This window comes from Halostagnicola sp. A56 (assembly GCF_000691505.1).
In the GTDB taxonomy this organism is placed as follows: Archaea; Halobacteriota; Halobacteria; order Halobacteriales; family Natrialbaceae; genus Halostagnicola.
The window spans coordinates 113320-170990 of record NZ_JMIP02000017.1 but is presented as its reverse complement, the minus strand read 5'-3'; the positions used below and the strand labels follow the sequence as shown (position 1 = coordinate 170990).

The window sequence follows — 57671 nt, the reverse complement described above, 5'->3', positions numbered from 1 at the left end:
GCTGCCAGTACATATGCCTCGCGGACTGCGAAACGATCAATTTCGGTGAATAAGTGGCTCGCTGACGCTCCTGAGCCGACAACAAAGAACGTATTACCGCCGCGGACGAGACGAACGTGAGAACGATGCGACAGGAGATACACCGACCGTTCGAAGGATCGCCGTCGGCCGACGATTCTCGAGTGGCCGATACCGCGTCGCCGAGCCAAAACCCGCCCACGATCGATACCGCGTCGCCGACCGAAAACTCGCGAGTGGCCGACCGCATCCCAACCGCCCCGCGCGACCCTCGAGCGCGATGTCGATGAGGGGGTTGTCTCGAGCGAAGCGACTCTGGAACCGCTACGTGGCGAACGATCCCGAGCAGTATCAGGCGTACGTCTCGTTCCCAGCGAGACCGGGCCGGGAGTCGGTCGGCGACGTTCACGAGCAGATCGCCGCCCTCGAGCGCATCTTCGAGGGTCGCCTCGACGTGTACGCGCGATCCAGCGGCGTCGCCGTCGCCACGGATCGGGTTTCGGCCGAGCGCTTCGACGCCGACGCGTTCGAGTCGATCCTCGAGCGGATCGAGCGCGTCTACGCCGGGACGCACCGACTCGCCCGCGTCACGAAGCGGCGACGGATCGACGGCAAACTCGTCAGATCCGACGTCGTCGTCCCGGTCAAGCCGCTCTTTCCCCCCGAGGGAGACGACGAGCGAGCCGAAAAAATAGCGCCGCCGGCCGAGTGACGCCGACTTGTCCGCGACGCGTCTTTGCGGACGTCGGCCGCCGCCCGTGTGGGTCGTCTAGTCGTCCTCTGCGCCCGGTCCGGCGCTCGGTTCGGAGCCAGCGTCGCGGTCGCTGCCGCGGGGACTCTCGCTTTGGGTTTCCTCGGACGGCGTGACCGTACTCGTCCGTCCCATCCAGCCGTCGATGTTCTCGGAGACGTAGTCCTTGCCGCCCCAGCCGAAGGCGACGCCGGCACCGATGGCCACCGCGGCCGCCAGTCCCCACGCGAGCGCTCTGGCGAAGACGTAGAGGATGCCGACGTCGATCCCCATCGTGTCGAGGCCGATGACGATCGCCGTGAAGTAGAGGAACATCCGTGCGCCGTTCGCGAACCAGCCCGCGTAGGCCGTCTGCGTCGCGGCTCGAGTCCGTTCGATCACGTCCCCGATGAAGTCCGCCACGACGAATCCGAGGACGATGACGAGCAGCCCGGCGATGAACGCCGGCAGGTACGACACCGCCGTCGAGATCCACTCCGAGAGCGTCGGGATCGCCAGCGCGTTCGCCGCCGCGAGGATCGCGAGCGCGTAGACGAACCACTTCGCCAACGAACCGAACGCGCTCGAGACGGCCTGTTCAGTGCCGCCGAGGATTCGTCCGAGCGGCGTCTCGAGGACCATCCGATCGAGTTCGATGCCGTCGGCGATGCGCCCGACGACGCGCGCGGCGAAGCGGCCGACGACCCAGCCGATGAGGAGGATGATCGCCGCTCCGATCAGCCGGGGAACGAACGTTATCAGTTCTGCGACCGGGTCCTGAAGCCAGTTCGGGAGCTGTACCGCCTGTGCGGGTAGAGAGTATACCATGCCAGTCGACGTTGGCTTGATCCGGCCTTTGTAATTGTGTAGATATTTTTGAGTCTGCAAAAAAGCCTGTTACTGACGGTGCCGACACGACTGGTGAACTATTTGCTACGGAGAGTACCACGGACGTCGAGCCGTCACGGATCGAGAGCGGACCGAACCGTCGTCCAAGCCGCTCTCCAGATGACCGGCGACCGAAACCGAGAGACTGAGACCGATAAAAGACGATTGACTCGCCCCCGATACGCGGGCTCGTCGACCGGCACCGCGGCCGGACGATCACAGTTATCGACCGGCGCGTCGATCTCTCAGTTTCCGTTCATTGCTCGGTTCGAGACACGAAGCGAAATCCGGGCCGACAGCGACGGAATTGTCGTCGAGTTCGAGGCCATGGAGCCGTCGAACTCGACTCGAGCGCCTCCTCGAGTCGCCCAGCGTTCGGCGACGGAAATAGAATCCCAGTTCGTTCGAACCGACGATAGCGGATCGACTTTCCACGCCCAATTCGCTTCGGAGACGCGCTCTCTCGCCTCGAACAGATGGATGGGCGATTCGATCCCATACTGCGAGAACGATCGATCGTCCGCACTCTGTCAGTCGCGTTGATGAATTTGGTAATTCGGTATTACCCGCCCTTGATCAATCGAAGCACGGTGACGTGGTCGGCGTCGACCGGCTGGTCCTCCGGAACGGGGCGGCCGTCGACGAGGACTGACACCTCGTGGGGGCTGAGATCGACTTCGGAAAGGAGGTTGGCGTACGTCGGCGTGCCGTTCGACTCCGCGGCTGGATCGGTGGGAACGTCCTCGAGGGCGAACTCGTGGGTGTCTTCGCCTTTGACGTCCACGGTGACGCGCATACGATCCGTTGTCGCCGTTCGAACTTGAGGGCGTCGTTGGACGCCCGTCGATTGCTCGAGTCCAATTCCTCTCGATTGCTCGAGGCCGCAATCGAACGCTCGGAACCGCGACCGGCCGAACGCTCGAGACCGATCAGTCGGCGGTCGATTCGCCGGTTCCCGTTCGCGCCCGGGACTCGCGGGTTCGCCGCCGTCCTCCGTAGAGGGTCATCGCGAGCGCGCCGAGACCGAGCAGGAAGATCAGGAAGTTCACGATGCCGCCGACGATCGGAACCCGCCCGAGCAACGCGCCGCCGACCAGCCCTACGACGAGCGCGAGCCACCGGTTGTCGAGTCCCACGAGCGACAGGAGCCAGGCGGCCACGGCGAAGCGCCCGTAGACGATTCCGATCCAGACGAACAGCGCGAAGACGAACCCGCCGATTATCGAGAGCGGGATTCCGACCACCGTGATCGCGAGGGCGATCAGTGCGATGGGGACGACGATGAGAACCGCCAGCCCGACCAGCCCCGCCCGCACCGGCGCGTTCGCGACCCGGTCGGCGACGCCGCTCGAAAACCGCGGGAAGAGCAGGAGCAACGCCGCGCCCAGGAGCAGGTTCAGCGCGAGCGTGTACAGCGCGAACACCCACGTCACGATCGGCTCGAGCCCCGTATCGGGCCCGGTGCCGATCGACGAGTCTTCGGTGACCTCGCCCTCGACGACTCCCGTCTCGCCCTGCAAGTCGCCGCTGTACTCGAGGTCGCCCGAGATGGACGCCGTCTCGCCGAGTTCGATCGTGTCCGCGCCGATCATCGCGTCGCCGTCGATCGTCCCGTTGACGAGGACGGTCCCCCCGCCCGCTTGGAAGTTGCCGCCGACCGATCCGTTCTCGGCGAGGCGGACGTTGCCCGCGGCCGCGCTCACGTCGCCGCCAACGGTTCCGTTGATCTCGAGGTTGCCCGAGGCGACCGAGACGTCCCCCTCGACCTCGCCGTTGACGTAGACGTTTCCGGCGAGCGCGCTCACGTCGCCGGTGACGGTGCCGTCGACGATGACGTTGCCCGCGAACGCCTCGACGCTGTCGACGGATTCTCCCTCCTCGACGGTGACCGTGCCGTCGAACCCGTCGGGGCCGTCGACCGACTGGGCGGCGACCAGCCCCGGTCCGCTCCCGACGACGAGCACGAGGACCGCTACGAGCACGGCGATTCGAGCGAGCAGCCCGGCCGACGAGCGGTTCGACGCGTTGGGTTTCGACGCTCCTGTGGTATCGGTTGGCATATCGACGGTACGCCGCGCTGGCGGATAAAATAGTGTCTATGATGACACCTTTAGTGAGCGTCAGAACGACCGACTCGAGACCGTCGACGAACTGGCCGCTCGAGCGCTCCAGTCTGCTCGCGGTTCGGTCGTTTTATCTTCGGCCCGCCCCTCTCGACACGTATGAGCGAGGCCGACGCCGAGACCGCGGAGTCGACGCCGGGACGGACCGAAGTCTGGATCGAGAAGTACCGTCCCGAAACCCTCGACGACATCAAGGGCCACGAAGACATCATCCCGCGGCTCTCTCAGTACGTCGAGCAGGACGACCTGCCGCACCTCATGCTTGGGGGTCCGGCCGGAACCGGAAAGTGCGTCACCGGTGAGACACCAGTACTGACAAATGAGGGTATTGCTCCCATTTCGACGGTGGTTGGGGACGTTGACGGGTTTGGTACACCTGATAATGATCTCGAGATACTCACCTACAGTAATGACGGCACGTTTGAATACGTCTCTCCGTCGCACGTTTTTTCAAAAGATGCAACCGATCTCGTCTCGATAGAGACTCGAGATGGAAACGAATTCACGGTCACGCCAGAACACAAACTCCTCGTCGTAGACGAAACGGGACTCTCGTGGTGCCAGGCCGAGTCGCTTTCCGGTGACGAACGGATCGTTCGACCACTGGAAACACCCGTTGCTGCTAGGGACTCGTCTACGTCGCTGGATTGGCTCTCGTCGATGGACGGCGATCGAACGTTCGTTACTGTCTCGGAATCGTTCGCCGAACGATACGAGATTCCAGCCGAAGAGAACTACATAAAACAGAAGAAGGCGGTAATTGGTTGTCTTCGTCGTGGATATTCCCGAGACGGGAATCGAGATTGAATCGCTTACTTCGTTCGCGAACGCTCGAGTCGAGTCAGACTAGCTCCCTTTTGACGGGCTCGAGCGATTCGATTTCGCTCGAACCGACTCGTCGGATTGGCGGTCGAGAACCTCGAGAATCGCCGCTGGATCGCAAGCTCGTGGAAGCCACAGAGTGCGGTCGGTAGCAGGATGTTCGACGATGACGGTTGCGGTCTCGAGTCGGCCGTCGATCCAGTCGCGTTCGAGGCGGGCGGTGTGCTGGCCCGATGTCTCGATGTGCCACACCGGCTGTCGAAACAGCCGGTCGTAGCCGACGATCGCGTCGTCGTCGATCCGGTATTCGACGAAAGCGTAGCGGAGCCAGTAGTCTAGGTGGATCGAGAGGGTGGTCACGGCGACGGCGACGACCCCGAACCCGGCCACGATCGACCAGGCACCGTCGAACGCGAACAAAAGCCCGCCAGCGGCGATAAACACGCCAACGAACCAGAGATTCGGATACCGTTTGAGGTGAGCCCAAGGTACGAGTAGGCGACCGCCGACGGGCGGACGGACTCGTTTTTCTGCGTCCGGCACGGAATCGTCGATCGGCTCCGGCGTCGCCGGAGTGTGCGCGTGCGCCGTTGGAGTGTTCCCCGGCGTCGCTGGAGTCTCCCCGCTGTCGAAGTGTTCGCCTATCGATTTCCCGAGCGCAGCCAGTCGGTCGCGGTAGACGTCCGCGAGGTCGAATCCCGATTTGACGAGGACGATACCGATCAGTAGCGGGAGGCCGACGATCGTCGGGTCCACCGCGGCGATCGACTCGTCACTGGCCACGGCAGGATCTGCCCCCACGGCAAGCACTGCGATACAGAGCCCGACGATGAATAGCACTCCGATGCGCCAGATCACGCCGCGTACCGCCGTTTGGGCGCTGTGCTCGCGGTACCCCTGTCGGTAGAAGTACTCGAGTCCCGTCCGGCTCCCCTCGGTGAGAAAGAGGACGCCGACAGCGAGGACTCCCGTCTCGATTGCGCTCGACTCGAGCGCGTGGCCACCGACGAGTCCGACGGTCACGGCCCCCGTGGCGAACCAGATGAGCGAGAGTATCGGAACCGCCATGGCGAAGATGGGGAGCGTCGAGAGCCGTATCTCGAGGCCGGTGCGCGGGATCGGAACCGAAACGGGCCTGTCCACGAGCGCCCCGAGGAGATACATCTCCGGGTCGAATTCGGACGGCCGGCCGGCAAAGAGCGCCCGAACCAGCGCCCAGAAACACAAGACGCCGAGTTCGAACCAGTAGACGGTGACGAGCGTCGCGGCGTTCCACTCGAGCAGGAGGACCCCGACGAGCGGCAGAAGATTCGAGACGATGACGGCGACCAGTTCGGGCGTCGCGCCGGTCGTACGCAGCCGCTCGAGCGCAACCATTTGCCTCGTGTTCGACCGATCACACGTAAGTCGTTACGTTTGCTGCTACCGATCCGGTCCAATACCGTGGTCCAGTTTCACGCTACGCTTGAGACGCCTTTCTACAGATCGGCGACGTCCTCGATCGCGTCGGTTAGCTCCTTGATGCTCTCGAGATCGTGTTCGCCCATGTGGCCGATGCGGAACGTCTTCTCGCCGAGCGCGGAGCCGTAGCCGTTCGAGAAGACCATGTCGTACTCCTCGCTAACGGCGTCGATGGTCGCGGCGACGTCGATTTCCTGCGTGTTCTCGATACAGCTCACGGTCTGGGATTCGTAGCCCTCCTCGGGGAACATCGCGAAGTGCTCGCGGGCCCACTCGCGGGTGTACTCGGCCATCTCCCGGTGGCGCTGGTCGCGCGCGTCGTGGCCCTCGGAGAGCATGTGTTTCATCTGTTTTCGGTAGGCGAGCATGATCGGAATCGCGGGCGTGGAGTGGGTCTGGCCCTTCCGGTCGTAGTAGTCGAGGGTGCGCTGGAAGCCGCCGTACCAGGAGGCCGACTCCTTCTCGAGTTCGCGCTCGTAGGCGTCGTCGCTGACGACGCAGACGCCCAGCCCCGGCGGCATGGCGAAGGCCTTTTGGACGGAGGTGAAGATCACGTCGATCCCGTGTTCGTCGATGTCGATGTAGTCCCCGCCGAGCGACGAGACCGCGTCGACGACGAAGTAGGTGTCCGGATACTCGGCGACGACGTCACCGATCTCCTCGACCGGGTTGCGGACGCCGGTCGAACTCTCGTTTTTCACGCAGGTGACCACGTCGTAGTCGGTGTCCGATTCCTCGAGATAGTTGCGGACGTCCTCGGGTTTGACCGCCTGGCCCCACTCGTACTCGAGGGTGTCGACGGTTTTGCCGAGGCGTTCGGCGACGTTGGCCTGGCGCTCGCTGAAGCTGCCACAGGTCGTGACGAGGACGTTCTCGTCGACGAGGTTCAGGATCGAACTCTCCATGAACTCGGTTCCCGACCCGGTGAGGACGATGACGTCGTTGTCGGTGCCGAGGAACTCCTTCGTGTCCTCGACGATGGTCGTGTAGAGGTCGGTCATGCGGTCCATGCGGTGGCCGAACATCGGCTCGCACATCGCCTCGATGACGTCCTCGCGCACTTCGGTCGGGCCCGGAATATACAGCGTCTTGTCGGGGTAATCGTCTCGATATTCGCTTTTTTCGGTCACGGAAACCACTCGATATCAGCTACTGAGTCGTGCGACGGTATGGTACTTTTGATGGCGCACCGACCGCGACTGCCGGAAATCTGTTCACTCGACCCCGAGTAAACAAACGCGTCCGCGTCGATCGATCAGTCGGCACACGACTGCCGTGACGAGGGCGTCGATCGGGTCTCGCTCTCGGAGCTCGCGGAGCGAACGTAGGGATTTCGCCTGACGACGAATCCGTTCGCGGGTCTCGAGGAGTCCCCGCTTTCGTCGTCGACGATCGGTCGAACGAGCTTCCAGAGGCTGTCGATCTTACAGAGGGTAAAGCCGAGGACGATCAGCGCGAACCCGGCGACCGTCGCGGCCGTGATGGACTCGCCCAGCAGGAGCCAGCCGAACGCGGCGGCGATCACGGGCGAGGTGTAGTTGACGAGGCTGAGTTCCGTCGCGCCGACGCGCTCGAGCAGGACGAAGTACGCCAGGAAGCCACCGGCCGTCGAGACGACGCCGAGGTACGCGAGCGCGGCAACGACATCGCCGGTGAACGTCGCCACGAGGACGCTTTCCCCGGGGTGGAGGACGCTGACGGCGTGCAACGCGAGTCCGCCGACGCCCATCGCCCACGTTTGTAGCGGGATGATAGACAGCGTCGCGCTCGTTCGCTCGAGGACGACCGAGCCAATGGCGATCGAGAGGGCCGAACCGAACAGGAGGCCGACGCCGAGGGCCTGCCCGCCCAGCGAACCGCCGGAGACGGCGATGACCACGACACCTACCAGTCCGAGCACCAGCCCGACGGCTGCGGGCGGTCGGATTCGCTCTCGCGGGAGCAACGCGAGCGCGATCGGCGGCGTGACTATGGGCGTCAGGCTCAATACGATCGCAGCGACGGCGCTCGAGACGTACAATTGGCCGACGAACAAGAGGCCGTAGTGAGCGCCCACGAGGAGCACGCCGCCGGTGACGATCGATATTGCGTCCGCTCGTGTTCGCGGCCGCCACTCGAGACCGAGCGCGGCGACGAGACCGACGAACAGGACGGTTGCGAAGTCGAGTCGGAAGGCGGCAAAGAGGAGCGGCGGCAGCGATCCGAGTCCGATCTCGATCGCGCTGAAGGCGGTTCCCCAGGCGAGTGCGAGCGCGGCAAAGAGGAGAATATCTCTCTGTGAATTCATTTTATCATGGGAGGTGACTCGAGCACTTGTATGTTGTTATTGTTGTGTCTGAAGGGTTCTACCTGCCGATATCCACATCATTTGGTGGCATTGAACATGGGTGCAATTTGGTATGCTATTCGTTCGTATGATATGTTCCTACACTTCGAAACTCATCGTTCTCGTGGCGGAAAATTCGAGATCCAATGCGAGATAAACCAGACGTCCGGAACGCTTCGAGCACGACTCCGCATCGTCGGGAATGTGGAACACCGAAAAATGTCACGCGGTTGCTTGCCGCCCTGAATTGGTCCCCGCTGACGCTTCGGCCCTCCAAGCGAAGCGTCAACTGAAAAAATTGCCCGGGAGAACTTAAAGGTACCGACAACGGATCGAATCTCAATATGTCAATCGCAATTGCCGGTGGTCTCAGATGTGTTCTTCTTCGAGGACCCACCCGAGCGCGCGCTTGTAGTACGTAAACATCCGCTCGACGCCGTCGTGGTTCATCTCGTCGCTCTCGAGTTGCTCCTCGAGGAACTCGTACTGCTCGCGGATCTCTTGTTCGTCTCGCATACGGGGTCGTTCCCGGCGAAGACGCAAAAAGACCGGTACCAGAAGTGCCAGTTACGCGTTCGACCGAAGCGAAATCGGCCGACCCCGCTGCCGATTGGGTCCGTGCGTCCGAGTTCGGTACCGGTCGACTCGACGAGTCGGTGAACCTTTTGACGTCCCGACCGAAGGTGGGTTCATGAAGATTCGGGGCGAGCGCGAATGCACCGAGTGTGGGACCCGCTGGTCGTACTACGAAACGGGGAACGTGAGCTGTCCACACTGTGGGACGCTCCGGAGCGTCGGCCTCGACGACCGAACCGAACACACGGACCTGCAGATCGAGTTCGATCTGACGCCGGTTCGAAACACCGTCGACGACAGCACGACAGGCGACCTCGCAAAACGGTGTCGTGAGCGCTCCCGGGAGTACGTCCGCCAGCGCGGGTTCATCAGAGGCGGCGACCTGCGCGAACTCGACGATACGTACCTCGCGGCCGCCGAACTAGTGCACGTCGCCGACATCGTCGCGCGCGAACGGCAGCTCGCAGAGCGCGACGAACTCTACTTTCTCACGCTACTCGAAGTCACAGATCAGGGGCGACGCCCGCCTGCATCGGAGGTTCCGGACTCGCTTCGATCGGCTCGCGGGATCGCCGTCGCCAACGCCGTTCGAGACTACCGACGCGATATTCGCACCTGGAGCGAGGAGCGGACGCTCACGACCGACCAACAGCGCGTCCTCGAGACCTTGGGGGACCACGTCACGCGAATCCGCATGCTCGAGGGTGATATTCGACCGGAAACCGCCGAAACCCTCGTTCGTGCGACTCGCGAACTCACGGCGGCCCTGCAGGGCGAACCGGAAGCGGTCGAGCGCGCGACCCAACAGCTCGAGACCCTCGAGTTCGAGTAAAACGACTGTCGAATTCTGCGCGCTATCAGTGCGAAAGCGACGTTAGGGAAGTTCGACGTCGATTCCCTGCTGTTCACGTACGTCTGACTCGCAGGATCGTCGCCCATCAGGACGGTCGCGAGCCCCGGCCGCGTCCCGGCGTCGGCGAGCGTTTCGATCGCGTCGGTCAGTCCATCGCGGATCTCGCTCGCAACGGCGTTTCCATCGATGATCTCGGTCATCACTCGAGATGCCGTGAGCGAGCGTAATCAACGCTCGGGTTTGTGCCTATTTTCCCGTCCCAGTGAGTCTGTATATGCACGTTCGTGGCCATCATCGACGGACTGGCGCTGCTTCTTGGTCGAACCGTCCCCAGTAATCCCACTCTGGTGACCTGAACAACAAATAGGGTGAGTCGGCTGAAACGTCGGTGCCAGCGGGCGACAGGCATACAGTGCACCAAAAACCATAACACGAATATAGTCAAATTAATAACATACTCTACAAATGGATGGGATCAAATTGACGCGACGGGAAGAAGTCGTTTCTGGGTGTTTATTGGTCGGTCTCGGCGGCTGTAACTCCCTGCCAACGTCTCTCGGAAACTCCCCTCCACCCGGCGCTGACGAGCTCACCGCGGGAACAGTCCCCGCTGAAACCGACCCGCTCTTGTTGGTCTTTCCCGACGAACTGGAACCCGACTCCGCCGCGACGACCATCGCTGCGGGACTCCTCGAGTCATCGCCGTTTACGGAACTGTCCGCCGGGCTCGCCGATCTCGTTACCGGGTCGTCGTCGGAAACCGCTTCCGCGGTCGGAAAAGTAGCCGTGCTGGGATCGAACGCGGGTTCCGGGAGCGCTGGCGTCGTCTGGGCCGAGTGGTCAGACGACGAGCTCGTGGCGCTCCTCGAACAATCCGGCCAAGACGCGACCGAAGCCGAGACGGCCGACGGACGGACCATTCACGAGGCCGGTGGCCAGAGCGCGGTAGTCCTCGGCGAGCACGTCTTCGCAATCGGGACGGATGATCTCGTTCGCTCTGTCGTCGACGTTTGGCACGGCGATGGCGACCCCGTTTCGGACGCCGTCTTGGGGCCGTTCGAACGCACCGATCGAGAGTCGCCGGTCCGCTTTGCAACGACCGGGCGCGCGTTCCACGATGACCCAACACCACCGCGGAGGGCGGCGTACGACCCAGTTACGAACACGTCGATTTCAATCACCAGCGGAGATGGCGACGCGACTGTCGATATCGCCTATCAGGTCGACTCGACCGACGCCGCCGAGTCGCTCGCCGATGCCCTACGTACAGACCTCGGTCTCGAGACTACAGCGGACGCGATCGACCCCGTTCTTCCGCGGGGGATCCGCAACGACCTGACAGTCGATCGAACGTCGACGGTCGTATCGGTTCGATACCAGCATTCAGCCGAGGCAGTGGCTGAGTACGGTAACGATATCCTCACGACCCTAGAAGCGATAACCGGGAAACAGTAGGCGACTACGAGCGACCGAACGAGCCGGTGTAGACTGGGATCTCTTACTCGTCTTCGTACAGCGGGTTCTCCGCACACAGCGTCTCGACTTCCTCGCGGACCTCCTCGAGGACGCTCTGGTCGTCCGGATTGTCGACGACGCGCGCGATTAGATCGCCGACGGTTCGGCAGTCGTCCTCGTCGAAGCCGCGGGTGGTCAGCGCGGGCGTGCCGGCGCGGATGCCCGAGGGGTCGAAGGCCGAGCGCGTCTCGCCGGGCACCGTGTTCCCGTTGAGGACGATACCCGCGGCCTCGAGGGCCTCTTCGGCGGTGCCTCCGGAGGTGTCGGGGTGGCTCTCCCGGAGGTCGACGAGCACGAGGTGGTTGTCGGTGCCGCCGGAGACGAGCGAGAAGCCGTTGTCGGCGAGGGACTCGCCCAGCGCCTTCGCGTTGGCGACCGTCTGCTCGGCGTACTCTTCGAACTCGGGTTCGAGGGCTTCCTTGAAGCCGACGGCCTTGCCCGCGATGTTGTGCATGAGGGGGCCGCCCTGTCCGCCGGGGAACACCGCCGAGTCGATGCCGTCCGCGTACTCCTCGCGCGTCATGACGATGCCGCCGCGACCGGAGCGGATCGTCTTGTGGGTCGACCCAGTGACGAAGTCGGCGATGCCGACCGGCGAGTCGTGGACGCCGGCGGCGACGAGACCCGTGATGTGGGCGATGTCCGCGAGGTGGTAGGCGTCGACCGCGTCGGCGGCCTCCTGGATGCGCTCCCACTCGATCTCGCGGGGGTACGCGGAGTATCCCGAGACGATGATATCGGGCTGGAATTCCTCGGCCTGCTCGGACAGTCCCTCGTAGTCGAGATAGCCGGTGTCGGGGTCGACCTCGTACTGCTCGACGTCGTAGAGCTGACCCACAAAGTTTGCCGGGTGGCCGTGACTGAGGTGGCCGCCGTGGGTCAGATCGAGCGAGAGGATCTTGTCACCGGGCTCGAGCATTGCGAAGTAGACGGCCTGGTTGGCCTGCGTGCCCGAGTGGGGCTGGACGTTGACGTGTTCGGCACCGAAGAGCTCTGTGGCGCGGTCGATGGCGTGCTGTTCGACCTCGTCGGCGTACTCGCAGCCGCCGTAGTACCGCGAGCCGGGATACCCCTCGGCGTACTTGTTCGTCAGGGCGCTGCCCTGCGCGTCGAGGACCGCCTTGCTGACGTGGTTCTCGCTCGCGATCATTTGAAGCGACGACCGCTGCCGATCGACCTCGTTCTCGAGGGCGTCGGCCACGGCGGGATCGACTGCCCGGACGTGGTCGTGTTCCATAGTAAATTCCGTGATTGGGCGCTCCATAAGTGTACCTTTCCTCGGCAAGTGAGGTCGCTTCCGGCTTCCCGGTACCACGGTAGGCGCTGACAAATGAACGTATTCTGTTAACTCGATACAACTAAATTAACCGCTTACTATTCAACGAATTGATGCTGCGGTGGGATTTCGTTGACGATAGGCTTCGAGTCACAGACGCCGACAACGCGACGATCGTCGTCGAAGGAGAGGGCCTCGAGGTCGCGGACTCGAGTCCCGGAATCAACAGGCCCGTCGACGAAACGGTGGTCGTCACGGCCGAACAGCTCCGACTACCACACGCCGTCGTCTACGCCTCGAATCTCGGTTCCGGAACACAGCACGAACTCGATCCGCACGGCGAACCGCTCTCGCTCGCCCCGGGCGAATACATCGTCGATATCGACACGCGAATCAAGACGTACCTTCGGTTCTCGGGGGCGGCCACGATTGACCGGACCGACGACATCGAAACGGTCGTCGTTTCGTTCCCGGAGCGATCGAGACTCGTGCTCGGATTTCGGAGCCGACACGAAATCCCGGCCGACACGATCACGGTTCCGGACTCACCGCGGGGCCTCGCGAGTGCGATAAGCCACCTCCACGTCTCCCAGAAGACGACCAGCCCCGATCGATCCTATCCCTCCCTTCGCGGTCACCCACCTCGGATCGAGACGGGCCAGACGCTCGAGATCCCGTCGACGGTCACGAGCGGAGCGAGTGAATCCGGGATCACCATCACCGTCCCGCCGCGGTACGAGGACCTGTTCGTCGTCGCACCGCTGGCGTACTACCTCCAGGCGTCCGTCGAGACGAGTGCGCACGAACCTGCTCGACTCTCCATCGAGGGCTACGATGTGTCAGTGCCGTTGCCGTCGATGCCCGCGCTCGAAGGCGATGTCGAGCAGTTGCTCCGCAAAGTGTTCTTTCTCGATTGTCTGGTTCGAAACGCCGGTCCGTTCAGTACGTCTCTCTCCGAATTGGACGTGCTCGAATCCCTCGAGATCGACAGCGACCGGCTGTACGCGGGGACGATTGGAGAACGGCTCGCGAGCTATCTCGAGATCCCCTACGAAACGATCGAACACCGGCTCCCCGACTGGCACCTCTCGACATATGTCGAGGCCGGTCCGGACACCGTCGAGACGCTGCCGTTCCTGCTCGATCGAATGAGTCTGATCTCGATGCCGAAGTGGTCCGAACTGTGTGAACAGGAACTCGTCGAGCGATCGCTCGACGATTTCTACCGGAGCGGAACTGCCGACACCCGATCTGGCGGGCAGATTCCATCCATCGACATCGTCAAGCCGGAACTACAGAGCGGATGCGTCCACGGCTGGATCGCCGATGGCGTCCCGATCGATGTCTTCAAGTCGACGCCCGAGGCCTACCAGAACCGCCTTCAGTACCTCGAGCGATGGAGCGACGCCTCGTCGATCGCCGTCGTATTGAACGACCCCGAGATGGCCGGCGAGCACGAATCGGTGGCGAAGATCTACCGGGAACGCGCGGACGCGCTTCCGATCGAACTCTCCGTCGAAGAATCGCTCACGACCGACGAACTCGCTCGCGTCTTCGAGGCCGAACACGACTTCGTCCACTTCATCGGCCACTGCGAAACGGACGGCCTGTGCTGTCCGGACGGCACGTTTTCGACGAGCACGCTCGAGTCCTGTAACGCGCAGACGTTTTTCCTGAACGCGTGTGGCTCGTTTTACGAGGGACTCGAGCTCGTCGAGAACGGTAGCGTCGCCGGCGCGGTGACACTTCAGAAGGTGCTGAACGACCACGCTGTCAAAGTCGGCTCGATGTTCGCGACGTTGCTCGTACACGGATTTAGCATCGAACGCGCCATGGACCTCGCTCGGCGCCGTATTATGATGGGCAAAGACTACGCGGTCGTCGGCGACGGCACCCACTCGCTCTCGCAGGGAGAACAGCAGTACCCGACGACCATCACGATGGATCTGGTCGACGACGAGCAGTATCTCCTCTCTATCGAGTGTTACTCGACCGGAGACACCGGCTCGTACTACTTTCCGCACGCAGACGGAAACGACAACGCCTACCTCTGTGGATCCCCGTCGAGGCTCTTGCTTTCGGCGGACGAACTCCCCGCCTTTCTCTCGGAAGCGAACGCGTCGGTGATCTACGACGGCGACGTATACTGGTCCGAAAGATTGTCAGAAAACTTCGAAAGTTCGTGATTACGGTCCGCCGTAGGTACTCACTCGCTTTGCCTGTAGCGTCGATAGCGTGTCCGAAAAGATATCGTCGATTACGTGCGTTCCTCTCTGACGATCGATGCGACGCAGATCATGTATAACGCCCATACAGGTAGCAGTATCAGTCCCTTGTATATAGTAATTACCATTACTATCCTCTCCTCTAACCAGTCACCGATAGCACTGATTAGACGGTTCGATTGACGTGGGAGACGAGGGGTGACGAGCCGAGGTCGAAATACATATGTTATATTATATTTTCTGTCCCTGATCGGAACCGGTCTTCCGATTCATCTCTCATTTAAGACTATTTCGGGTAGAACGAAGCACTGACCGATAAAAATTACCAATATTCGTCGATTTGGGACTGCAAACTTTCGAACGGGTTGGTTTGCTCCGACATACACAGCTATTTTTCCGACCGGGGGATAAGCGTAGCGAATGTCTGTCACGGTCAGTTTTAAAACATATATAATTCATATAAATATGGCTTAGGATGGCAAGACCGTTCAGTTCGACCCGATGTCGTCGTCCGCTCGGTCGAGAATTCGTTCGGCGTGTGCGATCAACGGCGCGTCGATCATCTCTCCGTCGACCTCGAAGACGCCACGGTCGTCGTCGTCCGCGTCGCGTTTGGCCGCGAGGACGTCGCGGGCCCACGCCACCTCCTCGCCGGTGGGTGCGAACGCCGCCGCGATCGGATCGACCTGCGCGGGGTGGATCGCGAGTTTGCCGTCGTAGCCTAGTTGCGCGGCGAACGTCGCCTCTTCACGCAGTCCGAACTCGTCCTCGAAGTCGGTGAAGACGGTGTCGATTGCATCGACCCCGGCGGCGGCCGCAGCGAGGACGACGCGCTCTCGAGCGTAGAGCACTTCTGTCCCCTCGGTCGTCCGCGTTGCGCCGATGTCAGCGGCGAGGTCTTCCGCGCCGAACGCGAGCGCGGTAGTTTCGGAGACCGACGCGATTTCGGGCGCGGCGAGGACGCCCGCCGCGCTCTCGACGAGCGCGAAAATCGGCAGCGTCGCGCCGCGGTCATCGAGGCGATCGACGAGCGATCGAACGTCTTCGCTCGAGGCCACCTTCGGAAGCATGAGACTATCGACGGCCGAATCGTCGTGATCGGCTCCGAAGATCGCCTCGAGATCGGCCGCGACAGCGGTCGAACCCGGATTGACGCGCACGCACACTTCGCAGTCGGGATCGAAGTCGGGGTCATCGAGGACGGTCGCGACCGTCTCTCGCGCCGTCGGTTTGTTCGACGGCGTGATCGCGTCCTCGAGGTCGAAGACGATCACGTCCGCGCCGAACCGGGGCGCTTTTCGGAGTCGGTCGGCCTGATCGCCCGGTGTGAACAGAACGCTTCGACGAGCCATACGGTGTCTGCGTGGGTGAGCGAAGTGAAAGTACGGGTCAGTTTCGACGAGCGACGGGTCGATCCGCGGCGGGCGGAGAGGCGGTTCGTCGCTCGAGAACGCAGCCGTCCGCCATCGATCGACGCCACCCTGAAACCTATGAGTCTGCTCGTCGTCACGCTACCCATGTCGATCGAGAGCACGAACCCAGCGACCGGCGAGACCGTCGAGACGTACGAGGAGGACTCGAGTGCGGACCGAGACGAAGCGCTCGAGCAGGCCGAAGCGGTGTTCGACGAGTGGCGCCAGGTTCCGATCGAGGATCGGCAGGCGATGCTAACGCGGGCGGGCGAACGACTGCGAGAGAACGAATCGACGTACGCGGAACTGATGACCGCGGAGATGGGCAAACCCATCGCACAGAGCCGTGCCGAGGTCGAAAAGTGCGCCTGGCTCTGTGACTACTACGCAGAACACGCCGCCGAACACCTCCAGGACGAGCGAATCGCGACTGAGGCGGACGCCCGAACGCTCGTCAGCTACGAGCCCATCGGGACGGTGATTGCGATCATGCCCTGGAACTTCCCGTTCTGGCAGGCGTTTCGCTTCGCCGTGCCGAACCTCGCCGCGGGTAACGTCGGGATTCTGAAACACGCCTCGAACGTTCCCGGCTGCGCTCGAGCCATCGAGGAGGTCTTCCGAGAGGCCGGCTGTCCCGAGGGCGCGTTCACGTCCCTGCTGATCGGCTCCGACGAAATCGACGAGGTCATCGCCGACGACCGAATAAAGGCCGTCACGCTCACCGGCTCGAGCGGCGCGGGTCGTTCGGTCGCCGAAACGGCCGGCAGCGAGCTGAAAAAGACCGTCCTCGAACTCGGCGGAAGCGACCCGTTCGTCGTCCTTGACGACGCGGACCTCGAACTCGCAGTCGAGAAGGGGACCCAGGCCCGACTCATCAACTCGGGACAGTCCTGCATCGCCGCGAAACGATTCATCGTCGTGGAAGATGTCTACGACGAGTTCCTCGAGGCGTTCGTCGAACGCATGGACGAACAGGTCGTCGGCGATCCGACGGACGAGGAGACCGACGTCGGTCCGCAGGCTCGCGAGGACCTGCTCGAGACGCTCGACGAACAGGTACAGGAGACCGTCGAGCAGGGCGCGGAGTGTCACATCGGCGGCGAACCGATGGATCGCGAGGGTGCGTTCTATCCCCCGACGGTCCTGTCCGATATTCCTGCGGGATCGCCAGCTGACCAGGAGGAATTGTTCGGGCCCGCCGCAACGGTGTTTCGGGTGCCCGACGAGGAGGCGGCCATCGAGAAGGCAAACGACACCCAGTTCGGCCTCGGCGCGAGCGTCTGGACCGAAGACTATGCTCGAGGTGAACGCGTCGCCAGACGCTTCGAGTCGGGAATGGCGTTCGTGAACGAACTCGTCAAGTCCGATCCAAGACTGCCCTTCGGGGGCGTCAAGGCCTCCGGCTACGGCCGCGAACTCGCCGAAGAGGGTATTCGGGAGTTCCTCAACGAGAAGACGATCTGGGTGCAACACCAGAACGGCGAGGACGACGGACTGGTCGAGTGACAGAAACCGTTCCACGCCGCGGTCCGAACTCGAACGACCACCGATACTTTTCAATCCGACCCGCGACTGCTGTGGTATGACCGGGCTGTACTACGAGGACCTCGAGGTCGGCGAGATCATCGAGCACGAGCGCCGTCGGACGATATCCGAGAGCGACAATCAGCGCTTTTGCGATCTGACGATGAACCAGCAGCCCTTGCACCTCGATTCCGAGTTCGCCGCGGAGACCCGGTTCGGCGAACGGATCGTCAACGGCCTCTACACGATGTCGCTTGCGGTCGGGATCTCGATCCCCGAAACGACCGACGGGACGATCGTCGCGAACCTCTCCTACGACGACGTCGAGCATCCCGCGCCGGTCTTTCACGGCGATACGATTCGCGCACAGTCGACCGTGACCGAGAAGCGAGAAACGTCAGACGGCGAGCGCGGCGTCGTCACAATGTGTGTCGAGGTCTTCAACCAGCACGACGAGCTGGTCTGTTCGTTCGATCGAACCGTTCTCTCGAGAAAGCGCGAGCACGTCGACAGCCAAAACGAAACCTAGCGGCTGAGGAGGCCGATTAGGCCTTTGCCTGCCACGTCCGAATCCGATCCGCGCTCACGCCCTCGACGCTCTCGGCGACGGCGTCCGGATCCGCGTCGGAGAGATCCGCGACGTCTTCGATGCCCGCGTTCGCGAGCTTTTCGACGGTCTTCGCGCCGATCCCCTCGAGCGCCTCGAGATCCGAGCCGCTATCGGCCTCTCGCGCCTGGAACTCCCGGTAGTTACAGATCGGACAGCCAAGTTCCCACGGCTCGTCGCCGTTGTGGACGAGCAGCTCCGGGAGGTCGTGTTCTTCACAGCGCTCGTCGGTAACCTCTATCTCGCCGCGACGGGGAAGCGGCAGCGAGTACTCGCAGTCGGGATAGCGGGTACAGCCGACGAGCCTCGAGCCGTTCTGGAGCGTCTTGACGGCGAGTTCTCCCCCGTGTTCGTCACCGCACTCGGGACATTCTCCGAGGATGGGGCCTTCGCCAGCCTCCTCGGCCTTACAGAGTGCACAGCCGTGGACGAACGTCTGTCGCCCCGCGAGCATCTTCACCTCGTTGAGCCCGTGTTCTTCGCACTCCTCGTCGAGGATCAGCGGCTTGCCCGTCGAGGGCAGCGGGAGCGTATTTTCACAGTCGGGGTAGCCGTCGCAGCCGATGAAGTACGAGCCGTGGCGCGAGCGCCGGACGAGCAAGTCCTCGCCGCACTCCGGACACGGCCCGAGGCGTTTGTCGTCCTTGAGCGACTTGCGTAGCTGGTCGCCGATCTCCTCGCGGGAGTCCGCAAGGCTCGCGAAGATGTCCTCTAACATCTCGCGGGATTCGTCGGTCACGTCCTCGAGGGTCGCCTCCCCGTTCGCGATCGCGTCCATGTCGGCCTCGAGTTGGGCTGTCATCCCTTCGCTGACGACGCGGTCGGCGTAGTCCTCGGCGGCGGTGACGACGGCCATCGCGAGTCGGGTCGGTCGCGGCGGATCGCTCTCGATGTAACCCCGGTCGTAGAGCTTCTCGATGGTCTCGTGGCGGGTCGACTTCGTTCCGATGCCCAGATCCTCCATCGTCTCGATGAGCCGCGACTGGCCGTACCGTCGCGGCGGCTGGGTCTCCTTGGCCTCGAGTTCGGCGTCGGCAAGCGCGAGTTCCTCGCCCACGTCGACGGCGGGGACGAAGTTCTCGGAGGTGTTGAAGTACGGGTAGACGGCGTGGTAGCCGGGTTCGACGAGCCGTTTGCCGTTGGCCTTGAGCCGCTCTTCCCCGTCGACTTCCGCGACGACCTTGAGGTGTTCCCACTCCGCTGGATCCGCGACGGTCGCGTAGAAGCGCCGCACGACGAGTTCGAAGACCTCCCACTCGTCGTCGGACACGTCGCCGCCACGGGCGGGAATCTCCCCCGTCGGATGGATGGGCGGGTGGTCGGTCGTCTCCTCGTCGCCTTCCGTCGGAACGATTTCGTCGGCCTCGAGCAGCGACTCGGCGCTCTCGCCGAGCGTCGGGTGGCCGACGAAGTCGTCGAGCAGTTCCTCGGGGTCCAGATCGTCAGGATAGACCGTGTTGTCCGTCCGGGGGTATGTGATGTAACCCGCGGTGTAGAGGTCCTCGGCGATGGACATCGCGCGCTTGGCGGAGTAGCCAATCGCACTGGCAGCGCGGATGAACTGGGTCGTGTTGAAGGGGGCCGGCGGCGAGTCCGTCCGCGTGCGACCGTTGATGTCGACGACCGTCGCCGAGTCCGCACTCGAGAGCGTTTCGTAGACGCCCTCGGCAGTCGACTCGTCCCAGACACGTTCTGCTTCGTTGCCGTCCTCGTCGCGGTAGAAGTACTGGGCCTCGAAGGGCGCGGTCGGGTCCTCGCCGCTCTCGCCGTCGGCCTCGGCACCGTCGCCGCCGGCGGTCTTCGAGAGATCAGCGACCAGTTCCCAGTAGGATTCGGGGTCGAACGCCTCGATCTCGCGTTCGCGATCGACCATCAACTTGAGCGTCGGTGACTGGACCCGTCCGACGGAGATGAAATCGTTGCCCAGTTGGCCCGATGAAAGCGAGAGGAATCGAGTGAGCGACGCGCCCCAGATCAGATCGATTATCTGGCGGGCCTCGCCGGCGGCGGCGAGGTCGAAGTCGAGTTCGTCCGGTTCGTCGAACGCCGATTTAACCTCGTTTTCGGTGATCGAGGAGAATCGAACCCGACGGATGGGAATGTTGTCGTTCGCCTCCTCGACGATCTCGTAGGCTTCCTTGCCGATGAGTTCGCCCTCGCGGTCGTAGTCCGTCGCGATCGTCGCCCGTTCTGCCTTCCGCGAGAGAATCCGAAGCGTCGCGACGATGTTCTCCTTGGTCGGCGTCTTCTCGACGTTCGCGTCGATCAGTTCCGCGGGTTCGACGTCCCGCCAGTCAGAATACTCCGGCGGGAAGTCTACACCGACGACGTGACCCGAAAGTCCTACACAGCGCTTGCCGCCCCACTCGTAGACGTTCACCCCGTTCTCGCGACTCGAGTTCATCGAGTCCCCGCTCAGGATTTCGGCGATGCGCCGCGCAGCGTTGTCCTTCTCCGTGATTATCAGCTCCACGGTCGCTCACCTCCCGAGCCGAATCCGTCTGTCATGATCGCTCGGTACGACCGAGATTGGGATAACGCTTTCGCCGAAATTCGGCCGAAACCGCCGGATAGCGCGGGTGTGCGTGCGCTGTGCGCTCGCGTGCGCGAGGTGGCCTTCTCGAGATGTGGCGCTCTACAGGCGCGTGTGCGGACAGTTATCCCGCTGGAATCCCTCCCCGAACGTATGACGCGCCGAATGACGGTATCGCTCGACGACGACGCGGAGACGGCACTCGAGACGCTCATGTCCCAGACCGACAACGGACAGAGCGAGGTGGTTCGACGGGCGCTCGCGTTCTACGCCGCGAACTTCGAGGCGGCCAGCGGACGACCGAGCGACAACTTAGAGCAGTACTACCAGATGCTCTCTTCTGGCGAGCACGTCCTGCTCGACGTCGACTTTCTACACTGTTTTCTCGAGCACCTGTACGAGGACGGCGATCCCGACCCCGAGTTCGTCGAGGCCGCGGATCGGGTTTCGGACTATCACGCCCACGAGTACGCAGAACGATTCGAGAGCGTCGAGGAACTGCTCGAGTGGCTCTCGTTCTGCGGGTTTCTGGCCGTTCGTTCGCAGGGCGAGGGCGTCTATCAGATCGTCTTCGCCTCGGAGCCGATCCGCTGGTTCATGACGCGGTTCATCGAGCGGAGCACGGTCGACTTGTCGGTCGATCTCGAGATCGATCAGGGACTATCAAAGGTACTCATCACCGAGCGCCGATCAGCCGAGTGAGCGGGTGACGGCGCGCGATCAACGGACCGCGTTCGTTTCGATCGAAGTAGCGCTCGTTCTGACGGAAGTGGTACTCGTTCCGACCGGAGTAGCACTCGTTTCGATCGGAGTTGCGCTTCTTCCGACCGAGGCTTCTGCTCGAGACCACATCATACGATTTCATAGAGTCTCATACGAGTTCATACGAGTTCGTCGTATGCCAACGCGTACCTTATCTCGTATGATCGACTCTCAACAACCCTTTTGTCGATTACAGAGAGGGATGTGAGTGGATATCGCACATGGGTATCGTAGAACGACTCAAGGCGATCGGTCCGGGGGCGCTGGTCGCGGCGGCGTTCGTGGGACCGGGTACAGTAACGACAGCGAGCGTCATCGGGGCCGAGTACGCCTATCTCCTCCTGTGGACCATCGCGTTCTCGATCGTCGCGACGATGGTCCTCCAGGAGATGAGCGCCCGGCTCGGGCTCGTTTCTCGAGAGGGACTGGGGGAAGCGCTTCGAAACGAGTTTTCGAACCCGATCGTCAGGACGGCCACCGTCGGATTGGTGGTCGCCGCGATCGGCATTGGAACGGCGGCGTTCCAGACCGGCAACATCGTCGGCGGCGCTGCGGGGTTGGCCACCATCACCGGCGTCAGCGAAACCGTCTGGGGGCCGCTGATCGGCCTCGTCGCGGGTGCGTTGCTCTGGACGGGCAACTACAAGCTGATCGAACGGGTGTTCATCGGCCTCGTCACGATCATGGGGCTGGCGTTCGTCGTCAACGCGATCATGGTTCGACCGGACTTCGGAGCCATCGCCGGGGGACTCGTTCCTCGAGTTCCCGACGGATCGGCCTACCTGATCGCCGGCCTCGTCGGAACGACCGTCGTCGGCTACAACCTGTTTCTCCACGCGAGCACCGTCCAAGAGCGCTGGGACGGTCCGGAGGACCTCGCCGAGTGTCGTACCGATACCATCGCGATGGTCGCTATCGGCGGGATCATCACGACCTCGATCGTCGTGACCGCGGCCGCGGTGTTCCCCGAGGGAACCTCGATCGAAAACGTCGGCGAGATGGCCGACCAGTTAGAGCCGGTCTTCGGCGGGTACGCGATGACCTTCTTCGCCGTCGGCCTGTTCGCCGCCGGCTTTACGAGCGCAATGAGCGCGCCGCTGGCCGGAGCCTACGCCACCGCCGGCGCGCTGGGCTGGGAACGGGACCTCACGTCGACGCGGTTCCGCGCGATATGGGTCGCGATTCTCGGCGTCGGGATCGTCTTCTCGGCACTCGATTACAGCCCCGTGGAGATCATCGTCTTCGCACAGGTCGCGAACGGCCTTTTGCTGCCGATCCTCGCGGTCTTCTTGATCTACGCGATGAACAACGAGTCTCTGCTCGGCGAGTACACGAACGGGACGCTCCAGAACGTCCTCGGCGCGGTGATCACGCTGGTCGTCGTCGGGCTCGGTCTCCAGACGTTGTACGACGTGCTTCTCGCCTAACGAACGCACCAGCACTATCTTTCCACCTCTCACATGAACGAATCAGACATGACGGACGGAATCGAATCGGACCAACCGAGCGACGACGAGACCCCGGCCGGCGATCGACCGGGGCGTTCGGGCGACGGTCATTCGAAACGCTCGAGCGACGGCCACTCGGAACGCTCGAGCAGCGATAATTCAGGCGACTCGAGCGCGGCGGAGACTCGAGTCGGCGTCGACGTCGGCGGGACGTTCACCGACGTTGCGCTCTCAGTCGAGGATCGACTCGTCACCGCGAAGGTGCCGACGACCGACGACCAGAGCGTCGGCGTCCTCGAGGGGATCGAAAAGGCCTGCGAGCGCGCGGGCATCGATCCGAGCGAGATCGACGAGTTCGCCCACGCGATGACGGTCTCGGTCAACGCCCTGCTCGAGCGCGGCGGCGCCAAGACCGCGCTGGTCACGACCGCGGGCTTTCGGGACGTCCTCGAGATCGGCAGGCAGAACCGGCCCGACCTGTACGATCTCGAGGCTGAGAAGTCGGATCCGCTCATCCCGCGACGTAGGCGATTCGAACTCGCGGAGCGAGCGACGCCCGACGGGATCGAAGAGGCGGTCGACCCCAACGAGGTTCGGGAACTGGCCGCGACGCTCCGCGAGCGCGACGTCGAGAGCGTCGCGATCTGTCTGCTCCACGCCTACGCGGATCCCGAGAACGAGCGGGTCGTCGCCGACGTGCTTCGGGACGAACTCGAGGTTCCGGTGTCGGCCTCCCACGAGGTGCTCGCGGAGTTTCGCGAGTACGAGCGGACCTCGACGACGGCCGTCGACGCCTACGTTCGCCCGGCGATCGACAGCTACGTCGGGCGGCTGGTCGACGAAGCCGAAGATGCGGACATCCCCGCGCCGCGAATCATGCAGGCAAACGGCGGCATCGCAGATCCCGAGACGGTGCGCCAGCAGGCGGTCACGACGACGCTTTCGGGACCCGCCGCGGGCGTCGTCGGTGCTGCAGCGACGGTCGACGACGACGCCGTTTCGGGACTGGTCACCTTCGACATGGGCGGCACCTCGAGCGACGTGAGCCTCGTCCGGGACGGCGAAGCCGAGCGGACGACCGACTCCGAGATCGACGGCCTGCCGATCCGGACGCCGATGGTCGACGTGAACACGGTCGGCGCGGGCGGCGGGTCGATCGCGTGGGTCGACGCCGGCGGCGCGCTCCGCGTCGGTCCGCGTTCTTCGGGCGCTCAGCCCGGTCCGGCCTGTTACGGCCGCGGCGGCACCGAACCGACGGTGACCGACGCGAACGTCGTGCTCGGCTACATCGGTCCCGAGACGGCGCTGGGCGGCGAGTTCACGCTCGACATCGAGGCCGCCCACGACGCGCTGGAACGGCTGGCCGAGGAAGCGGGCCTCGAGAGCGCGCTCGAGGCGGCTCGCGGGGTCTACCGCGTCGCGAACGCGACGATGACCCGGACGATCCGGTCGGTCACCGTCGAGCGAGGCCACGATCCGCGCTCGTTCGCGCTCGTTGCCTTCGGTGGCGCGGGGCCAATGCACGCGGCGGCGCTCGCCGAGAGCCTCGAGGTCGACCGGGTCGTCGTCCCGCGACCGGGCGGCGTCCTCTCGGCGTTCGGCCTACTCGCGGCGGACGAGAGCTACGACGCAGTCCGAACCGTCGGCGTCGACCTCGAGACCGCCGCCCCGTCCCGTCTCGAGGGTGTCTACGACGACCTCATCGCGGACGTGCGCGCCGAGGCCTCCGATCCCGACGCGGCTCGAATCGAGCGCACGGCCGACTGTCGGTACGCCGGCCAGAGCTTCGAACTGTCCGTCTCCGTCGGCGAACGGTTCGATCCGGCGGCGGTCGCCGAGCGATTCCACGAGGCCCACGAACAGGCCTACGGCTACGCGATGGACGAGACCATCGAGGTGGTCAACCTCCGAGCCGCCGCGACGGTCGACGGCCCCGACCCGCTCGTCCGTCACGACGGCGACGGCGAGGCCCGGATCGGGACGAGAGACGCGCACTTCCCCGGTCACGGCACGCGCGAGACCGCCGTCTACGAGCGCGATAGCCTCGAGCCGGGCGCGCCGATGGAGGGCCCCGCGGTCCTCGAGCAGGCCGAGAGTACCACCGTCGTCCCGCCCGCGTGGTCGGGCGAGATTCTCGAGGACGGCACGCTCGTGATGACTCGAGCCGAACCGGCGACCGGAGGAACGGGCCAATGAGCACACCGAAATCAGCTACACCGATGACCGACGACCCCATCGATCCGATCACGCTGGAAGTACTGCGAAACCAACTCGAGAGCGCCGCCGAGGAGATGGGCCAGACCCTGATCCGCGGGGCGTACTCGCCGAACATCAAGGAGCGCCGGGACTGCTCGACGGCGCTGTTCGACGCCGAGGGACGGATGGTTGCCCAGGCCGAGCATATCCCCGTCCACCTCGGCGCGATGCCGGAGTCGGTCGCGGCCGTCCGCGAGCACGATCCGAAACCGGGCGACGTGTTCGTGCTCAACGATCCGTTCACCGGCGGGACGCACCTGCCCGACGTGACGATGGTCTCGCCGATCGCGCCCGATTCGGAGATCGTTGGCTACGCCGTGTCTCGAGCCCACCACGCGGATGTCGGCGGGATGACGCCCGGTAGCATGCCGGCCGGTGCGCGCGAAATCTATCAGGAGGGGCTCCGGCTGCCGCCGATCAGGCTCGTCGAGGACGGCGAGATCCGATCTGACGTGCAGTCGCTCATTCTCTCGAACGTCCGCAACGCTCGAGAGCGCAAAGCCGACTTTCGCGCCCAGCTCGCGGCGAACGAACGCGCCGAAGCGCGCGTCGAATCGCTGATCGACGAGCACGGCGAGGAGACCGTACTCGCCGCGTTCGACGCCGTCATCGACTACTCTCGAGACCGGATTGCGAGCGAACTCGAGGCGGTTCCCGACGGCGTCTACGGGGCGTCGGACGTGCTCGAGGGCGACGGAATTACCGACGACGACGTGCGAATCGAAACGACGGTCACGGTCGATGGCACGAGCATCGACGTCGACTTCTCGGGGACCGCATCGCAGGTCGAGGGAAACCTCAACGCGCCGCTGGCCGTTGCCAAGAGCGCGGTCTACTTCGTCGTCCGGTGTATCACGGACCCCGAAATCCCGCCGAACGAAGGGTGCTACGATCCGGTTTCGGTTGACGCACCCGAGGGATCGGTTCTCAATCCCACGTCCCCCGCTGCGGTGGTCGGCGGCAACGTCGAGACCAGCCAGCGGGTCACCGACGTGGTCTTTAGCGCCCTCGCGAAGGCGACCCCGGACCGCGTGCCCGCACAGGGACAGGGGACGATGAACAACCTGACCATCGGCGCTCGAGACGGTTCGTTCACCTACTACGAGACGATCGGCGGCGGCTTCGGCGCTCGAGCCGGCGCGGACGGGATGGACGGCGTGCAGGTCGGCATGACGAACACGCTCAACACGCCTATCGAGTCGATGGAGACCGAGTACCCTATGCGGGTCGAACGCTACGCGTTCAGGCCCGAAAGCGGCGGTCGGGGGACGTTCCGCGGCGGGCTCGGCCTCGAGCGGTCGGTCACCGTCGAGACCGAGGCCACCGTTTCGCTGCTTACCGAACGGCGGCGGTACGCCCCAAGCGGGGTCGCCGGCGGCGAGGACGGTGCTCGAGGGGCGAATCTGCTCGAGTTGCCGGACGGCTTCGACCTCCCCGAGGGCGTCGAACTGGACGCGGACGCCGCGGCGGGAGACGCCGGTGAGTCGCTTTCAGCGGGCGAACGCGCGGTCGCCGCGAAGACGACGGTCGATGTCCCAGCCGGAACGACGGTCACGGTTCGGACCCCCGGCGGCGGCGGTCACGGCGATCCGGACGGCCGCGACCCGGCGGCGCTCGAGCGCGACCGAACCGACGAGAAAACAGCCGATTCGAGCGGGCGCTGAGGCGAGCGGCGGCCGTCGGCGAAACGTCCGCGCTTAGAACAGCGGCAGTTCGCCCGTCACGCGGTCGACGAGGTCTTCTTCTGCGGGGCCGACGGCCAGCGCGGTGACCGTTCCAGGCTCGAGTTGGGTGTGTCCGGCGTCGCGGATGAGCGACTGAGCGATTCCCTTGTGGTCTGCGATTTCGGAGAGTTCGTGGAGTTCGCGTTCGCTACTCCCCTTGAGGACGATCTTTTTCTGACCGCCGTTTTTCCACTCCCGCTGCGTTCGTTTGTCTGCCTTCTCGTAGGCCGAGAGGGAAGCGTGGGCGACCTGAGCGGCGAGTTTTCCCTGGCCCATCCCGATATCGGTTCGCGCGACGATGGCCTGTTTCATGCTCGAAGACTCGAGCGGGATCGATATAGGCGCGGCGATCAGTCGCGGCGTTGACTCGAGAGTCGCGACGGCGGACGACAGACGGGATGCCGATGTCACTACATATTTTACTCCGCGGTCGCTAGCACCCGCATGGACATCTCACGCCGACGGTTCGCGGCGACGGCCCTCGCCGGCACGGGAATTGCCGTCGCGGGCTGTCTCGACTCCAACACCGGAAACATCGACGGCGAGTTCGAACTCGAGGGCGAGTCGGCGCTTCCGGTCCCCGTCGCGGGCGATCCGGACGCGGACGTGACCGTCATGGTGTTCAAGGACTTCGGCTGTGGCGGGTGTGCGAGGTACACCCTCGAGGACGAGTTGAACATGTATCCGCGCCTCAAGGAGTCGTATATCGATCCCGGAGAGATCCGATACGAGTTCCACGACTTCCCGATCCCAGCCAACCCCGATTGGTCCTGGGAGATCGCAAACGCCGCCCGCTCCGTGCAGGATCAGGGCGACGACGAGGCCTTCTGGCAGTTCGAAACGAACATCTACGAGGCGTTCGGTAGCTACTCGCTCGACGTGGTCGAATCGGTCGCGAACGAGGCCGGCGTCGACGGCGAACAGGTGGTCACCGATACTGAAGACGGCGCCTACCGAGACGAACTCGAGACGGAAAAGGAACGGGCCAGCAACGCTGGCATCGAAGCCACTCCGACGGTTATCGTCGACAACGAGCAAGTCGAACTGTCCTACGACTCCATCGAGTCGGCGATCGAAGACGCGCTGTAGGGCGGATCGATGACGCCGGCGTCGGCCCGTGTCGCTTCTCGAGCAGCGGTCCCGAAACAGTTCAGTGGCTTTTAACTCCCACAGCGCGAGTGCTCGCACATGATCCTTTCCGACGCGGACATCCTCGAGCGCCTCGAGGAGGGCGATCTCGTGATCGACCCGCTCGACGACTACGAACTCCAGATCCAGCCGGCGAGCGTCGACCTCCGGCTCGGTCGGGAGTTCCTCGAGTTCCAGCGGACGAACATTCCCTGTATCCACCCGACATCGGAACGCGAGGTCGACGAGTACGTGACCGAAACGGTCGTCGAGGACGACGACGACTTCATCCTCCACCCCGGGGACTTCGTGCTGGGGACGACCCACGAGCGCGTCGAGATTCCCGCGGACCTCATCGCGCACGTCGAGGGTCGCTCCTCGCTGGGTCGCCTCGCCGTCGTCGTTCACGCGACCGCGGGACTGTGCGATCCGGGCTACCGGGGCCAGATCACCCTCGAGCTTTCGAACCTCGGCTCCGCGCCGGTCGCACTGACCCCCGGCATGCGGATTTCACAGTTGACGTTCACGGAGCTCAAGACGCCGGCGGACAGACCGTACGGAAGCGACCGGGGCTCGAAGTATCAGGACCAGGACGGCCCGCAGGCCTCCCGGATCCAAAGTGACGACGAGTTCGGCGGCGACCAACTCGGGCGTAGCGACTGATATCCGTCGGCGAACTGCCCTCATCGACGGCGAACGAACTCCACCGACGGTGAGCCACAGTTATCCCGGCGGGGTTCCTACGTCGGGCCAACGAATGAAATTCGTCGAAGAAATCGTCGTCGAGGAGTTTCTACCGACGGTTCGATCGATGCTAGCCGGCGAGCTTCGCGAGCGTGATCTCACCCAGAGTGAGGTCGCGGCGGTGCTCGGAATCAGCCAGAGCGCCGTCTCGAAGTACGCCCACGGGGACGTGACGATCAACCGGCAGATCACCGACGACCCGCGCGTCGAATCGCTCGTGGCGGAACTCGGCGCGGGGTTGGCAACGGGCGATACGACGCCGGTCCAGGCGCTCATCGAACTCGAGATCCTGATCCGGGACCTCGAGGGCGGCGGTGACGTTTTGACCGGGCTGCACGAGCAAGCGGTTCCGGAACTCGCGGAGTACGAATCCAGTTTTCGGGTACACGATCCCGAAAGCGACCTTCGGGCGGGCGAGCGCGTGCTCTCTTCGCTCCGGCGGGGCCTTCGCATCCTCGAGAACGCGAGCGGATTCGCGGGGTTGATCCCCGCGGTCGGGTCGAACCTCGTCGCCTGTACGCCCGACGCGGCGGGAGTCGACGACGTCGCGGGGGTTCCGGGGCGTATCTTCGACGTGAAGGGGAAGGCGACGGTCCCCGGCGATCCGGAGTTCGGCGTCTCCGAACACGTCGCATCGATATTACTCGCGGCGCGCCGACACGGGGCGGACGCGTCCGCGGCGGCGAACATCAAGTACGATCGACAGATCGTCGATACGCTCGCCGGTCGGGGTCACGTCACCGCCGAGTTCGACGGGTCGGACGACGTGACCTCGAGCGTCGGCGCGGCCATCGAGTCCCAGCCGGACGCGACCGTCCTCTACCAGACCGGCGGGATGGGAATCGAACCGATCACGTACGTGCTCGGCTCGGACGCGGAATCAGTCGCTGATACCGTTCGCTCGTTACTTTAAGCGCGGCGATCCACCTGCTATCTGAACCACCGATGACCGAAACGGGAACCGGAGACGCGCAGACGTTCTACGGACGATGGGCGCGACTCTACGACCTGTTGGCGCGCAGAACGCCGGGGATCGTCGCGCTTCGACGGCGGGCAGTCGAGGCCTGCCGACTCGAGCCGGGCGATACGGTCGTCGAGATGGGCTGTGGAACGGGGGCGAACCTCCCAGTCCTCCGGTCGGCGGTCGGCCCCGAGGGGACCGTCGTCGGAATCGATTTCACCGCCCCCGTCCTCGAGCGAGCGCGCGACCTCACAGAACGGTACGACAACGTCCACGTCGTCCGCGGAGACGCGACGACGCCGCCGGTTTCGGGGCCGATAGATGCGGTGCTCGCCACGTTCGTCGTCGGCATGCTCTCGGACCCGTCCGGTGCGGTCGAGGACTGGTCGCGACTGGTCGAATCCGGCGGCCACGTCGTCCTGGTGAACGCGGCGAGAAGCCAGCAGTGGTACAGCCCACCGATAAACGCGCTCTTCCGCGCGATCACGGTCCTTTCGACGCCGCCAACGATGAAGCTTCGCTACGATACCGCACCGACACGGCGGCTAGACGAGCGTATCAATCAGGCTCATACCGCCCTTCGAGAAAACGCAGACGCGGTCGCCCACGAAACGCACGCGTTCGGGATCGTTCGATTGACCGGCGGTCGAATCGAGTAACCGAACGCGTGCGAGGTCGTCGATCTCGCCGGGGTCTCGGTCACCTGCTTCCGCTCGGTGAATTCGGTCCTGTACGGTCGCTCGGACGACCCAACACTCCCCCGACCTCGTGGCTCAATCGGTCCTGCGTTCGCCGTCGTACTCGAGTTTGATATCGCCGACGACCAACGGCGGGACCGTCTCGGTTCGAACCGCCAGGGTTCGTACGACGGGCTCGAGAACGTCGAACTCGGGCCCCCGCTGGACTCGCAGCGGGTCCGTCTCCCAGCGGACGAACCCGTAGTCGGCCAAAAGCGGAAGGTGCCGATGTACGAGCGCAGCCCGAAGTTCGTGGTCTTCCGCGGCGGACTCTCGAGCGAGCGCCACCTTGGGGAGGTCGAGGAACTCCGCCGGCTGGGCCTCGAGAAGCGATACCAGAAGCTGCCGCCGCGGCTGGGACGACAGCGCGTCGAAAATGCGGTCCCGCTGTTCGACGACCCTCGTTTCATCTTGATAGGTGGGCGACACCATAACACCCTCCTGTATGAGAATAACACACATAATAGTTATTGTTCATGAAGAATCTCGAGCATCGGCGTGAACCGACAACGGCGTCGAACGATCACGACGCGTCGTTTTCGTCGAGCGAACCAGCTTCGAGACCGGGTTCGCGTTCGAGTAACGGCTCTCGAATCTCCGTGGGGAGTGGCTTCGGACAGTCTGTTTCCGGATCGAAGTGGACGTTCGTCGTCTCGCCGGTCGCCGCCACGTCGCCGTCGACTCTGAACTCGTATGCCATGGTCCAGCTCGTCTCGCCGAGGTCAGTCACCGACACGGCGACCTCGAGGTCGTCGTCGAGGGAGATCGGTTGGCGAAAGGAGAGCTCGAGGGTCACGATGACGAGTTCGAACTCGGTCACGTCGACGTCGAGGACCGATTCCAAATACGCGAATCTGGCTTCCTCGAGGTACGTCGAGTACACCGCGTTGTTGACGTGGTTCAGTCGGTCGATGTCTCGAAAGCGCACGGGAATAGACAGCGTGAATTCGTCGCTCATTGCTCGGTACTAGCGCCACCGACCCAAAAATGGACACCGAATCCTGCGGGTATCGAATCGTCAATTGCGGCCGTACAACGCGGCGTGGTCCGGGCAAAAAGCGGGTTCTCGAAGTTGGGCCTCGATTACGCCTTCGTGGCGGTGGGCGTTGAACAACCGACATCGCCGGTCGTCACAAAACGGCGTCCCCCTCAGGAGGTAATCTACCGGTTGCAAGACGTACCCCCTGAGCGCGTCCGTCGTTCGCGGATCGTCTTCTATCAGGAACTCGCCCTCGACGCGGTTCTCGAGTACCTCTCTCGGCGGCGAATCGCCCGACAGCAGCGCGTGTCGTTGTTTTTCTTTGTAGTAGCGCTCGGGCTTTGCTGGAGCCTCGTACAGTCCGGGGACGGAGACGAGCGCGGGTTGACCGAGGACGTTCACCCGCTTGTGCCAGCGCCCGTCGTGGTCGCCCCAGGTCCCGATCGCTCGATCGAGGACTGCGACGTGGAGCGCCTCGAGACCGCGTTCTTCTGGGGTTATCGCCTCGTTGAGCGCCCGCTGGACCTGCAAGCCGTCGTAGAGGACGCCCCCGCCGCGGTCGGGCGACTCGAGGACGCGCTCTTCGTATCGGACCGTCCCGAGCATCGTGTTCCCCGTCTCGCGGTCGGAGGGAGACCGAACGCGCGCCTCGGCGAACCGCTCGGCCAACTCGTCGGTGCGGTGGACATCGAGGAAGCGATCTCTCACGACGACGGATGCGTCGACCGACGACTGGAGGCACTGCTCGAGCCAGTCTGCGATCTCGTCGACCCGGGCTTCGGTCGACGGCGCTCGATACAGGACGACTCGGTCCATCGCCCGCTCAGTCGTCGGCGGGGGTCGCTCGAGCGGTCAGTTCGACGGGATCGGCCTCGACCTCGAGTTCGTCGAGCGCGACCTGGGCGGCGCGTTTCCCGGAGACGAGCATGGCACCGAACGTCGGCCCCATGCGCGGCAGTCCGAAGGTGGTCGCGGTCGCCATCCCGGTCGCGATCAGGCCCTCGTGGACGAGGCCGGTGTGTTCGACGACGGCGTCTTCGCTCTCGCCGACCCACATCGAGTCGTGGCCCGGAGAGTCGTGGCCGGGCGCGCCGTAGGTGTCGCTGTCGGTCTGGTCCATGACCTGCCCGCGTTCTTTGGCGTCCTGAATACCGGGCGCGTCGAGGACGCCGCGCTCGTCGAGTTTGGTGACCGCCATCGCGTCGTGGCCCGTCGCGTCGATCACGAGGTCCGCTTCGACGGCGATGGGGTCGACGCAGGTGATCTCCCGTGGCAGCGCGTGGACCGGCGTCCAGTTCATGACGATACCGCCGACGCGGTGGTCCTCCCGGATGACGATGTCCGTGAACTCGGTCATGTTCTGCATCTTCGCGCCTGCGTCACAGGCCGCCTTGATCAGGCCGGAACAGGCCTCCGGCCCGTTCGCGACGTACAGATCCTCGCTGTCCTGGGACTCCTTGTAGGAGACGTCCAGTTCATCGAGCACCTTCTGGGCGGGGCTTCGAACCGTGACCTTGTTCATCAGGAAGCCGCCGAGCCAGAAGCCGCCGCCGAGGTAGTTGTTCTTCTCGACGACCATCACCTTGACACCGCGCTCGGAGAGTTCCTTCGCGGCCGTGAGACCGGACGGACCGCCACCGACGATGATGACATCCGAATCCGAGAAGTCCATGAACTCCTCGGTCCACTCCTGTCCGATCGCTCTCGTTACGTCCGCTTCGCCGACGTCGCTGAACTGTTCGAACTCGCTCATACAACCAAGTAATAACACTGGGTGGTGAAAAAGGTATCGAGATGGACGATATCTCTCGCCAGGCGGGCAGATACTCGAACGCGTTCCCTCCGCGACGAAAACACCGAGAAACCAAGCGAGGTCTATGTCAACATCGACCGTCCGATTCAAGCAATGTGTCGATCCAGCGCGACCAATTCGAGCAGTTCGGGGGATTCCTTCGTGAGCACTCGCATCGATGATCTGCTGTAACGTTTCGAGCGGAAGCTTCCGCTTCGAGAGGCGATACTCGAGTAGACCCTTGGGTGGGTCGTGGGAGAGACCAACGGCAAACGCTTCTTGGACAGATTCCGTCGAGAAGTCTGATTCCCAAACCGTTCGCAACAGGTCTTCGATGTGTTCATCGATCAGGACGTACGGATCGTCGACACAGTCTGCGACATCGATTGTCGTCTCGATGGGATCAATATCGAGGTTTCGAGGAGCGACGATCAGATCACCCTTCTCGAGGTCGGATCCAGCGACATCCTCGATTCTGTCATCGTATCGGAAGAGGCTGTGGTCGGTCGTGATCTCGAGTTCGCGACCGAACTGTGTTGAAATACGAAGCAACTCTTCATCATCGTCTGCCTCGTACCGAATCGCCTTCTCGATGGGCTTCGGTGACGCCTCGTGGTCGTCGTCGAATGCATATGTCGTCCACCCCTCGAGCCCAGCGGCCTTCTTCTGGAACTTGCCGTCGATCTCGATTGGCACGTCGAGTTCGTCCCAGAACTCGTCGAAGGTCATGAACCGCAGGTTCCCGTCAGGATCGAACGCGATCAGCCGGGAGTCCTCGGCGACGCTGCCACCGCGCTTGTCGGGGAGGTACGACCGCGAGAAGTTTAGAAGACCGTCCATGAGTAACATGACACAGTCCTCGTCCCCATCGCATTGTGCCGTGTGGAGCCCGTTCGCGACGAGCGTGTTCGTGTCCGAAACCGTGAGGCAGTACGTGTATTTGACATCGGATGGGACAATTTCGGCCCGTTCTACTATATCAACCTCCGGACGGCCACCGTCCGCGATACCCGCTGTTCGCGTACTCGAGTTCGCTCCGTTCGTCGAGTCGGCGACCGCCGGCGTCGGAATCTCATCCCCGACCCCGAGTTCGCTCGCGGCGACTCGCTCGAGACCGTCGTTCCAGACGACCATCGTGTGATCCGGTGTAACCGTCACCGATCGACCGCTACGGGTTTCGACGCGGATCAGATGATCGGGTGCGGGATGTTTTGAAACGGCCTCGACCGACCGGGTTACGTGGCGTCCGTCGTCGTCGATCGACGGAACAGTAATGGATCCGTCGAGATCCTGAACCAGCGTCCCGAAGTCGTCTTCGCGTGGATCCGTCAGTCGTGACTCGACGAACGTCTCGATGGACGCCTCGTGTTCGATTTCGGAGCCGTCTATGTATCGAATCGTAGTTTTCGGGTGGAAACAGTTGCGTCGTTTCGCGGCATGAAAGTACGGATGAGCATATCCGACCGCCGCGCTCGTGAAACCAATCACTCGTCCGACAGTTGCTGCGCTCGTGTGGGGTGCCATCCCGAAGACGAGTTCGCCGACCAGTTCCTCGCGTTCCTCGAGTTCGTAGAAGGGCTCGAGGCCGTAGTACTGCTCGAGTAAGTCGTCGATGAAGTCGGCCGTCTGAAGCATGTGCTCGGCCGCACCGTCCGAGAGGACGATGTCCTGTACTTTGAGTTCGACCAGCTGGTCCTCGTGGACGAGCGCCTCGCCGTGGATGTCCTCCTCGTAGCCGAGCGCCTGCAGTTGGCCGACATCGACGTCGAGTTCGCTCGCGCGAACCGACGTGACCGGGAGGTCGGTCATGTCGTAGCGGACGGTGCCGTCTTTGAACGAGGAAACGTCGTGTTTCGCCCGGAGAATACCCTTCTCCATCGGTTCCGGGATCTTGTCCGCGGAGGTCAACCCCTTGACGCCCTTCAGGATGTCGAAGGCGTTCTCGCGTTCGCCCACTGTCTCGAGTGCGTCTCGGTACTCCTCGTTGAGGTCTATTTCGCGAGGTTCGACGCAGGTCGCCTCGGTGTCACAGCGGTCGCACTCGACGCGGCCGGCCTCGTCCGGTTCGATCGCCGAGTCACAGGACGGACAGCGGTAGTCGGGTTCGGTTCGAGCGCCACACTCCGGACAGCGGTTCTTGAACGTCTCCGTTTCGCAGGATTCACAGCGTTGGCGGCCGATCTGAATCTCGACGACGCCAGGCGTGTCGGACATCGTGTCGGCGTGCTTGCCGGCCTTGGCGATGTCGCGCTGTGCGCCGCCGGCTTCCCCGATGGGAAAGAGCGTGTGAACCGCGGGGCTGAGGTCTCGGCTTTCGGACTTCTCGGGCCGACCCATGCGGTTGCCGATTCGGGTCGGCGCGCGCTCGCGGACGGTGAAGGGCGCGACCTCGTTGACCGCCTCGATGGCGTTCTCGCCGCCGCTCGAGTCTCGCTCGCCGCCGGAGTCCGCTCCATCGGAACCACCCCACGTGCGCGCTCGCTCCGAGAGGTCGTCGTCGGTCCACGTTCGAGTCAACTCCCCGGCCTCGTCGCGAACGATCCCGAGCGTCCGTGCCAAGGGGAGCCAGTCGTCGACCTCGAGTCGGTCCTCGCGCTGGCGGTGTTCGGCGATGATCGTCTCGAGGGCGTCTCGAACCGTCTCCGAGCGCGCTACGACGAGCGTCTCGCCGGCGTTTTCGATGCGGGCGTTCGCAACCGCGTCGGCGAGCGCACAGAAATCGTCGACGGCGAGGTCGTGCCAGAGGTAGGTATAGTCGGGGTGGAGGGGCGCGTCGTACTCTTCGGCCCACTCGAGGGCGGCTTCGGCGGGCGGGTGTTCGGCGTCGACTCGCGGATCGTCGAGCAGCGCCTGGGCGTCCGCGCCGGCCTCGTCCATGTCCTGAATCCACCACTCGAAGACGTACGAGGCGGGCGCAAGCGGGTGGTTGTTCTCGACGAACTCGCCGTAGTTAATCAGGTACTCGCCGATGTCGAGGATCTCCTCGACGCCGTTTCTGATCTCGAGGGCCTCCTCGGGGTCGTCGATGCGTCGAACGTCGCCGTTGGCGAGTTTGACGGTCGGCCCCTCGATGGAGTCGACGGGGACGACGCCGTGGGCTTTCCCCGGTCGCTCGGTCTTGATCTGCGTGCCGGTTGCGAGGAAGTCGTCGACGAGGTGCATCGTCGCCGGATGGACGCCGCCGGTCGCGAAGCCGTGGTTGCGCGAGCGACCGTAGCGCAGTCGAAAACCGCCTTTCGCGCTCGGGTGGGAGAAGACCGGCCGGCCGGCGATCAGGTCTCGGAGGAACTTCTTCGAGGGATCGGGCCGAACCGGGCCGGCCGACTCGGGCGGTGGACTGTCTTCGTCGCTGGCGGCTTCGGCATCGGGCTCGCCGTCGGTGTCGGTTTCGTCGGCATCGACTGGGACCGTCTCGTCTGCAGGATCGTCGGCGTCGTCCTCGTAGTAGTTCCCGTCGATGAGGTCCTGCAGCCAAGGCCAGTCGATCTCCTCGAGCTGGGAGGTGTAGCGCTGGATCTTCGGCGCTTTCAGCGCGATCCCTTCGGCAAGCACGAGACACATCCCACCGCGCGCGGAGTTGGTGTCGACGCGCTCGAGGTCCCGAAAGCCGGAGACCTCCTCGTCGCCGGTTGCCTCCCCGTCTAGCATGATCGGGAGGTGTTTGGCGATGAACTTTGTCTCGGGATCCTTCGGCGAGTACTGGAGACCGGTCTCCTTGTCGTACAGGGAAATTTCCTCGGCGTACCGTTCGACCTCCTCGGAGCGGGCGTTGTACTGGTCGATACCGACGAGCGCGCGCGTGTAGTCGCCGACGAGTACCGACAGCGCCTGGGCGGTGCCGCCCGCCGAGCGGATCGGGCCGGCGTAGTAGACGTTGACGAACTCCGTGCCGTCGTCGTTCGAGAGGAGTTCGACCTTGTCGATGCCCTCGATGGGGGCGGCGACGACGCCTTCGGTCAACAGCGCGACTGCCGTGCGAACCGCGCCTTCGATCTTGCCGGCTCGCGTCTCGTAGTCGCCGACATCGCCCTCCGCGAAGTCCTCCGCGAGCGCCAGGGCCGCCTCCTCGCGGCTCATCTGACCCTCGAGTTCGCGGACGCGCTCGGCGACGCCGTCGATGCCGAGGATGTTCTCGACGCGGTCGGCCATGTCCTTGGCGACCGGGATCTCGACCTCGGGTTCAGGGTCTGCGCCGCGTTCTTTGGCGGTCTCGGCGACGTCGAACGCCTCGTCGAGTTGCGATTCCAGTCGCGAGAAATACTGCCGGTCTGCCTCGCGCATCTCAGAGCCAGAGATCGAGCGCGGTCGTCTCGTCGTATTCGCGCACCAGATCGTCCTCGAAGACGCGCATGTACACTTCGCCGGCCCAGACCGTCGCTTCGTTGAGGTGGCCAGAGATCGTCTCGCCGTCAGCGTCCGAGAGGACGACGTGGGTGTGGGCGAACCGTTCGTCGTCCAACCAGGCGACGTTGCCGACACAGCTTGCGACCTCGAGCGGCTCGTCCGCGTCGATCGTGTAGTACTCGAGGTCGCCCTGATCGTAGAAGGCGAGTTCGGCGTCCTGCACGGCCCCGAGGGCGGTAAACCACGCCGCACCGGCGTCGACCTCGGCCGCGAGCGATTCGATCTCCGCCCGCCAATCCGCGCCCGTCTCGAGGCGGGCGACGTACTCCGCGTCCGTCTCGACTTCGCTGTAGTTCATACTACGCACCACTATCCCGCGATAGAAAAATACCACCGATCGTGAGAGACGAACCCCGGGAGCTCGTCCGGACTCCGAGAGATCGACAGTCCGTACGCGGTTCTCGTCTCGCGTCTCGAGCGGCCCCTATAGCGACCGTCGGTAGCCACACGAGGGGCAACGCAGCGTGCCGTCCGCGACGATGAGGTGGCTCCGACCGCAGTGGCCACAGGGGCCGTCCATCGAGACGCCGGCCTCGCGGGCGACGGCGTTGACGGTGTTCTGGAGGCGGCCGAGGCGGCGTTCGGTCGCCTCTAGGCGCGCCGTCATCTGCTCGAGTTCGGCGCTGAGAGCGCGCTGGCGGCTCCGGGCGCGTTTCCTATCTGGGAGTTGGGTTTTTCGAGGGGTCACGGGTAATCGAATCCAGTACGCGGCCAGAGGACAAAACCGTGCTGTCCGTTCGGAAAGCCGAACGAAGTCGTTCCGCGACCCCAGCAATCCGCACCCGTGGTAGTTTTTGCCAGCTTCGGACACAACGGAAGGGTTTACCCTGTCGACGCAATTGACTCGCGCATGAAGGTTCTGGTTACGGATCCGATCGCTGACGCGGGGCTCGAGGTCCTCACGGACGCCGGCTACGATGTCGAAACGGCATACGAACTCGAGGGCGAGGCGCTCCTCGAGGCGGTCTCGGACGCCAACGGACTCATCGTTCGCTCCGGGACGGAGGTCACCGAGACGGTCCTCGACGCGGCCGAGGAACTGGCGATCGTCGGCCGTGCGGGCATCGGCGTCGACAACATCGACATCGACGCCGCGACCGACGAGGGCGTCATCGTCGCGAACGCGCCGGAGGGCAACGTTCGAGCGGCGGCCGAACACACCGTCGCGATGACGTTCGCGGCCGCGCGATCGATCCCGCAGGCCCACGTCCGCCTGAAGGATGGCGAGTGGGCCAAAAGCGACTACCTCGGGACCGAACTCGACGACAAGACCCTCGGCGTCGTCGGCCTCGGCCGCGTCGGCCAGGAGGTCGCAAAGAAGCTCGACTCGATGGGGATGGACATCGTCGCCTACGACCCGTACATCTCGGAGGACCGCGCCGAGCGCATCGGCGCAGACCTCGTCGAATTCGAAGCGTGTCTCGAGGCGGCCGACTTCGTTACCGTCCACACGCCGCTGACCCCCGAAACGGAGGGACTAATCAGCGACGAGGAACTCGAGCTGCTCGAGGGGGGCTACCTGATCAACTGCGCCCGCGGCGGCGTCGTCGACGAGGACGCGCTCGCGGCCAAAGTCGAAGACGGCACCCTCGAGGGGGCCGCACTCGACGTCTTCGCCGAGGAACCGCTCTCCGAGGACTCGCCGCTGCTTTTCGTCGACGACGTGATCGTGACGCCCCACCTCGGCGCGTCGACGGAGGCCGCCCAGGAGAACGTCGCCACCCAGACCGCAGAGCAGGTCGTCGCCGCCATCGAGGGCGAGCCGGTCGCGAACGCGCTCAACGCCCCCTCGATCGACGAGAGCGCGTTTCCGCGCGTCGAGCCCTACATCGATCTCGCCGAAACCGCTGGGAAGGTCGCCGCCCAGCTGCTCGACGGCCGCACCGAGAGCGTCGAGGTGACCTACGAGGGCGACATCGCGGACGAAGACGTCGAGTTCGTCACCGCGAGTGCGCTCAAGGGCGTCTTCGAACCGCTCGAGTGGCAGGTCAATACCGTCAACGCACCGCAGATCGCAGAGGACCGCGGCGTCGATGTCACCGAATCGAAGACCCGACAAGCCGCCGACTTCCAGAGTCTGGTCTCCGTGACCGTCGGCAACGGCGACTCGGAGCTGTCGGTCGACGGGACGCTCTTCGCCGGCAACGATCCCCGAATCGTCCGCATCGACGGCTACCGCGTAGACGCGATCCCCCACGGTCGGATGGTCATCACGCGAAACACCGACGAACCGGGCGTCATCGGCCTCATCGGTTCGATCATGGGCAAACACGGCGTCAACATCGCCGGGATGTTCAACGCCCGCGAGACCATCGGCGGCGAGGCGCTCACCGTCTACAACGTCGACAGCGACGTTCCGGAGGCCGCTCGAGACGAACTCGAGGCCGACGACCGGATCATCGGCGTCTCGGACATCACTCTGAACGGTCAGAACTGAGCGGCCCACTCGCCGTTCGGACCTTCCGCGACCGGCACGTTCTTCGTTCTGATCCCCCGATAGTCAGTATGGACGACCCACAGTCGAATCCGCCGAGTGCTCCCGAGCAGTCCCCGCCAACCGGTCCCCCCTCGCGGTCGGGGCTGATCGCGGTGCTGGGATCGATCGGGTACATCATCGGCGCGTACATCTTCACGTTCGCCGTCCTCATCGTGCTGATGATCGGTGCCATGCTTTACCTGGCCGCGACCACCGGCAACATCGAACAGTTCGACGCGATCATGGAGGGCGAGAGCTACGTCCTCCTCGCCGGCCTGGAATCGGGACTACTGGGACTGGGCGCGTTCGGGCTCGCCGCGCTGTCGGCCGCTCGCGGCTGGATACCGAAACCGGAGTTCGGGCTCTCGAGGCCGACCCGCCGCCAGATCGGCGTGAGTCTCCTCGCCATCGCCGGACTCGTCGTCATCCAGGCCGCGCTCTCGCTGGCCAGTTCTGCGCTCGGGATCCCTGCCTCGGAACACTCGCTGATCGGCGGCGACGTCTCGCCGTACTACTACGTCGCACTCGCCGTCATCTCGATTCTCGTGATCGGCCCCGCCGAAGAGTTGCTGTTCCGGGGGCTGATCCAGAACTACATGCGCCCCGCGTTCGGCTCGACCGGGGCGATCATCGGGACCTCGCTGCTGTTCTCGAGCTTGCACCTCCTGGCGTACCTCACGACGACGCTTTCGGCCGCCGTCGTCTCGCTCGGGGTCGTCTTCGTCCTGTCGCTGGCATTCGGCTGGCTCTACGAGCGGTACAACAATCTCTATCTGGTGATGTGGATCCATGGCGGCTACAACGCGACGCTTTTCTTGCTGCAGGCGACCCTCTAGCCCACTTTCAGTCGTCGGTCCACCACTCCCCCGAGACGTGTTCGACGGTTCGAGTCTGGAACGGCTCGGGGTACTCCTCGGACTCGAGGCCGTGGAACGCGCCGAGATAGTAGCCAACGAACCAGCCGATCGTATCCGCGCGGGGAGTCGCCAGCCCCACGCTGTAGTCGTCGGTCGCGATTTCGGGTTCTGACACACCCGTACACGAGGTAGATTCGTTCGCGTCACAGTACTCGCGGTCGTCGGCGACGACGATCGAGACGTTCGCCGGGCGGTCGGCATCGATCGAATCGGATCGAGAGGGATCGGTGGTACTCTCCGACCCGGAGCTGGTGTCGATTTCGGTCGTTTGCAGGTCGTACGAGACGGTTTGCTCGAGATTGCCGTCGGCCCACTCGTCCCAGTATTCGAGTGCGCGCTCGGTTTGCTCGCGGGCCGTCTCGTGGTCGTGGTACTCCCGATCGAGCAAGAGCGTGACCTCGGGGCGTTGTTCGGCCGGCGTCACGCTCCCGCTGGCCTGCATGATCGGCTGGGGCTCGTCGTCGTGGTCGAGTCCGAGCGTGTGCCCGAGTTCGTGGATGAGCGTGTCCTCGGTGCTCGAGTTCGTCCAGCCAGCTTCGATGGCGATCTCGGTCGTCGCAGGTGCTCGATCGGTGACGAGATCCGCACAGCCGATCGTGCGCGTATCGAAGCTACCGCAGGCGGTGATGTTCTCCCGCCAGTCGATCTGTACGTCGGGATTCGTCGCGTCGGGCTCGAGCGTGTACTCGATCGGATAGCCCGCGTACTCGCTCGCGTTTTCCTCCCAGTATGCGAGTGCGTTCGCGACGAGCGGAGTGACGTTTCGCTCGGCCGCGCTGGTGTCGAGGCCGACAGTGAGCGTGTCCTTCCCGTACGGATTCTCGGAGTGTACGTTCGCGGTATTCGGCGCGTCAGGTTCGTTGCCCATCGGATCGATTGGGACGCTCGCACAGCCCGAGAGGGCGAGGAGCACGACAAGCGCGAGCGCGAGACGAGCGGTTGACACGCCTGACTGTCCGGCGAGCGAGGAAAAAACTCTGGTGTCCGTGGTATCGCGTATTCAACGCCCGAAGGATCCCCACCAATCTCGTCTCCAACACCCACAGTTCTCGTGTCCACCCACAACTTCCGTGTCCACCCGCAACTCCCGTGTCAACCCACAGCTCCCGTGTCCGTCCGCAACTCCCGTGTCAACCCACAGCTCCCGTGTCCGTCCGCAACTCCCAGTGGATCGGCGCGCGCTGGCGGCGTGCCCGAACGCCGAGAGCGCGCCGTCATCCGTGGACTGTCTTCGGTCACGGAGTGACCGAACGGCCTGCAAGTCGCGAAGCGCCTTCCAGTGAATGAGTGAGCGGCGCGGAACAGCGAACGGCGACGCCGTGAGCCTGCGAGCGAACGAATCGGTTGGGGAGGGCAAGGCGCGTCAGAAGGGGTCGGCGTTCAAGCGATCCTCGACGCTGGCGATGACCGCGCGGGCGGGGGTTTTTTCTCGCTTCGATGGGATACGCCGGTCGATGGAACTCGAGACGATTCCGGGCGTCGGCGAGAAGACGGCTCGGTCGCTCGCGACGCTCGAGGAACCCGAGCGGGCGCTCAAATCGGGCGACGTGGCGGCGCTCGCGAAGGCACCGGGAATCACGCAGGGGCGAGCCGCCCGCATCGCGCGCGGGGCGATCCGCCGCAAACACGACGACCCCGGCGGTTTCCTCGCGACCGAACGCGCACGCGAAGTCTACCGAGAGGTGCTCTCGCTGTGTCAAGAACGTACCGTGACGGAGTACGGCGCCCAGCGTCTCGAGACGATCTACCCGAGCCCCTGTCAGTCGCGGATCGAGGAGGTACAGACCTTCGCTCGCGAGGCGATCGAACGCGATCCCGATCCGGCGGTGCTGGAAGCGCTCGAAGGGGTCGAACCCCTCAAGCGCGGGGGAGACGTGCAGGTTCGCGAGCGGTGTCTCGCGACGACCGACGCGGAGCGATACACCGCCGCTCGCGAGGCGATTCCGGAACTCTCCGTCGAAGTGGTCGAAGACGCCCAGGGACTTGCCGAACTCGCTCGCGGCTACTCGACGGTGATCGCCATCGACGAGACGTTCGCTGGCGTCGCCGTCGACGGCGACGTGCAGGTCCGCCCCGACGCCCTCGAGAATCCCGCGGAGATCGTCCCCGAACGCTCGGTCGCCTTTTTCGCCCGCAACCGCGACAGCTTGCGGGCTGCGATCGCCGTCCACCGCAACGCCGACCTCGAGACCGACTGCGACCTCGCGGCGCTCGAAGCCGGACTCGCCCGGGTGAACGACGACGGCACCGTCGCCGGTGACGACGAACTGGATCGACTCGCGACGGCGGTCGACGACCTCGAGGTATCGGTCGGGGCGGCCGAATCCGTCGCGAACGACCACCTCCGACAGGCGATCCGCGAACAGGACGTGACCATCGAGGGGGCGGACCTGCTCTCGCTGGTCGAACAGGGCGCGGGCGTCGACTCGCTGCTCTCTCGAGAACTAGCCGACGAGTACGCACAGGCGGTCGCGGCCGCCCGCGAACACCTGATAGACGCGCTCGACCTCGACGCGGGCGAGGCCGAAATCGCGCGGCGGACGTTCGGAGACGAGCCGACGTTTCCGGTCGAACGCGACGAGGACACCGTTTCTCGACTCCGCGAGGAACTCACAGCGACCAGAGAGCGCCGCGAAGCGCGACTGAAACGAGAACTGGCGGCCGATCTTGCCGATCAGCGTGGGGCCGCGGCGGATCTCGTTCGAAACGCCCTCGAGTTGGATGTCGAACTCGCTATCGCTCGCTTCGCGCGCGATTTCGAGTGTACGATGCCCGAGTTTGTCGGCGGATCGGCGGGGTTGGCGGAATCGACGGGGTCAGCCGCGTCGACGGATTCGGTGAACTCGAACGAGTCGGCTGACGACCGCGGGTTCGAGATCAAGGGCGGCCGGTCGCCGTTGCTGTCGGAACCGCTCGAGGCGATCGAACCCGTCGACTACGGCGTCTCGGGTGTCGCGCTCCTGTCGGGAGTCAACAGCGGCGGGAAGACATCAACGCTGGATCTGGTCGCGAGCGTCGTCGTACTGGCACACATGGGGTTGCCGGTCCCCGCGGATCGGGTTCGACTCGAGCGCTTCGAGTCGATGCACTATCACGCCAAAACCCAGGGAACCCTCGACGCGGGCGCGTTCGAGTCAACGGTCAGGCAGTTCGCCGACATAGCCGGCGACGGGGCGGGCTCGCTGGTGCTGGTCGACGAGCTCGAGAGTATCACCGAACCCGGCGCGTCGGCGAAGATCATCGCGGGCATACTCGAGGCGTTATCGGAAAACGGCGCGACGGCGGTGTTCGTCTCCCACCTCGCAGGCGAAATCCGCGAGATGGCGGCCTACGACATGGCCGTCGACGGCATCGAGGCAGTGGGACTCGTCGACGGCGAACTCGAGGTCAACCGCTCGCCGATCAAAGACCATCTCGCGCGCTCGACGCCCGAACTGATCGTCGAGAAGTTAGCAGACGAGCGCGAGGCCGTCTTCTACGATCGATTGCTCGAGAAGTTCGAGTGAGTCGGCGGCTCTCGAGTGACCGCGATAGCTGATCGCTCCTCGTGGGGTAAATCGGCCGAAAGAATCGGAAACGGAACCGCGTACGCCGAAAACAACTAAGTAGCTCCGAAAGCGTGGTGGAACTAATGGATGGGGACCCCGACGAGGGGATGTTGTCGTGGGACGAATCCGTGTTCCGGAACGAACACGTCTTCGAGATCGACTACGTTCCCGAGACGTTCAAACACCGCGAGAGTCAGACCCAGAGTCTGACATACGCCTTGCGGCCCGCGGTTCGCGGGTCGCGCCCGCTGAACGTGATGGTCCGCGGACCGCCCGGAACGGGCAAGACCACTTCGATTCAAAAGCTGTTCGACGAGGTCGGTGCACAGACTGGCGACATTCGAACGATTCGGGTCAACTGCCAGGTCAACTCGACGCGGTACTCGGTGTTTTCGCGGCTGTTCGAGGGAACCTTCGACTACGAACCGCCCTCGTCGGGCATCTCCTTCAAGAAGCTGTTCGGCCAGATCGCCGAGAAACTCGTCGAGCAAGACCGCGTGCTGGTCGTCGCGCTCGACGACGTGAACTACCTCTTTTACGAGAACGAGGCCTCCGACACGCTCTACTCGTTGCTTCGCGCTCACGAGGAGTACCCCGGCGCGAAGATCGGCGTCGTCGTGGTCTCCTCCGATCCGACCCTCGAGGTGATCGACGAACTGGACTCGCGGGTCCAGAGCGTCTTCCGCCCCGAAGACGTCTACTTCCCGGTGTACGACCAGCCCGAAATCGTCGACATCCTCGACGAGCGCGTTAGAAAGGGGTTCAACGACGGAGTCATCTCCCGAGACACGCTCGAGTACGTCGCCGAGCTAACGGCAGAAAGCGGCGACCTCCGGGTCGGGATCGACCTGCTTCGGCGGGCGGGACTCACCGCAGAAATGCGCGCCAGCCGCGTCGTCGAGCGCGAAGACGTCGAAACCGCCTACGAAAAGTCGAAATACGTGAGCCTCTCGCAGAGCCTCTCGGGACTCAGCGACACGGAACGCGCCCTGCTCGAGGTCATCGCGACCAACGACGGCGAACAGGCCGGCGCCGTCTACGACGCCTTCCGCGAGGAGACCGACCTCGGCTACACGCGCTACTCCGAAATCGTCAACAAACTCGACCAGCTCGGCCTGATCGAGGCCGACTACGCCGAAATCGACGGCCGCGGTCGCTCGCGGTCGCTGACGCTCGCCTACGAGAAAGAGGCCGTGTTGGATCGGCTCGAGTGAATTCGCTCCGGCTCGTAGAGTTCGACGTTTTCAGGCCTGCTCGAGATCCTTGCGATACGTCTCGGCGTGCTCGATCGCCCGGTCGACGGCTGCTTCTGTCTCGCCGCTTGCGCGTTCGCGCAGTTGCCTGAGCGTGTTCAGGTGGTCGTCGAGCATCGTGTGATCGACGCGGTCCGTCTCCGACTCGAGTCGGCCGAATTCCCCCGCGGCCTCACTGAGGTCGTCACTGATATCGTCCTCGGCGGTGTCGGCGGCGTCCTCGAGTTTCGTTCGGGCGTTTTGCAGTTCGGAAGCGACCATACTGACTCCCACCACGACGCCGGTCAAAACGCTGGGGGTGGCGCACGCGAGGGGCAAGTCAATCCCGTGGCGGCGACGACGCTGCGAATCCGGCTTCGATGGCGAGTCCCCGAAATACACATATATATTTCTCGAGGCCAACGTTCCGCTAGTGACGATTCCCGAGCGTGGCGGACTCTCCCGACGAGACTACCTCCGAGCGGTCGTCGCGGTCGGCGGTGCCAGCGCCATCAGCGCCTGTCTCGACGAGCGCGGGGAAGTCGACGTGCCCGCTGGAACCGACGACCCAGACTCGCTTCCAGCGCGCCAACATGCCTGGAACGAGTTCCTCGAGACCGACGACGACGGCAACGTACGACCGCCAGAACACCACGTACTCGTTGCGCTCTCGCTCGCGAGCGACCCCGCCGATAGGGACGATGGAGATTCGTTGACGGAGCCAGCGGAGACGGTCGAGGGCAGCCTGCAAACACTCGAGCGAGCCTACGAATGGAGCAACGACGGGCTGTTGTTCACGGTAGGGTATACGCCGTCGTACTTCGATCGATTCGACGGGGAGCTCCCGGAAACGGTCGATCTCCCCGTGCCGGAAGCGCTGACGGACCGGGAAGATCCCGCGTTCGACGAGTTCGATGCACTGCTCCACCTCGCCAGCGATCACCCCGAGGTCGTGCTCCGGGCCGAAAAAGCGCTCTTCGGAGAACTCGAGACGGTAAACGGCGAGCCAATCGAGACGGATCTAACTGGGGTGTTCGAGCGACTCGAGGAGCGCCGCCGAACCGGGTTCGTGGGTCCGGGGCTGCCGGCCGAACACACCGACGTCGACGGCGTTCCGGACTCGGTCCCGGAGGAGGCACCGTTTTTCATGGGCTTTCGATCCGGGTTTCGGGAGAGTCAGGCGACCGAAGACCGAGTCACGATTCGGGACGGACCCTTCGCCGGCGGGGCGACCCAGCAGCTCTCGTCGCTCGACGTCCAGCTCGACGTCTGGTTCGAACAGGAAAGTCACGCCCAGCGCGTGATGAAGACGTTCAGTCCGGACCACGACGAGGATCAGGTCGGCGAGGTCGGCGAAGCGCTCGAGACCTCGAACGGACTGACCGACGAGCAGATCGACGACACTGAGGCCGACGCGCGGAATCGTGGCGTCGTCGGCCACGCCCAGAAGGCGGCGCGGGCGCGCGAAGACGGCGAGCAGATCATCCTCCGGCGAGATTTTAACACGGTCGACGGCGATGCTCCCGGCACTCATTTTCTATCACTCCAGCGGGAGATGGACGACTTTCTGGCGGTCCGGGAGGCGATGACGGGGGCCGACCTCGACGTTGGGATCAGCCAGAACAACGGCATTCGTAGCTACATCTTCGTCGGTCGGCGCGGGAACTATCTCCTCCCGCCCCGGTCGCGTCGGGCGCTTCCAACACCGAGGCCCGACTGATCGCCGTCCCAGCGGCCCGACAGCACGATGACGCCGAACGTACGACGACCGTCGACGGACGAGACGAGCATCGATTCCAGACGACCGCCGATGACAGACGATCGGCCGTACTAGACGACCGTCGGCGGTAAAGCGAACGGTTACAAGCGACCAACGGCTGAGAACGCACATGGACCGGCGAATCGATCGACGGCACTTTCTCGTGCAAGCGGGCGCGGCGGCGGGCGCTGTCGCGGTAGCGGGGTGTACCCTCGAGGTCGAGGACGAGACCGCCGACGGGAGCGGGGACCCCACGCTCCCCCAGTTCTACGAGATTCAGGACAAACCGGATGCGGTATACCTGCCGACACACCGGGAAGCAATGGAGATGCTCGAGCCGGTCGAGGCCGGCGAGTACACGCTCGCGCCGATGCTCTCGTACGTCCATCCCTTTTGGATCATCAGCGGCGACGAGATCGAACGCGAGGAACCCGACGACGGCAACGGCGTCCACCTCATGATCGTCGTCTGGGACACCGAAACGGGCGTCGTGCTCCCCATCGACAGCGGGACACAGCTTCGGGTCACGAAAGACGGCGAACGGATCGGCTCGCCGCGAACGCTCTGGACGATGATCTCCCAGCAGATGGGCTTTCACTTCGGCGACAACGTCCCGCTCGCCGACGACGGCACCTACACCGCCGAGTTGACGATCCCGCCGCTCGATGTGCGGACGACCGGCGAACTCGAGGGCAAGTTCGCAGAGACGGAGACCGCCTCATTCGAGTTCGAGTACGATGCGGCGTTCCGCAACGAAATTCCCGCCCGGGTCGAGTACCTCGATCGCGAGGAGTGGGGCGAACCCGGCGCGCTCGAGCCGATGCGCCACGGCGGAGATATGGAAAACGGCGGCCACAACGACAGCGACGACGAAGACGCTGGACACGTTCAGTTCTCGGCGCTGCCGCCCGCAGAGGAGTATCCCGGAATCGGTCTCGAGCCGAGTTCCGGCGCGGACGCGGCCACGAGCGGCGACGCGGTCTTCGTGACGCGGCTTCTCGAGTCCGGGTCGCGGTTCGTCGAGGGTGGTGAGCGGTATCTCCTCGTCTCGCCCAGAACGCCCTACAACCGGGTCCCGCTCGCAGATATGGCCATGACGGCCACCGTTTCGGGCGGCGAAACCGATAGCGCCGTCGCGCTCGAGCAGACGATCGACGGCGAGTACGGCATCCACTACGGGGCCGCGCTCGCGGGCGTCGAACCGGGTTCGACGGTGACGATCGAGATCGACTCGTTCCCGCAGGTCGCGCGCCACCAGGGGTACGACACGGCGTTTTTCGACATGCCCCCGGTCGAACTGATGGTGCCGGACTCGATCGACTCATGACGGCGACGCGCACTCGAGTCGCAGTCGTGCTCGCAATCCTGCTACTGGCCGCCGGCCTCGTCGTCGCGCCGGTCAGCGCCGGACACAGCCCCGCCGTCTACAGCTTCGAGCCGGACGACGCGCGCGTGGCCGCCGGCGAAACCGTCGCGGTCGACGTCGTCCTCGCGGCCAATCGGACCCCCGCCGGCGACGGGCTCAGCGAGGCGGGCTTTACCGTCGACTACGACGCGGATCGGTTCTCGGTCGTCGACGTCGAACACGGCTCGTGGTTCGAAGACGGCGACGAGCCGACCGACTCGGAGGTCGACCGCTCGAGCGCGGTCGACGAGGACGCGGGCACCGTCTCGGTCGAAACCGCACTCGAGTCGCCCGACGACGGGGTCGCGAACACCGCACCCGTCGCGACGATCACGTTTCGGGCCAGCGAGGACGCCGCCGACGGCGAGAGCGAACTCACGTTTGCGAACAGCTCCGCGGCGACACCCGCGAGTCCGTCGCCGACCATTACTAATACGGGCACTCTCGAGGTCGGCGAGGGTGTGCTGGGCGCGAGCGGGTTCGGCGTGCCGGTCGCGGTCGGATCGCTGCTGCTCGCGGTTCTCGTTGGTCTCCGACGAGCGAAAGACGACTAACGACTCTCGCTCGATCGACTTCGGTTCGCTCGAGTAGACTCGAAATTGGTTCCTGGATCGACCAGAACAGAGTACGGCGGAGTTCACCATCCCGGACAAGTCACGTGCAGTGGCGTGCGCTCGGGAGCGGATCGCGATAGCGATCCGCGAGTGGAACCTGCGCGAGGGATGAACGAACGAGGACACGAGTGAGTGAATCGGCTGGGGAGTGCGAGATCCGAACGGAGTGAGGATCTCGAAGTGCGAACGGGGAACGCAGTGACCCGTGAGCGGTGTGGAAATCAGTGTTGCCAGCAGTAGTGGCGGTCAAGATGCAGTAGCAATTCGTGTCATACAACTCGAGTATATCACTGTTGAAATTCTATTATCCAGATCTATCTGAGCGTGAAATACACACACTACAGATGCGAACCGAGTAGAGTCGTCGGCACCGTTCACTAGGCGCGATAGAATATCCCTGTAGATGGCGAGGAAATGCCACAAATACTTATCCTTTCGAGGGGCACCTATTCACACATGTCCTCCATCGACGAAACCGTATTTAGCGAGCCTTCTGGCGGTCTCTTTGCACTGGTTCAGCTCTGTGGAGCATTCCTTCTCTCGGGTATCTATGTATATTACGTGATTATGGGAAATTCGACAGTGGGCAGTTGGGTGCTATTTGCGATAGTTGGGACTGCCTTGTCCGGAATCGCTGAGTCCCTTCCGAAATCCCGAGGACGAGCGGCTGGTGTTCTGCGACTCACAGCAATTTTCGTACAGGTGGGGCTTCTCGTTGCCCTCTTCTTCGCCCCTGAACTTCTCATCGGGTGAGAGTAGCAGTCGGACTGAATTCGGTGCTGTTGTGACGAGCCTGTGACTCCCCCCGAATGCCGGAAACTACACGAGACAGGCTGCTGACTACATCCTCTGTACGTACCGCTGGTCGAGCAGTCACAGAGAGGGTATGTGACCTGTTCTATGACACCCTCATACTGCTTACTCGAGGTCGCGCGGATCGAAGTGTTCAATCTCGTCAATATCAGGATAGAGCGTATCGATTGACACAATCGGTCCCTCGAGTATGTATGCAGTCCCAAGATGGACCGCGTCGAAGACATTGAGCCGATTGTACGTCTGTCGCAACTCGCCAGCAGCGTCCATCATGTCGACGGTCAACGAGACTAATTCGATACCCTCGTTAGCAATCTTGGTGTGGCTATTCGAGAGCCCTTGTTTGCTCCAGGTATCTTCCATCACGTGCTGAACCTCGATCGCCGTCGCGACCGACGTCTTCGGTTCGTCGATGCCTCGAGGTCAACTGTGCTTGCGACCCAGTCGTCGGTTTTCAAGAGTGCGAGAACGGGATCGGTATCAAGGTACACGCTTTCGCTCCAAGCGCTCTTTCACATCCGCACGCGCTTCGGCGTCGGTTTGGTCGTGGAGCCGTGCTTGTCGTTCTTCGCGAGCGATAAGGCGGGCGCCATACCGAAGCGCTTCGGACCGTGAACTAAACACGCCGTCCTCGATGAGCGAATCAAGTTCTTTCAATGCGAACTGATCGGTATTTCGAGCGGCGCAAGAGTTTTATATGTCAGCATAGTAGTGGGAATTGGGTGATTGAAAATGGGAAAGACCTCATTCGAAGCGAACAACGGAGAAGAACTCAGGGTCGGGCTTCTGATCGAAGGAAGGAACGATGGGTCGGGCTTCTGATCGAAGGAAGGAACGATGGGTCGGGCTTCTGATCGAAGGAAGGAACGATGGGTCGGGCTTCTGATCGAGGAGAGCACGACGAGTCGGGGGTGCCGGTCGAGGGGAAGCACGACTGACCGAAATTCCGATCGAGCGGCGTCGAACCGGCGCTGATACGCCACCGTCGCTTTGCATCGATGCGCCAAGAAAAGAGACCGATCGACCCGCACCGTCGGCTCAGATTTCGTTGAGTTTTCGCAGCAGCTGGCCGCGGTACTCCTCGTCGCTCGCGATGCCTTTCATCTCGAGGACGTTGCGCTCGAGTTTGTCGAGCGCGACGCGGAAGCCGTTCTCGGCTCCGTAGCCCTCGCCGGTGCCCGCGACCTGTCCCTTGTTCGTCCGGAGGCGGATCTGTACCTGCACCAGCGGCGTGCCGCGGAGTTTTTCGTTGTGCTGGTGGAGGCGGACGTGGGCGTGCATCACCTGCATCTCCTGGTATTTGTCCGCGACCGCCTGGATGCTCTCCGTGATGGACTCTCGAGTGATGGTGTCGAGCAAGGACACGTTCGTGATCTGGACGTCCATGTGCTCTTCTTCCGTGTAGGTGAGCGCGCGCAGGACGTCCGTCTTCGTCACGATGCCGTCGACGACGCGATCGTCGTCGTCGGGCGTAACCATCAGTCCCGCGTAGTCGTCGTCGAGCATCTCCTCGACCGCTTCCTTCGCCGTCGTGTCGAGGGTCGTCGTCTCGACGGGACTGTTCATGATGTCGTAGACCGGCACGTCGAGCATTCGATCGTTGTCCCCGACGCGGTCGCCGGTCGTCGTCCGCTCGTTCTCTCGGATGACGAAGTCCGCGATGTCGTGGGTGGTGACGACGCCGGTCAGGTAGCCGTTCTCGTTTAGGACCGGCAGCCGGGAGATGCCGTTTTCCCGGAGGTAGTTGATCGCCTTGCCGATCCCGTCGTTCTCGTCGACCGTGATCGGATCGTCGGAGTAGATGTCGCCGACGGTGAGCGTGTCGAGGTTCTCGAGGACGGCCTCGAGGATCGCGTCGCCGCTGATGACACCCCAGAGGTCGCCGTTTTCGAACACCGGCGCGACTTTCGAGTTGCTCTCAATGAGCTGTCGTGCGGTCTCGCGAACGTCCTCGTAGCGGTCGAGTTTCGGGGCCGGCGAGTTTCGACTTGGCTTCAAAAGCGCGGAGACTTTTGCGTCGTCCTCGACGTGGGATTGAAGGACTTCCCGCTCGCTGATGACGCCTTCGTACTCCCCGTCGTCGGTGACGATGATTCCTTTGGGGTTGCCGTTCTCGAAGGTCGAACGGACTTTCCCCATGCGCGTTCCGACATCTACTTCGATGAAGTCTTTGGTGGCGATATCAGCGATATCCATCGTTACGGGTGGAGGTACTCGCGCCGGGGTATTTAAGATACCGCCTGTCACGAACGGTTCCGGGGGGACGCTTTTTTTGCACTGGAGATGTATGAGGTCCATGGTACCCGATATCGGTGTCTTCGGCCGGTACACCTACCTCGTGACTGAACTGTTCTGGGGCGCGTTCGCGCTCGCGCTCTTGCGCCGAGCGAGTGCGCTCCGAAAGGCTGCAGTGACGGTTCTCGCCCTGTATCCGGTCGCCTACGTCTGGGATCGGTACACGCTCGAGATTGGTGTCTTCGACATCAAACTCCGTACCGGGATCGATATCGCCGGTATCCCGCTCGAGGAGCACCTCTTCATGGCCGTCGTCCCCGGACTGGTGATCGGCTTTCACGAGACTATCTTCGGCACCGGTGACGAGTCGGCGCCGCAGAGTGATTGAGCACAACGCAGTGTCGGTCGATCAGGCGCTGTAGTGCGACGAATCAGAATGTGCGTCAGAGATCATGTTCTGCGAGTAACCATGAACGTCTTAGTACTCGGGCGTCTCGATAGAAACGAATGGGCCCTGGCCCACCGACCGATTCCCCCGGTGCAGAATCCATCGACGAACCGGAATCGTCCTCGAGCGGCGCGTCTCGACTGGCGTCTGCGGTTCGACTCCTCCTCGCGCTCGCGGTGTTGTCCGGGCTCGCCATCGGAGCGATAGCGGCCGGTCCGGCGCTCATCGACGATTTCGGCGAGTTCGACGATCTTCCCGCACCGAGCGGGGATCCGCCACCGGCCGGCGAGCGCGATCCGGACGTCACCGATCCCGGCGATCCGAACGCCACGAGCTACGAAACCGAGGTCGAGACGGTCACGTCCGAATCCGTCGAGGACTTCGTCCACGCGAAGGTCAACGATCGGCGCGCCGAACACGACCTCGATGCCCTCGAGTGGGACGGCACGATCGCCTCCGTCTCCCGAGCCCACAGCGAGGACATGCACGACCGAGACTACTTCTCCCACACGAACCCCGACGGCGAAGATCCCTACGATCGGTACAACGACGTCGCTGATTACTGTCGAAGCTACGGGGAGAACCTGGCGATGAACTGGCTCGAGCGCCCCGTCGAAGTTCCCGACAAACAAACGACCGCGGAGTACCAGACCGCAGAAGGGATCGCCGAAGCGCTGGTCGTCCAGTGGATGAACTCGCCGGACCACCGCGACGCGATCCTCGAGAACGGCCAGAGCCAGTCGTGGGATCGCACCGGCGTCGGCGTCTACCTCTCCGAGGAGGGAGAAGTCTACGCGACGCAGAATTTCTGTACGGAGTGGTGACGATCGTGGAAACGATCCGCTCCGAACCGATCGTGGAAACGACCTGCTCCGAGCCAATTGTGGAGACAACCCGCTCCGAGCCAACTGTGGAGACAACCCGCTCCGAGCCAACTGTGGAGACAACCCGCTCCGAACCGATCGACGGAACACACCTACTATGAATCCGAAAGAAACGATCCTCGAGATCTACGCCACAGCCAGCGACCGCGACCTGACGTATCTCGCCGCGGGGTTCGCCTACTACGCGTTCGTGTCGGTGATCCCGCTGATACTGCTGGCGATCGTCGTCGGCTCGCTGCTCGGCGGCGAGGACGTCGCCGAACAGCTGATCAGAGTCGCCGGCGATTTCCTCCCCGAAGCCGGTGAAACCCTCGTTACAGACGCGTTGACGACGGAGTCCGGCCGCGCCGAAGCGACCATCGTCGCGCTCCTGGTCGCCGCCTGGGGTGGCCTGAAGGTGTTCCGGGGACTCAGCCTCGCGTTCGACCGGATCTACGGCACCGACGCCGAGAACTCGCTGCTCGAGCAGATCACGGACGGACTGGTCGTCATTCTCGCGGGGGCCGGCGGGCTCGGCCTGATGATCGTGACGGCCGCGGTTATCGGCTTGCTCTCGGAGACGGTTCCGATCGCCGGCCTCCTGAGCTGGCCGCTTCTCGTGGTCGGGCTCTTCGCCGTCTTCTACCCGATGTACTACGTTCTGCCGCCGATCTCGCTCGAGCCTCGAGAGGCGATCCCGGGAGCCGTCTTCGCCGCGGTCGGCTGGACGGTCCTCCAGGCGGGCTTTCAGATCTACGCGGCCAACGCCGGCCAGTACGAGGCCTACGGCGCCGTCGGTGCGATCTTGCTGTTCGTCACCTGGCTGTACTTCGCCGGGATCCTCATCCTGTTCGGCGCCGTCGTCAACGTCGTTGGCTCCCGGCCTGAACTCGCCGAGTGAGCGCTCGCGAACGCGATCGTTTTTTCGAACCGATCGCCCAGCGTCGTGGAGAAAGATTATGCTGTCGGCGACGGGAAACCAAACCATGACCGACGATTCGGATTCCGGGGACCGATCGACGCCCGGCGGCGGCCCGACTCGAGTCGTTTCCGAGACGAGCGTCGACGACATCCTCGAGTCGATCGGCTCGTCGTCGGAGGGTGAACAGACCACTTCCGACGACGAGACGGAGCGAGCGGACGAAAACCGAGCGATAACAGACCGAGAGAAAGCCAACCACGAAGCGGCGAACCGAGCGCAGACGACCGAATCGGACGAAAGCGACGACTCGATCGACCGTTCCCGCGAGTCAGACGACGAAGACGCGTTCGACGCCGAGTCGATCGGCGACTCGAAACCGACCACGACGACCATCGAAACCGGTCAGCCGGCCGATCCCAACGACATCACAGAAGACGCAAACACGAGCGTCTCGTCGGCCGACGATCCCGCTCCGGCGGAGACAGCCGAGAACGAGATGGACTCCGCTCGTGAAGACGACGATGCGGACCTCGCCGCGCGTATCGAACGCGGCGCGGTCACCGGTGCGGACGTCAGAGCCGCCGAGTCGGGCGACGGCCGCGAGGAGACGACCGACATCGGCGAGATCGATCTCTCGATGGACGACCTCGAGTGCTCGAGCGGGAGCGCCGGTTCGTCGGGGCAAAAGCGCGGCCGATCCTCGACCGACGGCCCGCTGTCGGGTTCTGTCGGGTCCGGCAAGATGGGATCGGACGACGACTCTACCGAAGCGGATAAGAGCGAGGATTCGGAGTCCGACTCGAGCGGCGTGTTCGGACGATTGAAGGGGCTGTTCTCGAGGTAACGGGGATCAATCTCTCCCAATCCAGATGTCCGATTCAGCGTTTTCGAGAGGAGAACGGATCGAGGCGGCGCTGGAGTGGATCGGTCGGTTTTCGAATCCGTCGCTTACGCCGCGGCGTGGAGGTCGTACAGAGACGCACCCCCAATGAGCGCGCAGAGAACGCCCACTGACCCAGCGAGCGGGTCGTTGACGCCGATGGATGTGCCCGCCACGAGTACACCGACGACGATCGATGCGACCCCGCCGAACTTCCGAATCCGGATCGCGTCCATATATCGCCGTCACTGTGGGTCCATATTAATCATGCCGCTTACATCACATAGATCGACACACTATTTCACTCCCGCCGACGGTACGCTCGAGACAGAAAGTAGTGGGTTGGGGCAGATTTGAACCACGTCAAGACATGCTCGCTTCGCTGCGCGTGACTTGCCTCATTCAAATCTGCCCAACGTAACGATCCTGTCGCTCGCGAATTTGCTTGCGACAGAAGTAGTGGGTTGGGGCAGATTTGAACCACGATCGTTCCACTACGCTCCACTCCCTGATTCAAATCTTCCGTAACAATTTCTCGGCGACGAGCGCCTCGCTTCGCTCACGGCTTCGCCGTTCGCGATCGTGGCGCGACGCGCCACGCACCGCTCGTCGCGTTGTGTCGCTGAGAAATGGGTTGGGGCAGATTTGAACTGCCGGCCTCCTCCATGTCAAGGAGGTGTCATAACCAGACTAGACCACCAACCCGTCCGGTTCTCTCGGCGTCCGTCACGCCTCGTGCAACTATTCGTTGCCCACCACCGTAATTGAAGGTTTCGAATCGGTCGGCGTACGCGAGCCATCACCACGGATCGTCCGATACGTTTAAGCCGATGTACTCATTTGGACATTGTAAGACAACTACGTACATTGGTGTTTACTATGCAGGAGTACGTCGAACGGGTGACTGACGGAGACGATCTCACACAGAAAGAGGCTCGAGCGGCCTCGAGCGCCGTGTTCGAGGATGCAACGGAGGCGCAGATCGGCGCGCTGTTAGCGGCGTTGCGCGCGAAAGGAGAGACCGAAGCCGAAATCGCGGGCTTCGCCGAAGGGATGCGCGACGCCGCGCGAACGATCGACCCGGACCGCGAGCCGCTGGTCGATACCTGCGGCACGGGCGGGGACGATTACAACACGATCAACGTCTCGACGACGAGCGCGGTCGTCGCCGCGGGCGCGGGTGTTCCCGTCGCTAAACACGGGAACTACTCGGTGTCTTCCTCCTCTGGCAGCGCGGACGTCCTCGAGGAGGTCGGTGTCGACGTAGAAGCCGAACCGCCGGCCGTCGAGGCGGCCATCGAGGCCGACGGCATCGGGTTCATGCTCGCGCCGGTGTTTCACCCCGCGATGAAGGCGGTCATCGGGCCGCGAAAGGAACTGGGCATGCGGACGATCTTCAACGTCCTCGGGCCGCTGACCAACCCCGCCGGCGCGAACGCACAGGTCGTCGGCGTCTACGACCCGGATCTCGTCCCCGTCCTCGCGAACGCGCTCGCGCGGATGGACATCGACCGGGCGCTGGTCGTCCACGGTGCCGGCACCGACGAGATCGCGATCCACGGCGAAACGGTCGCCGCCGACGTCGACGGCTCGAGCGTCGAAACGAGGACCTTCGAACCCGCGGATCTCGGCCTCTCGGCCCACGACATCGGCGACATCGCGGGCGGGACGCCCGAAGCCAACGCGGCGGACCTCCGCGGTATCGTCGACGGATCGGTCACGGGCGCGAAGCGAG

Annotated in this window: 49 protein-coding genes, 1 tRNA gene and 2 pseudogenes (1 of these 52 running past the window's edge); 28 read left to right on the top strand and 24 right to left on the bottom strand. The window is 63.8% G+C overall.

Annotated features, from left to right (window positions below; genetic code table 11):
* Window positions 1–304: 304 nt before the first annotated feature.
* Window positions 305–730: a hypothetical protein gene (locus EL22_RS07945; protein WP_082146737.1), complete on the top strand. Its 426-nt coding sequence runs from the start codon at window positions 305–307 to the stop codon at window positions 728–730.
* Window positions 731–787: 57 nt separating this feature from the next.
* Here EL22_RS07945 and EL22_RS07940 read toward each other — a convergent pair whose 3' ends face one another.
* From EL22_RS07940 to EL22_RS07925, 3 genes are all read right to left on the bottom strand, one after another.
* Window positions 788–1576, bottom strand: a complete 789-nt coding sequence (locus tag EL22_RS07940; RefSeq protein ID WP_050050997.1) for a hypothetical protein — start codon at window positions 1574–1576, stop codon at window positions 788–790.
* 622 nt (window positions 1577–2198) lie between these two features.
* Window positions 2199–2432 carry a ubiquitin-like small modifier protein 2 gene (locus EL22_RS07930; protein ID WP_050050995.1) on the bottom strand — a complete coding sequence of 78 codons (234 nt, stop codon included), beginning with the start codon at window positions 2430–2432 and terminating at the stop codon, window positions 2199–2201.
* A gap of 133 nt (window positions 2433–2565) precedes the next feature.
* On the bottom strand, window positions 2566–3696 hold the full coding sequence (locus tag EL22_RS07925) for a polymer-forming cytoskeletal protein (RefSeq protein WP_082146711.1): 1131 nt from the start codon (window positions 3694–3696) through the stop codon (window positions 2566–2568).
* A gap of 162 nt (window positions 3697–3858) precedes the next feature.
* Here EL22_RS07925 and EL22_RS07920 point away from each other — a divergent pair.
* A pseudogene (locus EL22_RS07920) lies at window positions 3859–4551 on the top strand (Replication factor C small subunit); the annotation flags it as partial.
* A 54-nt stretch (window positions 4552–4605) separates the two neighbouring features.
* Here the strand turns inward: EL22_RS07920 and EL22_RS07915 are convergent.
* The 4 genes from EL22_RS07915 to EL22_RS17990 form a co-directional block, all read right to left on the bottom strand.
* Window positions 4606–5958 (bottom strand): DUF6498-containing protein, encoded by a 1353-nt coding sequence (locus EL22_RS07915; protein WP_050050993.1) that lies wholly within the window; start codon window positions 5956–5958, stop codon window positions 4606–4608.
* Window positions 5959–6059: 101 nt separating this feature from the next.
* Window positions 6060–7172, bottom strand: a complete 1113-nt coding sequence (locus tag EL22_RS07910) for an alanine--glyoxylate aminotransferase family protein (protein ID WP_050050992.1) — start codon at window positions 7170–7172, stop codon at window positions 6060–6062.
* Between the two features lie 125 nt (window positions 7173–7297).
* Window positions 7298–8329 carry a DMT family transporter gene (locus EL22_RS07905; protein ID WP_050050991.1) on the bottom strand — a complete coding sequence of 344 codons (1032 nt, stop codon included), beginning with the start codon at window positions 8327–8329 and terminating at the stop codon, window positions 7298–7300.
* Between the two features lie 408 nt (window positions 8330–8737).
* On the bottom strand, window positions 8738–8884 hold the full coding sequence (locus EL22_RS17990; RefSeq protein ID WP_175507122.1) for a hypothetical protein: 147 nt from the start codon (window positions 8882–8884) through the stop codon (window positions 8738–8740).
* A gap of 175 nt (window positions 8885–9059) precedes the next feature.
* Here EL22_RS17990 and EL22_RS07900 point away from each other — a divergent pair, with 175 nt between their 5' ends.
* Entirely contained in the window at window positions 9060–9776 is a 717-nt protein-coding gene (locus EL22_RS07900; RefSeq protein WP_050050990.1) for a hypothetical protein, read from the top strand.
* Window positions 9777–9838: 62 nt separating this feature from the next.
* Here EL22_RS07900 and EL22_RS15970 read toward each other — a convergent pair.
* Window positions 9839–9997 (bottom strand): annotated as a pseudogene (locus EL22_RS15970) (tetrahydrofolate dehydrogenase/cyclohydrolase catalytic domain-containing protein); the annotation flags it as partial.
* Between the two features lie 265 nt (window positions 9998–10262).
* Here EL22_RS15970 and EL22_RS07895 point away from each other — a divergent pair.
* On the top strand, window positions 10263–11252 hold the full coding sequence (locus EL22_RS07895) for a hypothetical protein (protein WP_050050989.1): 990 nt from the start codon (window positions 10263–10265) through the stop codon (window positions 11250–11252).
* A gap of 43 nt (window positions 11253–11295) precedes the next feature.
* Here EL22_RS07895 and glyA read toward each other — a convergent pair whose 3' ends face one another.
* On the bottom strand, window positions 11296–12549 hold the full coding sequence (gene glyA / locus EL22_RS07890; RefSeq protein ID WP_050050988.1) for a serine hydroxymethyltransferase: 1254 nt from the start codon (window positions 12547–12549) through the stop codon (window positions 11296–11298).
* Window positions 12550–12701: 152 nt separating this feature from the next.
* Between glyA and EL22_RS07885 the strand changes: the two genes are divergently transcribed.
* Window positions 12702–14774: a hypothetical protein gene (locus EL22_RS07885; RefSeq protein ID WP_050050987.1), complete on the top strand. Its 2073-nt coding sequence runs from the start codon at window positions 12702–12704 to the stop codon at window positions 14772–14774.
* 527 nt (window positions 14775–15301) lie between these two features.
* On the opposite strand, the gene EL22_RS07880 is transcribed toward EL22_RS07885, so the two are convergent.
* Window positions 15302–16165 carry a CoA ester lyase gene (locus EL22_RS07880; RefSeq protein ID WP_050050986.1) on the bottom strand — a complete coding sequence of 288 codons (864 nt, stop codon included), beginning with the start codon at window positions 16163–16165 and terminating at the stop codon, window positions 15302–15304.
* Between the two features lie 165 nt (window positions 16166–16330).
* On the opposite strand from EL22_RS07880, the gene EL22_RS07875 reads away from it, so the two are divergent.
* Window positions 16331–17731 (top strand): NAD-dependent succinate-semialdehyde dehydrogenase, encoded by a 1401-nt coding sequence (locus tag EL22_RS07875; RefSeq protein WP_050051258.1) that lies wholly within the window; start codon window positions 16331–16333, stop codon window positions 17729–17731.
* 76 nt (window positions 17732–17807) lie between these two features.
* A complete protein-coding gene (locus EL22_RS07870; protein WP_050050985.1) occupies window positions 17808–18278 on the top strand; it encodes a MaoC family dehydratase in 471 nt (156 codons plus the stop codon).
* Window positions 18279–18294: 16 nt separating this feature from the next.
* Here the strand turns inward: EL22_RS07870 and EL22_RS07865 are convergent, their stop codons facing one another.
* A complete protein-coding gene (locus tag EL22_RS07865) occupies window positions 18295–20829 on the bottom strand; it encodes a DNA topoisomerase I (RefSeq protein WP_050050984.1) in 2535 nt (844 codons plus the stop codon).
* A gap of 213 nt (window positions 20830–21042) precedes the next feature.
* Between EL22_RS07865 and EL22_RS07860 the strand changes: the two genes are divergently transcribed.
* The 4 genes from EL22_RS07860 to EL22_RS07845 all read left to right on the top strand — a co-directional run bounded on the left by EL22_RS07860 (window position 21043) and on the right by EL22_RS07845 (window position 27019).
* The gene (locus EL22_RS07860) at window positions 21043–21591 is read left to right on the top strand and encodes a hypothetical protein (RefSeq protein WP_050050983.1); all 549 of its coding nucleotides are present in this window, start codon (window positions 21043–21045) and stop codon (window positions 21589–21591) included.
* Between the two features lie 281 nt (window positions 21592–21872).
* Complete coding sequence (locus EL22_RS07855) at window positions 21873–23078, top strand: Nramp family divalent metal transporter (protein ID WP_050050982.1); 1206 nt, start codon at window positions 21873–21875, stop codon at window positions 23076–23078.
* A 33-nt stretch (window positions 23079–23111) separates the two neighbouring features.
* Window positions 23112–25295 (top strand): hydantoinase/oxoprolinase family protein, encoded by a 2184-nt coding sequence (locus EL22_RS07850; RefSeq protein WP_231587906.1) that lies wholly within the window; start codon window positions 23112–23114, stop codon window positions 25293–25295.
* A 23-nt stretch (window positions 25296–25318) separates the two neighbouring features.
* Window positions 25319–27019, top strand: a complete 1701-nt coding sequence (locus EL22_RS07845; RefSeq protein WP_156184086.1) for a hydantoinase B/oxoprolinase family protein — start codon at window positions 25319–25321, stop codon at window positions 27017–27019.
* A gap of 33 nt (window positions 27020–27052) precedes the next feature.
* Here EL22_RS07845 and pth2 read toward each other — a convergent pair whose 3' ends face one another.
* Complete coding sequence (gene pth2 / locus EL22_RS07840) at window positions 27053–27391, bottom strand: peptidyl-tRNA hydrolase Pth2 (RefSeq protein ID WP_050050980.1); 339 nt, start codon at window positions 27389–27391, stop codon at window positions 27053–27055.
* Between the two features lie 132 nt (window positions 27392–27523).
* Between pth2 and EL22_RS07835 the strand changes: the two genes are divergently transcribed.
* From EL22_RS07835 to EL22_RS07820, 4 genes are all read left to right on the top strand, one after another.
* Complete coding sequence (locus tag EL22_RS07835; protein WP_050050979.1) at window positions 27524–28168, top strand: thioredoxin domain-containing protein; 645 nt, start codon at window positions 27524–27526, stop codon at window positions 28166–28168.
* A 99-nt stretch (window positions 28169–28267) separates the two neighbouring features.
* A complete protein-coding gene (dcd, locus tag EL22_RS07830) occupies window positions 28268–28870 on the top strand; it encodes a dCTP deaminase (protein WP_050050978.1) in 603 nt (200 codons plus the stop codon).
* 94 nt (window positions 28871–28964) lie between these two features.
* Complete coding sequence (locus EL22_RS07825) at window positions 28965–29864, top strand: thiamine-phosphate synthase family protein (RefSeq protein ID WP_050051257.1); 900 nt, start codon at window positions 28965–28967, stop codon at window positions 29862–29864.
* A gap of 32 nt (window positions 29865–29896) precedes the next feature.
* Window positions 29897–30571, top strand: a complete 675-nt coding sequence (locus EL22_RS07820) for a class I SAM-dependent methyltransferase (protein ID WP_050050977.1) — start codon at window positions 29897–29899, stop codon at window positions 30569–30571.
* A gap of 114 nt (window positions 30572–30685) precedes the next feature.
* Here the strand turns inward: EL22_RS07820 and EL22_RS07815 are convergent, their stop codons facing one another.
* From EL22_RS07815 to EL22_RS07790, 6 genes are all read right to left on the bottom strand, one after another.
* Window positions 30686–31081, bottom strand: a complete 396-nt coding sequence (locus EL22_RS07815; protein ID WP_050050976.1) for a hypothetical protein — start codon at window positions 31079–31081, stop codon at window positions 30686–30688.
* Between the two features lie 91 nt (window positions 31082–31172).
* Entirely contained in the window at window positions 31173–31607 is a 435-nt protein-coding gene (locus EL22_RS07810) for a thioesterase family protein (protein ID WP_050050975.1), read from the bottom strand.
* A 60-nt stretch (window positions 31608–31667) separates the two neighbouring features.
* Window positions 31668–32444, bottom strand: a complete 777-nt coding sequence (locus EL22_RS07805; protein ID WP_050050974.1) for a DUF7001 family protein — start codon at window positions 32442–32444, stop codon at window positions 31668–31670.
* Window positions 32445–32451: 7 nt separating this feature from the next.
* Window positions 32452–37701: a DNA polymerase II large subunit gene (locus tag EL22_RS19265; protein WP_082146710.1), complete on the bottom strand. Its 5250-nt coding sequence runs from the start codon at window positions 37699–37701 to the stop codon at window positions 32452–32454.
* A 1-nt stretch (window position 37702) separates the two neighbouring features.
* On the bottom strand, window positions 37703–38122 hold the full coding sequence (locus tag EL22_RS07795) for a PPC domain-containing DNA-binding protein (protein ID WP_050050973.1): 420 nt from the start codon (window positions 38120–38122) through the stop codon (window positions 37703–37705).
* Window positions 38123–38248: 126 nt separating this feature from the next.
* On the bottom strand, window positions 38249–38512 hold the full coding sequence (locus EL22_RS07790) for a hypothetical protein (RefSeq protein WP_050050972.1): 264 nt from the start codon (window positions 38510–38512) through the stop codon (window positions 38249–38251).
* 162 nt (window positions 38513–38674) lie between these two features.
* On the opposite strand from EL22_RS07790, the gene serA reads away from it, so the two are divergent.
* Both serA and EL22_RS07780 read left to right on the top strand, forming a co-directional pair.
* Window positions 38675–40261, top strand: a complete 1587-nt coding sequence (serA, locus tag EL22_RS07785) for a phosphoglycerate dehydrogenase (RefSeq protein WP_050050971.1) — start codon at window positions 38675–38677, stop codon at window positions 40259–40261.
* A gap of 68 nt (window positions 40262–40329) precedes the next feature.
* On the top strand, window positions 40330–41136 hold the full coding sequence (locus EL22_RS07780) for a CPBP family intramembrane glutamic endopeptidase (RefSeq protein ID WP_050050970.1): 807 nt from the start codon (window positions 40330–40332) through the stop codon (window positions 41134–41136).
* A gap of 7 nt (window positions 41137–41143) precedes the next feature.
* On the opposite strand, the gene EL22_RS07775 is transcribed toward EL22_RS07780, so the two are convergent.
* Window positions 41144–42163, bottom strand: coding sequence for a matrixin family metalloprotease (locus EL22_RS07775; RefSeq protein WP_050050969.1), 1020 nt, complete (start codon window positions 42161–42163; stop codon window positions 41144–41146).
* A gap of 508 nt (window positions 42164–42671) precedes the next feature.
* Here EL22_RS07775 and EL22_RS07770 point away from each other — a divergent pair.
* Complete coding sequence (locus EL22_RS07770; RefSeq protein ID WP_050051256.1) at window positions 42672–44723, top strand: helix-hairpin-helix domain-containing protein; 2052 nt, start codon at window positions 42672–42674, stop codon at window positions 44721–44723.
* A 125-nt stretch (window positions 44724–44848) separates the two neighbouring features.
* Window positions 44849–45979, top strand: coding sequence for an ORC1-type DNA replication protein (locus tag EL22_RS07765; RefSeq protein WP_050050968.1), 1131 nt, complete (start codon window positions 44849–44851; stop codon window positions 45977–45979).
* Window positions 45980–46009: 30 nt separating this feature from the next.
* Here EL22_RS07765 and EL22_RS07760 read toward each other — a convergent pair whose 3' ends face one another.
* On the bottom strand, window positions 46010–46279 hold the full coding sequence (locus EL22_RS07760) for a hypothetical protein (protein WP_050050967.1): 270 nt from the start codon (window positions 46277–46279) through the stop codon (window positions 46010–46012).
* A gap of 151 nt (window positions 46280–46430) precedes the next feature.
* Between EL22_RS07760 and EL22_RS07755 the strand changes: the two genes are divergently transcribed.
* The 4 genes from EL22_RS07755 to EL22_RS07740 all read left to right on the top strand — a co-directional run bounded on the left by EL22_RS07755 (window position 46431) and on the right by EL22_RS07740 (window position 50528).
* Window positions 46431–47717 (top strand): Tat pathway signal protein, encoded by a 1287-nt coding sequence (locus EL22_RS07755; protein ID WP_050050966.1) that lies wholly within the window; start codon window positions 46431–46433, stop codon window positions 47715–47717.
* Between the two features lie 169 nt (window positions 47718–47886).
* Window positions 47887–49083: a hypothetical protein gene (locus EL22_RS07750; protein ID WP_050050965.1), complete on the top strand. Its 1197-nt coding sequence runs from the start codon at window positions 47887–47889 to the stop codon at window positions 49081–49083.
* A complete protein-coding gene (locus tag EL22_RS07745) occupies window positions 49080–49715 on the top strand; it encodes a cohesin domain-containing protein (RefSeq protein WP_050050964.1) in 636 nt (211 codons plus the stop codon). The genes EL22_RS07750 and EL22_RS07745 overlap by 4 nt, the downstream gene beginning before the upstream one ends.
* Window positions 49716–50231: 516 nt before the next feature.
* On the top strand, window positions 50232–50528 hold the full coding sequence (locus EL22_RS07740; protein WP_050050963.1) for a hypothetical protein: 297 nt from the start codon (window positions 50232–50234) through the stop codon (window positions 50526–50528).
* A gap of 165 nt (window positions 50529–50693) precedes the next feature.
* Here the strand turns inward: EL22_RS07740 and EL22_RS07735 are convergent, their stop codons facing one another.
* Window positions 50694–50951: a PIN domain-containing protein gene (locus tag EL22_RS07735; RefSeq protein WP_050050962.1), complete on the bottom strand. Its 258-nt coding sequence runs from the start codon at window positions 50949–50951 to the stop codon at window positions 50694–50696.
* A 675-nt stretch (window positions 50952–51626) separates the two neighbouring features.
* On the bottom strand, window positions 51627–52784 hold the full coding sequence (locus EL22_RS07730; RefSeq protein WP_050050961.1) for a CBS domain-containing protein: 1158 nt from the start codon (window positions 52782–52784) through the stop codon (window positions 51627–51629).
* 100 nt (window positions 52785–52884) lie between these two features.
* Here EL22_RS07730 and EL22_RS07725 point away from each other — a divergent pair, with 100 nt between their 5' ends.
* The 4 genes from EL22_RS07725 to EL22_RS07710 all read left to right on the top strand — a co-directional run bounded on the left by EL22_RS07725 (window position 52885) and on the right by EL22_RS07710 (window position 55900).
* The gene (locus EL22_RS07725; protein WP_050050960.1) at window positions 52885–53211 is read left to right on the top strand and encodes a lycopene cyclase domain-containing protein; all 327 of its coding nucleotides are present in this window, start codon (window positions 52885–52887) and stop codon (window positions 53209–53211) included.
* 119 nt (window positions 53212–53330) lie between these two features.
* Window positions 53331–54095: a CAP domain-containing protein gene (locus EL22_RS07720; protein WP_050050959.1), complete on the top strand. Its 765-nt coding sequence runs from the start codon at window positions 53331–53333 to the stop codon at window positions 54093–54095.
* 157 nt (window positions 54096–54252) lie between these two features.
* Entirely contained in the window at window positions 54253–55035 is a 783-nt protein-coding gene (locus tag EL22_RS07715) for a YihY/virulence factor BrkB family protein (RefSeq protein WP_050050958.1), read from the top strand.
* A gap of 85 nt (window positions 55036–55120) precedes the next feature.
* Window positions 55121–55900: a hypothetical protein gene (locus EL22_RS07710; RefSeq protein WP_156184076.1), complete on the top strand. Its 780-nt coding sequence runs from the start codon at window positions 55121–55123 to the stop codon at window positions 55898–55900.
* Window positions 55901–56004: 104 nt separating this feature from the next.
* Here the strand turns inward: EL22_RS07710 and EL22_RS17105 are convergent, their stop codons facing one another.
* The gene (locus EL22_RS17105) at window positions 56005–56172 is read right to left on the bottom strand and encodes a hypothetical protein (RefSeq protein WP_156184075.1); all 168 of its coding nucleotides are present in this window, start codon (window positions 56170–56172) and stop codon (window positions 56005–56007) included.
* A 394-nt stretch (window positions 56173–56566) separates the two neighbouring features.
* A tRNA-Val gene (locus EL22_RS07705) sits at window positions 56567–56641 on the bottom strand.
* Window positions 56642–56815: 174 nt separating this feature from the next.
* On the opposite strand from EL22_RS07705, the gene trpD reads away from it, so the two are divergent.
* Window positions 56816–57671, top strand: the 5' portion of a protein-coding gene (gene trpD / locus EL22_RS07700) for an anthranilate phosphoribosyltransferase (protein ID WP_050050956.1). 155 nt of this gene lie beyond the right edge of the window; only the first 856 of its 1011 coding nucleotides appear in the window; it begins with the start codon at window positions 56816–56818; the stop codon falls past the right edge of the window.

Excerpts from the sequence above, each read along its gene's own strand:
- EL22_RS07860 (WP_050050983.1), top strand. The coding sequence starts at position 21,043 with ATGACGCGCCGAATGACGGTATCGCTCGACGACGACGCGGAGACGGCA.
- EL22_RS07780 (WP_050050970.1), top strand. The coding sequence starts at position 40,330 with ATGGACGACCCACAGTCGAATCCGCCGAGTGCTCCCGAGCAGTCCCCG.
- EL22_RS07835 (WP_050050979.1), top strand. The coding sequence starts at position 27,524 with ATGGACATCTCACGCCGACGGTTCGCGGCGACGGCCCTCGCCGGCACG.
- EL22_RS07760 (WP_050050967.1), bottom strand. The coding sequence starts at position 46,279 with ATGGTCGCTTCCGAACTGCAAAACGCCCGAACGAAACTCGAGGACGCC.
- EL22_RS07740 (WP_050050963.1), top strand. The coding sequence starts at position 50,232 with ATGTCCTCCATCGACGAAACCGTATTTAGCGAGCCTTCTGGCGGTCTC.
- EL22_RS07750 (WP_050050965.1), top strand. The coding sequence starts at position 47,887 with ATGGACCGGCGAATCGATCGACGGCACTTTCTCGTGCAAGCGGGCGCG.
- serA (WP_050050971.1), top strand. The coding sequence starts at position 38,675 with ATGAAGGTTCTGGTTACGGATCCGATCGCTGACGCGGGGCTCGAGGTC.
- EL22_RS07900 (WP_050050990.1), top strand. The coding sequence starts at position 9,060 with ATGAAGATTCGGGGCGAGCGCGAATGCACCGAGTGTGGGACCCGCTGG.
- glyA (WP_050050988.1), bottom strand. The coding sequence starts at position 12,549 with ATGGAACACGACCACGTCCGGGCAGTCGATCCCGCCGTGGCCGACGCC.
- EL22_RS07810 (WP_050050975.1), bottom strand. The coding sequence starts at position 31,607 with ATGAGCGACGAATTCACGCTGTCTATTCCCGTGCGCTTTCGAGACATC.
- EL22_RS07855 (WP_050050982.1), top strand. The coding sequence starts at position 21,873 with ATGGGTATCGTAGAACGACTCAAGGCGATCGGTCCGGGGGCGCTGGTC.
- EL22_RS07715 (WP_050050958.1), top strand. The coding sequence starts at position 54,253 with ATGAATCCGAAAGAAACGATCCTCGAGATCTACGCCACAGCCAGCGAC.
- EL22_RS19265 (WP_082146710.1), bottom strand. The coding sequence starts at position 37,701 with ATGCGCGAGGCAGACCGGCAGTATTTCTCGCGACTGGAATCGCAACTC.
- EL22_RS07845 (WP_156184086.1), top strand. The coding sequence starts at position 25,319 with ATGACCGACGACCCCATCGATCCGATCACGCTGGAAGTACTGCGAAAC.
- EL22_RS07710 (WP_156184076.1), top strand. The coding sequence starts at position 55,121 with ATGACCGACGATTCGGATTCCGGGGACCGATCGACGCCCGGCGGCGGC.
- EL22_RS07925 (WP_082146711.1), bottom strand. The coding sequence starts at position 3,696 with ATGCCAACCGATACCACAGGAGCGTCGAAACCCAACGCGTCGAACCGC.
- EL22_RS07725 (WP_050050960.1), top strand. The coding sequence starts at position 52,885 with ATGGTACCCGATATCGGTGTCTTCGGCCGGTACACCTACCTCGTGACT.
- EL22_RS07850 (WP_231587906.1), top strand. The coding sequence starts at position 23,112 with ATGAACGAATCAGACATGACGGACGGAATCGAATCGGACCAACCGAGC.
- EL22_RS17990 (WP_175507122.1), bottom strand. The coding sequence starts at position 8,884 with ATGCGAGACGAACAAGAGATCCGCGAGCAGTACGAGTTCCTCGAGGAG.
- EL22_RS07720 (WP_050050959.1), top strand. The coding sequence starts at position 53,331 with ATGGGCCCTGGCCCACCGACCGATTCCCCCGGTGCAGAATCCATCGAC.
- pth2 (WP_050050980.1), bottom strand. The coding sequence starts at position 27,391 with ATGAAACAGGCCATCGTCGCGCGAACCGATATCGGGATGGGCCAGGGA.
- EL22_RS07735 (WP_050050962.1), bottom strand. The coding sequence starts at position 50,951 with ATGGAAGATACCTGGAGCAAACAAGGGCTCTCGAATAGCCACACCAAG.
- EL22_RS07870 (WP_050050985.1), top strand. The coding sequence starts at position 17,808 with ATGACCGGGCTGTACTACGAGGACCTCGAGGTCGGCGAGATCATCGAG.
- EL22_RS07805 (WP_050050974.1), bottom strand. The coding sequence starts at position 32,444 with ATGGACCGAGTCGTCCTGTATCGAGCGCCGTCGACCGAAGCCCGGGTC.
- EL22_RS07945 (WP_082146737.1), top strand. The coding sequence starts at position 305 with ATGAGGGGGTTGTCTCGAGCGAAGCGACTCTGGAACCGCTACGTGGCG.
- EL22_RS07895 (WP_050050989.1), top strand. The coding sequence starts at position 10,263 with ATGGATGGGATCAAATTGACGCGACGGGAAGAAGTCGTTTCTGGGTGT.
- EL22_RS07825 (WP_050051257.1), top strand. The coding sequence starts at position 28,965 with ATGAAATTCGTCGAAGAAATCGTCGTCGAGGAGTTTCTACCGACGGTT.
- EL22_RS07745 (WP_050050964.1), top strand. The coding sequence starts at position 49,080 with ATGACGGCGACGCGCACTCGAGTCGCAGTCGTGCTCGCAATCCTGCTA.
- dcd (WP_050050978.1), top strand. The coding sequence starts at position 28,268 with ATGATCCTTTCCGACGCGGACATCCTCGAGCGCCTCGAGGAGGGCGAT.
- EL22_RS07795 (WP_050050973.1), bottom strand. The coding sequence starts at position 38,122 with ATGAACTACAGCGAAGTCGAGACGGACGCGGAGTACGTCGCCCGCCTC.
- EL22_RS07875 (WP_050051258.1), top strand. The coding sequence starts at position 16,331 with ATGTCGATCGAGAGCACGAACCCAGCGACCGGCGAGACCGTCGAGACG.
- EL22_RS07880 (WP_050050986.1), bottom strand. The coding sequence starts at position 16,165 with ATGGCTCGTCGAAGCGTTCTGTTCACACCGGGCGATCAGGCCGACCGA.
- EL22_RS07820 (WP_050050977.1), top strand. The coding sequence starts at position 29,897 with ATGACCGAAACGGGAACCGGAGACGCGCAGACGTTCTACGGACGATGG.
- EL22_RS07765 (WP_050050968.1), top strand. The coding sequence starts at position 44,849 with ATGGATGGGGACCCCGACGAGGGGATGTTGTCGTGGGACGAATCCGTG.
- EL22_RS07915 (WP_050050993.1), bottom strand. The coding sequence starts at position 5,958 with ATGGTTGCGCTCGAGCGGCTGCGTACGACCGGCGCGACGCCCGAACTG.
- EL22_RS07730 (WP_050050961.1), bottom strand. The coding sequence starts at position 52,784 with ATGGATATCGCTGATATCGCCACCAAAGACTTCATCGAAGTAGATGTC.
- EL22_RS07905 (WP_050050991.1), bottom strand. The coding sequence starts at position 8,329 with ATGAATTCACAGAGAGATATTCTCCTCTTTGCCGCGCTCGCACTCGCC.
- EL22_RS07815 (WP_050050976.1), bottom strand. The coding sequence starts at position 31,081 with ATGGTGTCGCCCACCTATCAAGATGAAACGAGGGTCGTCGAACAGCGG.
- EL22_RS07940 (WP_050050997.1), bottom strand. The coding sequence starts at position 1,576 with ATGGTATACTCTCTACCCGCACAGGCGGTACAGCTCCCGAACTGGCTT.
- EL22_RS17105 (WP_156184075.1), bottom strand. The coding sequence starts at position 56,172 with ATGGACGCGATCCGGATTCGGAAGTTCGGCGGGGTCGCATCGATCGTC.
- EL22_RS07885 (WP_050050987.1), top strand. The coding sequence starts at position 12,702 with ATGCTGCGGTGGGATTTCGTTGACGATAGGCTTCGAGTCACAGACGCC.
- EL22_RS07930 (WP_050050995.1), bottom strand. The coding sequence starts at position 2,432 with ATGCGCGTCACCGTGGACGTCAAAGGCGAAGACACCCACGAGTTCGCC.
- EL22_RS07770 (WP_050051256.1), top strand. The coding sequence starts at position 42,672 with ATGGAACTCGAGACGATTCCGGGCGTCGGCGAGAAGACGGCTCGGTCG.